Annotated in this window: 49 protein-coding genes and 2 tRNA genes (2 of these 51 cut by a window edge); 36 read left to right on the top strand and 15 right to left on the bottom strand. The window is 57.3% G+C overall.

What is annotated here, in order from left to right:
* The 3 genes from atpD to IY73_RS08015 all read left to right on the top strand — a co-directional run.
* On the top strand, positions 1-533 hold the 3' portion of the coding sequence (gene atpD / locus IY73_RS01550) for a F0F1 ATP synthase subunit beta (protein WP_053961518.1). Its footprint begins 916 nt before the window's first position; only the last 533 of its 1,449 coding nucleotides appear in the window; its start codon lies beyond the left edge, outside the window; the stop codon is at positions 531-533.
* 5 nt (positions 534-538) lie between these two features.
* Positions 539-922, top strand: coding sequence for a F0F1 ATP synthase subunit epsilon (locus IY73_RS01545; protein WP_053961517.1), 384 nt, complete (start codon positions 539-541; stop codon positions 920-922).
* 90 nt (positions 923-1,012) lie between these two features.
* Positions 1,013-1,447, top strand: a complete 435-nt coding sequence (locus IY73_RS08015) for a DUF2550 family protein (RefSeq protein ID WP_082346513.1) — start codon at positions 1,013-1,015, stop codon at positions 1,445-1,447.
* 37 nt (positions 1,448-1,484) lie between these two features.
* On the opposite strand, the gene IY73_RS01535 is transcribed toward IY73_RS08015, so the two are convergent.
* Both IY73_RS01535 and IY73_RS01530 read right to left on the bottom strand, forming a co-directional pair.
* A complete protein-coding gene (locus tag IY73_RS01535; protein WP_053978727.1) occupies positions 1,485-3,170 on the bottom strand; it encodes an adenylate/guanylate cyclase domain-containing protein in 1,686 nt (561 codons plus the stop codon).
* A gap of 11 nt (positions 3,171-3,181) precedes the next feature.
* The gene (locus IY73_RS01530) at positions 3,182-3,778 is read right to left on the bottom strand and encodes an NUDIX domain-containing protein (protein WP_053961514.1); all 597 of its coding nucleotides are present in this window, start codon (positions 3,776-3,778) and stop codon (positions 3,182-3,184) included.
* Positions 3,779-3,837: 59 nt separating this feature from the next.
* Here IY73_RS01530 and nucS point away from each other — a divergent pair, with 59 nt between their 5' ends.
* On the top strand, positions 3,838-4,530 hold the full coding sequence (nucS, locus tag IY73_RS01525; protein WP_053961513.1) for an endonuclease NucS: 693 nt from the start codon (positions 3,838-3,840) through the stop codon (positions 4,528-4,530).
* A gap of 49 nt (positions 4,531-4,579) precedes the next feature.
* Positions 4,580-5,650 carry a tetratricopeptide repeat protein gene (locus tag IY73_RS01520; RefSeq protein WP_053978726.1) on the top strand — a complete coding sequence of 357 codons (1,071 nt, stop codon included), beginning with the start codon at positions 4,580-4,582 and terminating at the stop codon, positions 5,648-5,650.
* A gap of 98 nt (positions 5,651-5,748) precedes the next feature.
* Here the strand turns inward: IY73_RS01520 and glgB are convergent, their stop codons facing one another.
* The 4 genes from glgB to IY73_RS01500 all read right to left on the bottom strand — a co-directional run bounded on the left by glgB (position 5,749) and on the right by IY73_RS01500 (position 12,236).
* A complete protein-coding gene (gene glgB, locus IY73_RS01515; RefSeq protein WP_053978725.1) occupies positions 5,749-7,944 on the bottom strand; it encodes a 1,4-alpha-glucan branching protein GlgB in 2,196 nt (731 codons plus the stop codon).
* A 21-nt stretch (positions 7,945-7,965) separates the two neighbouring features.
* The gene (locus tag IY73_RS01510) at positions 7,966-10,026 is read right to left on the bottom strand and encodes an alpha-1,4-glucan--maltose-1-phosphate maltosyltransferase (protein WP_192839642.1); all 2,061 of its coding nucleotides are present in this window, start codon (positions 10,024-10,026) and stop codon (positions 7,966-7,968) included.
* Between the two features lie 111 nt (positions 10,027-10,137).
* Positions 10,138-10,701: a neutral/alkaline non-lysosomal ceramidase C-terminal domain-containing protein gene (locus IY73_RS01505; RefSeq protein WP_082346622.1), complete on the bottom strand. Its 564-nt coding sequence runs from the start codon at positions 10,699-10,701 to the stop codon at positions 10,138-10,140.
* Positions 10,638-12,236: a neutral/alkaline non-lysosomal ceramidase N-terminal domain-containing protein gene (locus tag IY73_RS01500; protein WP_082346512.1), complete on the bottom strand. Its 1,599-nt coding sequence runs from the start codon at positions 12,234-12,236 to the stop codon at positions 10,638-10,640. Before IY73_RS01500 ends, IY73_RS01505 begins: the two co-directional genes overlap by 64 nt.
* 544 nt (positions 12,237-12,780) lie before the next feature.
* On the opposite strand from IY73_RS01500, the gene IY73_RS01495 reads away from it, so the two are divergent.
* The 5 genes from IY73_RS01495 (at position 12,781) to IY73_RS01480 (ending at position 17,510) form a co-directional block, all read left to right on the top strand.
* Positions 12,781-13,644: an ABC transporter ATP-binding protein gene (locus IY73_RS01495; protein WP_390175765.1), complete on the top strand. Its 864-nt coding sequence runs from the start codon at positions 12,781-12,783 to the stop codon at positions 13,642-13,644.
* Positions 13,645-13,678: 34 nt separating this feature from the next.
* Positions 13,679-14,257, top strand: coding sequence for an enoyl-CoA hydratase/isomerase family protein (locus tag IY73_RS08010; RefSeq protein WP_053961507.1), 579 nt, complete (start codon positions 13,679-13,681; stop codon positions 14,255-14,257).
* Between the two features lie 62 nt (positions 14,258-14,319).
* Positions 14,320-15,357, top strand: coding sequence for a class I SAM-dependent methyltransferase (locus IY73_RS01490; protein ID WP_237023745.1), 1,038 nt, complete (start codon positions 14,320-14,322; stop codon positions 15,355-15,357).
* A gap of 104 nt (positions 15,358-15,461) precedes the next feature.
* Complete coding sequence (locus IY73_RS01485; protein ID WP_053978721.1) at positions 15,462-16,751, top strand: THUMP-like domain-containing protein; 1,290 nt, start codon at positions 15,462-15,464, stop codon at positions 16,749-16,751.
* Positions 16,752-16,760: 9 nt separating this feature from the next.
* The gene (locus tag IY73_RS01480; protein WP_053961505.1) at positions 16,761-17,510 is read left to right on the top strand and encodes an acyltransferase; all 750 of its coding nucleotides are present in this window, start codon (positions 16,761-16,763) and stop codon (positions 17,508-17,510) included.
* A gap of 141 nt (positions 17,511-17,651) precedes the next feature.
* Here IY73_RS01480 and IY73_RS01475 read toward each other — a convergent pair whose 3' ends face one another.
* The 4 genes from IY73_RS01475 to IY73_RS01460 all read right to left on the bottom strand — a co-directional run bounded on the left by IY73_RS01475 (position 17,652) and on the right by IY73_RS01460 (position 23,916).
* Positions 17,652-19,925, bottom strand: coding sequence for a neutral/alkaline non-lysosomal ceramidase N-terminal domain-containing protein (locus IY73_RS01475; RefSeq protein WP_237025153.1), 2,274 nt, complete (start codon positions 19,923-19,925; stop codon positions 17,652-17,654).
* Positions 19,926-20,125: 200 nt separating this feature from the next.
* On the bottom strand, positions 20,126-21,460 hold the full coding sequence (locus IY73_RS01470; RefSeq protein ID WP_053961503.1) for a glycosyltransferase family 4 protein: 1,335 nt from the start codon (positions 21,458-21,460) through the stop codon (positions 20,126-20,128).
* 45 nt (positions 21,461-21,505) lie between these two features.
* Positions 21,506-23,089, bottom strand: a complete 1,584-nt coding sequence (locus IY73_RS01465) for a 1,4-alpha-glucan branching protein domain-containing protein (RefSeq protein ID WP_053978719.1) — start codon at positions 23,087-23,089, stop codon at positions 21,506-21,508.
* On the bottom strand, positions 23,086-23,916 hold the full coding sequence (locus IY73_RS01460; RefSeq protein ID WP_237023744.1) for a class I SAM-dependent methyltransferase: 831 nt from the start codon (positions 23,914-23,916) through the stop codon (positions 23,086-23,088). Before IY73_RS01460 ends, IY73_RS01465 begins: the two co-directional genes overlap by 4 nt.
* A 117-nt stretch (positions 23,917-24,033) precedes the next feature.
* Between IY73_RS01460 and IY73_RS01455 the strand changes: the two genes are divergently transcribed.
* From IY73_RS01455 to IY73_RS01435, 5 genes are read left to right on the top strand one after another with little or no spacing between them, the layout of a single operon-like run.
* Positions 24,034-24,825, top strand: coding sequence for an electron transfer flavoprotein subunit beta/FixA family protein (locus IY73_RS01455; RefSeq protein WP_053961501.1), 792 nt, complete (start codon positions 24,034-24,036; stop codon positions 24,823-24,825).
* 12 nt (positions 24,826-24,837) lie between these two features.
* On the top strand, positions 24,838-25,818 hold the full coding sequence (locus IY73_RS01450) for an electron transfer flavoprotein subunit alpha/FixB family protein (protein WP_053978718.1): 981 nt from the start codon (positions 24,838-24,840) through the stop codon (positions 25,816-25,818).
* A 28-nt stretch (positions 25,819-25,846) separates the two neighbouring features.
* On the top strand, positions 25,847-27,067 hold the full coding sequence (locus IY73_RS01445) for a cysteine desulfurase family protein (RefSeq protein ID WP_053978717.1): 1,221 nt from the start codon (positions 25,847-25,849) through the stop codon (positions 27,065-27,067).
* Between the two features lie 9 nt (positions 27,068-27,076).
* Positions 27,077-28,255, top strand: coding sequence for a tRNA 2-thiouridine(34) synthase MnmA (gene mnmA / locus IY73_RS01440; protein WP_053978716.1), 1,179 nt, complete (start codon positions 27,077-27,079; stop codon positions 28,253-28,255).
* Positions 28,252-29,265 carry a uroporphyrinogen decarboxylase/cobalamine-independent methonine synthase family protein gene (locus IY73_RS01435; RefSeq protein WP_053978715.1) on the top strand — a complete coding sequence of 338 codons (1,014 nt, stop codon included), beginning with the start codon at positions 28,252-28,254 and terminating at the stop codon, positions 29,263-29,265. Before mnmA ends, IY73_RS01435 begins: the two co-directional genes overlap by 4 nt.
* On the opposite strand, the gene IY73_RS01430 is transcribed toward IY73_RS01435, so the two are convergent.
* Complete coding sequence (locus IY73_RS01430) at positions 29,239-29,958, bottom strand: 3'-5' exonuclease (RefSeq protein WP_053978714.1); 720 nt, start codon at positions 29,956-29,958, stop codon at positions 29,239-29,241. The two genes, IY73_RS01435 and IY73_RS01430, sit on opposite strands and share 27 nt — an antisense overlap.
* 117 nt (positions 29,959-30,075) lie before the next feature.
* Here IY73_RS01430 and ligA point away from each other — a divergent pair, with 117 nt between their 5' ends.
* The 7 genes from ligA to IY73_RS01395 all read left to right on the top strand — a co-directional run bounded on the left by ligA (position 30,076) and on the right by IY73_RS01395 (position 38,787).
* Positions 30,076-32,235: an NAD-dependent DNA ligase LigA gene (gene ligA / locus IY73_RS01425; protein WP_053978713.1), complete on the top strand. Its 2,160-nt coding sequence runs from the start codon at positions 30,076-30,078 to the stop codon at positions 32,233-32,235.
* Positions 32,232-32,756 carry a GNAT family N-acetyltransferase gene (locus tag IY73_RS01420; RefSeq protein ID WP_053961495.1) on the top strand — a complete coding sequence of 175 codons (525 nt, stop codon included), beginning with the start codon at positions 32,232-32,234 and terminating at the stop codon, positions 32,754-32,756. The genes ligA and IY73_RS01420 overlap by 4 nt, the downstream gene beginning before the upstream one ends.
* Positions 32,757-32,811: 55 nt before the next feature.
* A complete protein-coding gene (gene gatC, locus IY73_RS01415) occupies positions 32,812-33,114 on the top strand; it encodes an Asp-tRNA(Asn)/Glu-tRNA(Gln) amidotransferase subunit GatC (protein ID WP_053961494.1) in 303 nt (100 codons plus the stop codon).
* A gap of 5 nt (positions 33,115-33,119) precedes the next feature.
* Entirely contained in the window at positions 33,120-34,622 is a 1,503-nt protein-coding gene (gene gatA, locus IY73_RS01410) for an Asp-tRNA(Asn)/Glu-tRNA(Gln) amidotransferase subunit GatA (RefSeq protein ID WP_053961493.1), read from the top strand.
* 222 nt (positions 34,623-34,844) lie between these two features.
* Positions 34,845-35,885 (top strand): 6-phosphofructokinase, encoded by a 1,041-nt coding sequence (locus IY73_RS01405; protein ID WP_053961492.1) that lies wholly within the window; start codon positions 34,845-34,847, stop codon positions 35,883-35,885.
* Between the two features lie 195 nt (positions 35,886-36,080).
* Positions 36,081-37,589 carry an Asp-tRNA(Asn)/Glu-tRNA(Gln) amidotransferase subunit GatB gene (gene gatB / locus IY73_RS01400; protein ID WP_053961491.1) on the top strand — a complete coding sequence of 503 codons (1,509 nt, stop codon included), beginning with the start codon at positions 36,081-36,083 and terminating at the stop codon, positions 37,587-37,589.
* Between the two features lie 91 nt (positions 37,590-37,680).
* The gene (locus IY73_RS01395; protein WP_053961490.1) at positions 37,681-38,787 is read left to right on the top strand and encodes a DoxX family protein; all 1,107 of its coding nucleotides are present in this window, start codon (positions 37,681-37,683) and stop codon (positions 38,785-38,787) included.
* A 108-nt stretch (positions 38,788-38,895) separates the two neighbouring features.
* Here IY73_RS01395 and ilvD read toward each other — a convergent pair whose 3' ends face one another.
* Positions 38,896-40,740 carry a dihydroxy-acid dehydratase gene (gene ilvD, locus IY73_RS01390; protein WP_053961489.1) on the bottom strand — a complete coding sequence of 615 codons (1,845 nt, stop codon included), beginning with the start codon at positions 40,738-40,740 and terminating at the stop codon, positions 38,896-38,898.
* Positions 40,741-41,140: 400 nt separating this feature from the next.
* Here ilvD and IY73_RS01385 point away from each other — a divergent pair, with 400 nt between their 5' ends.
* From IY73_RS01385 to IY73_RS01360, 6 genes are all read left to right on the top strand, one after another.
* On the top strand, positions 41,141-43,003 hold the full coding sequence (locus IY73_RS01385) for an acetolactate synthase large subunit (RefSeq protein ID WP_390175764.1): 1,863 nt from the start codon (positions 41,141-41,143) through the stop codon (positions 43,001-43,003).
* Positions 43,004-43,005: 2 nt separating this feature from the next.
* Positions 43,006-43,509: an acetolactate synthase small subunit gene (ilvN, locus tag IY73_RS01380; RefSeq protein WP_053961488.1), complete on the top strand. Its 504-nt coding sequence runs from the start codon at positions 43,006-43,008 to the stop codon at positions 43,507-43,509.
* Positions 43,510-43,606: 97 nt separating this feature from the next.
* Positions 43,607-44,620: a ketol-acid reductoisomerase gene (gene ilvC, locus IY73_RS01375; RefSeq protein ID WP_053961487.1), complete on the top strand. Its 1,014-nt coding sequence runs from the start codon at positions 43,607-43,609 to the stop codon at positions 44,618-44,620.
* A 255-nt stretch (positions 44,621-44,875) separates the two neighbouring features.
* The gene (serA, locus tag IY73_RS01370; protein ID WP_053962635.1) at positions 44,876-46,471 is read left to right on the top strand and encodes a phosphoglycerate dehydrogenase; all 1,596 of its coding nucleotides are present in this window, start codon (positions 44,876-44,878) and stop codon (positions 46,469-46,471) included.
* An 8-nt stretch (positions 46,472-46,479) separates the two neighbouring features.
* Complete coding sequence (locus IY73_RS01365; RefSeq protein ID WP_053962634.1) at positions 46,480-47,496, top strand: 3-isopropylmalate dehydrogenase; 1,017 nt, start codon at positions 46,480-46,482, stop codon at positions 47,494-47,496.
* A gap of 113 nt (positions 47,497-47,609) precedes the next feature.
* Positions 47,610-48,407: a fumarylacetoacetate hydrolase family protein gene (locus tag IY73_RS01360; RefSeq protein WP_053961486.1), complete on the top strand. Its 798-nt coding sequence runs from the start codon at positions 47,610-47,612 to the stop codon at positions 48,405-48,407.
* Here the strand turns inward: IY73_RS01360 and IY73_RS01355 are convergent.
* On the bottom strand, positions 48,404-49,594 hold the full coding sequence (locus IY73_RS01355; RefSeq protein WP_053961485.1) for an isochorismate synthase: 1,191 nt from the start codon (positions 49,592-49,594) through the stop codon (positions 48,404-48,406). The genes IY73_RS01360 and IY73_RS01355 overlap by 4 nt on opposite strands.
* Before the next feature lie 84 nt (positions 49,595-49,678).
* On the opposite strand from IY73_RS01355, the gene gltX reads away from it, so the two are divergent.
* The 4 genes from gltX to IY73_RS01335 all read left to right on the top strand — a co-directional run bounded on the left by gltX (position 49,679) and on the right by IY73_RS01335 (position 51,962).
* Entirely contained in the window at positions 49,679-51,184 is a 1,506-nt protein-coding gene (gltX, locus tag IY73_RS01350; RefSeq protein WP_053961484.1) for a glutamate--tRNA ligase, read from the top strand.
* A gap of 71 nt (positions 51,185-51,255) precedes the next feature.
* Positions 51,256-51,327: transfer RNA gene (locus IY73_RS01345), tRNA-Gln, on the top strand.
* A gap of 105 nt (positions 51,328-51,432) precedes the next feature.
* Positions 51,433-51,505 (top strand) — tRNA-Glu (locus tag IY73_RS01340).
* A 250-nt stretch (positions 51,506-51,755) separates the two neighbouring features.
* A complete protein-coding gene (locus IY73_RS01335) occupies positions 51,756-51,962 on the top strand; it encodes a cold-shock protein (protein ID WP_053961483.1) in 207 nt (68 codons plus the stop codon).
* A gap of 57 nt (positions 51,963-52,019) precedes the next feature.
* Here IY73_RS01335 and IY73_RS01330 read toward each other — a convergent pair whose 3' ends face one another.
* The gene (locus IY73_RS01330; RefSeq protein WP_053961482.1) at positions 52,020-52,721 is read right to left on the bottom strand and encodes an IclR family transcriptional regulator; all 702 of its coding nucleotides are present in this window, start codon (positions 52,719-52,721) and stop codon (positions 52,020-52,022) included.
* A gap of 221 nt (positions 52,722-52,942) precedes the next feature.
* Here IY73_RS01330 and leuC point away from each other — a divergent pair, with 221 nt between their 5' ends.
* From leuC to IY73_RS01315, 3 genes are all read left to right on the top strand, one after another.
* Positions 52,943-54,385: a 3-isopropylmalate dehydratase large subunit gene (leuC, locus tag IY73_RS01325; protein ID WP_053978712.1), complete on the top strand. Its 1,443-nt coding sequence runs from the start codon at positions 52,943-52,945 to the stop codon at positions 54,383-54,385.
* A 29-nt stretch (positions 54,386-54,414) separates the two neighbouring features.
* Positions 54,415-55,002 carry a 3-isopropylmalate dehydratase small subunit gene (leuD, locus tag IY73_RS01320; protein ID WP_053961480.1) on the top strand — a complete coding sequence of 196 codons (588 nt, stop codon included), beginning with the start codon at positions 54,415-54,417 and terminating at the stop codon, positions 55,000-55,002.
* Between the two features lie 269 nt (positions 55,003-55,271).
* Positions 55,272-55,715: an HU family DNA-binding protein gene (locus IY73_RS01315; RefSeq protein WP_053961479.1), complete on the top strand. Its 444-nt coding sequence runs from the start codon at positions 55,272-55,274 to the stop codon at positions 55,713-55,715.
* A 127-nt stretch (positions 55,716-55,842) separates the two neighbouring features.
* On the opposite strand, the gene IY73_RS01310 is transcribed toward IY73_RS01315, so the two are convergent.
* Positions 55,843-56,871: an NUDIX hydrolase gene (locus IY73_RS01310; protein ID WP_158408663.1), complete on the bottom strand. Its 1,029-nt coding sequence runs from the start codon at positions 56,869-56,871 to the stop codon at positions 55,843-55,845.
* Positions 56,872-57,117: 246 nt separating this feature from the next.
* On the opposite strand from IY73_RS01310, the gene IY73_RS01305 reads away from it, so the two are divergent.
* Positions 57,118-57,671: the 5' portion of a D-alanine--D-alanine ligase family protein gene (locus IY73_RS01305; protein WP_053961477.1), read on the top strand. It continues 562 nt past the right edge of the window; 554 of the gene's 1,116 nt are visible here — the first part of the coding sequence; it begins with the start codon at positions 57,118-57,120; its stop codon lies off the right edge, out of view.

Raw genomic sequence — 57,671 nt, 5'->3', positions numbered from 1 at the left:
AGGGCCACTCTATCACCTCGCTGCAGGCCGTCTACGTCCCCGCAGACGACTACACTGACCCAGCCCCGGCCACCACCTTCGCCCACCTGGACGCCACCACCGAGCTTTCGCGTGGTATTGCCTCCAAGGGTATTTATCCGGCCGTGGATCCGTTGTCCTCCACCTCTCGTATTCTGGAGCCCGGCATCGTTGGTGAAGAGCACTACCGTGTTGCTCAGAACGTCATTAACGTGCTGCAGAAGTACAAGGAACTGCAGGACATCATCGCCATCCTCGGTATGGACGAACTGTCTGAAGAGGACAAGGTGTTGGTTGGTCGTGCTCGTCGCATCGAGCAGTTCCTTGGCCAGAACATGCTGGTGGCAGAGAAGTTCACCGGTACTCCGGGTTCGGTGGTTCCACTGGCAGACACCATTGAGGCCTTCGACAAGATCTGCAAGGGCGAGTTCGACAAGTACCCGGAGCAGGCCTTCAACGATGTGGGTGGTCTGGACCAGGTGGAGGCCAAGGCTAAGGCTCTTAAGGGAGAGTAACCATAATGGCCGACTTGGATGTTTCAATCGTCTCCGTTGATGGGTCCGTCTGGTACGGAACCGCAACTAGTGTGACTAGTACAACGGTCGAAGGCGAGATGGGTATCCTCTACGGACGCCAACCTATCCTGGCTCAGATGGCAGAAGATGGGGTCGTGACGGTGCATAGCACCGATGGAGAATTCCTCGTCTTTGCGGTATCCGGCGGTTTCCTGTCCTGTACAGGAGCCAATGTTATCGTGATGGCAGAGAAAGCCATGCCCGCTTCGGATGTTTCCCTTGAGGATGTAGAAAAGAAGTTGGCGGCGCTTCCTGAGGACGGTTCTGGCGGAGAACGAGCTCAGTTGCGGGCGCAGATTCGTGCCGCGAAGCGGCTCGCCGCAGCATAGTAAAAAATGAAGCATGAGGGAGCTGCCTCGGAGTTCGTTCGTGAGCTGGAAAGCTAGCGATCAATAGGGATTTCGGGGTAAGCTGCCTTCATGTGGTGGAGTGGTATCGTAGCCGTTAGCGTAGTACTTATTGCGCTAGCGGTTGCATCGTATTTTTTCTACTGTCATATGACTGCATTACAGGACAAAGGCACTGGCGTCCTCATGCGTGTTCGCCCTGCTGAGGGAGAACACGGTTGGCGGCATGGGATTCTCGTCTATGAAGAGAATCGAGTACGTTTTTACAAGCTTTTGATATTCGTTGATCGAAAAGCCTTCGATCTCAACCGTGATGAAATCCACATATTGGCGTGCCGTAGCCCACACGGGTTGGAAATCCGGCTAATGGACGAGACCACCCGGATTGTCGCCATCACGGGTTGTGATCCGGAGGTGGAATTGGCGTTAAGCCCCTCCGCCCACGCCGCACTGCTTTCCTGGTTGGAGTCTCGGCCCTCGAAGCGGCTTTATCAACAAGGTCTATAGAAAAATCCCTCCCCAAAGTATTAGGGGAGGGATCGTTTTAGTCCTGGGTTTCCCGCTGGTGCTCCCGTTCCTCGCGTTCCGCAAAGGACGCGACTACGGGGTTCTCTGGGCGAGCCAGTACCGTCGCATCCGAGCGGCCGCGTAGTACCGTTGCTCCATCGATCATCCAGAAATGCGCTTCTTCCACATTGGCAAGGTTAACTGTCCGCTGTGAAGCCAGAATGCGGCCTGGTTCGCGCTTAGCCAGCTCAGAAAGACGAGAGGCAATATTTACTGGGTCGCCGATGACGGTGTACTCGTAGCGGTCTTTAGAGCCAATACTTCCGGCCACCACCCGGCCAGCAGAAATCCCGACAGCAGCTGCGATTTCCGGTAGCTCACGATCGAGTCGGTTCATGACGACACGTGCACAATAGAGAGAGGCTCCAGCCGGATCCGGATGGTCATCAGGAACGTTGTACACAGCCAACACGGCATCACCTGCGAATTTGTTTACGACTCCACCCGTTCGGTTCACCTCTTCCACCACGATGGTATAGAAGCGGTTGAGCAGATCGACAACAGTGGAACTGTCGTATTCTAGGCTGAGTTTGGTAGAGCCAATGATGTCAATGAAGAACACCGACGCATCACGTTGCGTGACATTTCGGCCGGCGGCTGAGGTAGAGAGTGCGCGGTCGGCAATCTTCGACCCCACATGCTTTCGGAAAAGGGTCTTCACATGCTGCTGTTTCCGGAGCTCATGCACCATGTTGTTAAAGCCCGCTTGGAGCTCACCGATCTCTGAACCGTCAAAAACTGCGACTTCAGTATCGAAATCGCCCATCGCCACACGCTCCATTCCGTACCTCACCCGGTTCAAAGGAGGAGTGATGTAGTTAGAGATCTGGACATTGAGCACGGCGGAGAACAACAGAATACACATCGCCATAATGACGATGAAGCGCGACATTTCCTGAATAGAGAACTCTGTGGTGTAGAGGTTAGTTGCCCCGACCAGAAGCAGCCCCAACACGGGCAGGCCTGTCCCGGCGATCCACACGAGAGACATACGGGAGGCAATGCCGGTCACGAAGCGGCTACGGGGGCCATAGTGCGAGAGAACCACAGACGCGGCAGGACGCAATGCAAACTCAGCGGCCAAGAAACACACAGCGGCCATGATGACCGAACCCACCAGTACAGTGAGAACAATCCGCAACCCCATAGAGAGTTCGACGCGACCATAGAGGAAACCGAAGATCACGGCGCCGATCAGCCACAGTACCAACTGCAATAGTGCAAGGTGACGAGGTCCCAGCAGTACCTGCCAGCGGTTTTTCTCAGTGGGAACGCGTTCTTCGACAAACCACTTGAGTGCCTGGTTGATGTACAAAAATGAGCTCGTGATACCAATGGCGTAGGCGATAACGATGAAAGCGGGGACAGCCTTCCACGTCAATACCGCAACGTCCGGTCGAAAAATACGATCCGATGGGACAATGCTGGCGATGATGAACAGGCAGGCAATAGCACCCGACAAGTGCGCTCCGCTCAGCAGTACCCAGAGAATACAGAAGATGCGCGTACGTGCCTTCCGGGGAGTCTCACCAGCGGCCCCCAAGAGTGGAGAACCGAAACGGGAGTATTCTTTCCCCGGTTCTTCCCCTGGCTCAAATCCAAATGGGGTGATATACCGGCGAGGGTAGGGAGGCCGGAGTGGCTTAGGAGATTCTGTGGTCATTATTTCTAAGCCTAAAACTCCAGATGGGGTTCTACCAAGGCCCAGGCTGCGAGAGCCTGTGCATCGGTAATCCGGCTGTCCCGAAATGCAGTTTTCAGCTCGGCCACCGGCCACCAGCGCCAGCGAATATCTGCCTCGGTGTCCTCCTGCTCGGCTTTTCCAGCGGTGAGATTTTGCATAAGGAAGACATGCTGTATTTGTTCCACAAAACCGGGTGCGACATCAATCCACCCCATGTGATGAACATCAGCGGCGCGGTATCCTGTCTCTTCGCGGAGCTCCCGTTGTGCGAGCTCCGCAGGCTCCTGCTCAGCTAGGTCAGGTGCAGTGCCCGCGACGAATTCCCAGCAGCGGCGGCCCAACGCATAACGGTATTGTTCGACCATGAGCACTTCCCCTGCAGGGTCAGCCTCGGACTCTCGCCACGCGACTACTACGACACCTGTGGGTTTGTGAACAACCCCGTAGAGGCCCGGAGAACCATCAGGGCGTTGCAGATCCGACTCTGTCACCACCATCCAGTTGTTTCGATAGACTTCGCGGGTAGCAAGCGTGGTGGGTTCACCACAAACCGGTGGGGTGGAGGGGGTAGACGTCGAACCTGGCATACCTCCATTCTAGGCAAGGTACTCCCCATTTCCCGACAATCTGTCCTATCGTAGGAGGGGTGCGATTGGTTATTGCAGACTGCCAGGTGGACTACGTTGGTCGCCTGAGTGCTCATCTCCCCATGTCTCGTCGTCTCATTCTCATCAAGGCAGATGGGTCTATTAGCGTACACGCAGACGACCGTGCCTATAAGCCTCTCAACTGGATGACTCCCCCCTGTTGGCTCGAGGAACAGACTATTCTGGACGAGGATGACTGCCCCACTGGAGAAAAACTATGGGTGGTGGAGAATAAAGCACGTGAGCAGCTTCGCATCCTCATCGGTGAGGTGGCGCTCGACGAAGAGATTGAGCTGGGGCCGGATCCGGGGCTCGAGAAAGATGGTGTGGAACAGCACCTGCAGGAGCTTCTAGCGGAACACATTGAGGTGTTAGGGGAAGGCTTTACTCTCGTGCGCCGTGAATATCCCACTGCCATTGGGCCAGTGGATATTCTCTGCCGAGATGAGTCCGGTGGGACAGTTGCTGTGGAGATTAAACGTGTGGGGGGTATCGATGGTGTGGAACAGCTCACCCGTTACCTGGAAATGCTGAATCGGGATCCGGTGTTGTCACCGGTACAGGGAGTATTTGCTGCGCAGTCCATTAAGCCACAAGCTCGCACCCTTGCAGAAGATCGCGGAATCCGTTGCACAGTTCTGGATTATGACGAGTTACGTGGTATTGAAAGCACTGAGCTGCGACTCTTTTGACAGCTGCTTAGACTGAGGAAGAACACTCCAGAGAAGTGAAGGAAGCATCGTGGACAACATCGACCTATCTCCCCTGAAAGCGGTCGCGGAAGCGCGTGTTGCGGAAGAACAACAACGCGCGAAGGCCCACCGCGCGAGTTCCGCTGGCGATAAACCACGTTTTGTCGCCAAAGATCATCCGGCAGATCGTCCTGCCGCCAGCCCCTTCGTCGCAGGTACTACTGCTACCACCTCAGTAACATCAAGTACCTCTGATACCGGTGCGCGTGGCAGTAACGGGCTTCCTACCGTGATCGAGCTCACCGAGGCCAATTTCGAGGCCATGATGCAGCTCTCCAACTATGTACCCATCGTTATTGACCTCTGGGCAGAATGGTGCCAGCCCTGCAAACAGCTCACCCCTGTGCTAGAGAAGCTCGCTGCTGAATACCAAGGAAAATGGATTCTGGCTAAGGCAAATACGGAAAAGGAGCCAGTGCTCGCGCAAGCCTTCAAAGTGCAATCGGTTCCCACTGTGGTGGCGATGGCCAAGGGACACCCGCTAGACGCTTTTGCTGGCGCACAACCGGAACCACAGCTGCGAGGGTGGCTGGATGCGTTAATGAACGCAGTCAACGGTCGTCTTTCCCCCCTGCCAGCTGATGGAAATATCCCGGGTTTGGAGGCTTTTGGCGGTCTGGTGGCAGCTGATGCGGTGTCAGAGGCAGCTCCCGCCACTATCGTCGACCAAGCTGAGGCACTCGCCGATACCGGAGATTATGCCGCCGCTGAGGCACTACTGGTTGACCACCTGGAGCACAACCCGGGGGATCATGCGGCAGAGTCTGCGTGTGCGCTGTATCAGACGCTCGCGCGCGCCGCTACCACCGATGAGGACACGATTGTTTATGCGGATGAGCACCCAGCGGACATCTCCGCTCAATGCGATGCTGCGGATCGAGAAATGACGGAGGTAGGGGCAGAAGCTGCTTTTACCCGTCTTCTCACGACGATTGCCCGTACGACGGGGGAGGAGAGGGCTGAAGCGCGAAAGCATCTCGTTAACCTCTTCGCGATGTGTGATCCAACTGACCCCCTGGTTATCGCGGCGCGACAGCAATTGGCCTCGCTGCTGTTCTAGCGGCTAGAACGGTAAAGCACTGAGGACGACACAACATGATGGGGGTGGGTATCCATACGAACCGTATGAGTACCCACCCTTGGTCGTAGTTGGAGCGGTTATCCTTCGTACCGCAGCCAGATGCCGGAATTCGGGGGCAGAGTCACCTCTGCAGAATAGGGCCGGTCATGCCAGCTAATCTCTTCGGTGGTGACACCGCCAAGGTTTCCGCTACCAGAACCGTAGTAGAAGGTGGAGTCGGTGTTCATCACCTCATGCCAAAAACCCGCAGCGGGAAGGCCCACCCGATAGTGGTCGTGCTGGACGCCGGAGAAGTTGAACAGGCAAGCCATGATCGACCCGTCATCACCGAAACGTAGGAACGTAATAACGTTATTGTTCGAATCGTTAGCATCAATCCAGTTGAAACCGCCGGGGTGATGGTCCTGGGACCAGAGGGAGCGGTTTTCGCGGTACACGAGGTTCAAGTCTCGGGTGCACGAGAGGATACCGCGGTGGAATTCGCTCTGCCAGCCATCCAAATCACCCCAGTCTAGGCCACGCTCGTCGGACCATTCCCGGCTCTGGCCAAACTCCTGCCCCATGAAGAGAAGGTTCTTGCCCGGGTGCGCCCACATGTAGGCGAGGAAGGCGCGTAGTCCAGCTGCCTTGGCCCAGGCGTCACCCGGCATACGCTCCCACAATGAGCCTTTTCCATGGACGACTTCATCATGGCTGATGGGGAGGACAAAGTTCTCACTCCAGGCGTACATCAGGGAGAACGTGATGTCTTGGTGATGGTAGTTGCGGAACAGCTGATCGCGCCCAAAGTAACGGAGGGTATCGTTCATCCAGCCCATATTCCACTTGAAATTGAAGCCCAAGCCTCCGGATGCAGTGTCGCGTGTAACTCCTTGCCAGGAGGTGGATTCCTCGGCGACAGTCACAACACCCGGAAAATGTTTGTGCACGGTGGCATTCATTTCCTGGAGGAATTGCACCGCTTCCAGGTTCTCCCGGCCACCGTATTGGTTGGGCAACCACTCACCATCAGCACGGGAGTAGTCCAAATAGAGCATGGAAGCGACGGCATCAACGCGCAGACCATCGACGTGGTACTCCTGCAGCCAGAAGAGTGCATTGGCCACGAGGAAGTTGCGGACTTCCCGGCGTCCAAAATTGAAGACGTAGGTGCCCCAGTCGGGCTGCTCCCCGCGACGCGGGTCCGGATGTTCGTAGAGTGGTGTTCCATCAAATCGTGACAGCGCCCAGGCGTCTTTGGGGAAGTGAGCTGGCACCCAGTCCACTAAGACACCGTAGCCTGCTTGGTGGAGGCGGTCGACAAGATAGCGAAAATCGTCGGGGGTGCCGAAGCGTGCAGTTGGAGCATAGTATGCACTTACCTGGTAGCCCCACGAGCCGCCGAAGGGGTGTTCCGCTATCGGGAGAAGCTCAACATGGGTGAAGTTGGTGTAATTCAGGTAATCGATAAGGGAGTCCGCCAACTCTCGGTAGCTCTGGCTCGGCTTCCATGACCCCAGGTGAAGCTCGTAGATGCTCATAGGCTCGAGATGCGGCTGGCGCGCCGGGCGGGCGTCCATCCACTCGACATCCTGCCATTCGTAGTGGCTTTCAAATACGCGAGATGCAGTTGCCGGAGGCACTTCCGTGGCAAAGGCGAAGGGATCGAATTTTTCGCGAATGACTCCATCAGCACCGTGGATAGCGAACTTATAGAGAGCGCCTTCTCCAATCTCGGGAATGAAAATCTCCCAGACACCAGAGGAGCCAAGTGTACGCAGCGGATATTGCTGGGTATTCCACCCGTTGAAGTCGCCACAGACTGCCACACTGCGGGCATTGGGGGCCCACACGGCGAAGCTCACACCAGAGACGGCACCGTCGGGGGTGGTGTAGGTGCGGGTGTGTGCACCGAGAGATTTCCACAGTTCCTCGTGCCGGCCTTCTCCAATGAGGTATTCATCAAGTTCGTGCACGGTGGGGAGGAAACGGTACGGATCTGCGACAACTCTAGTACATCCATCGGGGTAGTGGATGGCAAGGCGGTAGTCAGCAATGTCGGTCATCTCCACAATACCGGCCCAGATTTCGGAGCCGCGGTACTCCAGTGGATAGTCCACTCCACCGATGCGGACCGACACGAGGTCAGCAGCGGGTTGGCGGGTACGGAAGACTGTTCCGCCAGCTGCTTCCTCCTCGTGTGCACCATAGAAGCGGTGGGGGTTCGAGCAAGCGCCTGCATCAAGTGCGGCGCGGTCGATATCCGAGATCATCGGATCGTAGGTGGATGACATGACTTTCTCTTTTCCTAACGCCTAGTCCTCAGCAACATCTCGGTAGCAGAGGTTGGCGCGACGCTCTTGGGGAACCACAGGTAGCACAAGAATGTGAGCAACATTGCTCCACGGTTCTAGTTTCACATAATTGCGTTGTGTCCAATGGAAGGTTTGCTGCGTTACTTCATCATGGACATCCATCTGGTCGTACCAATCTAGGCCTAGCGCAGGCATATTAAGGCTGATGGTGGTTTCCTCAGTGCCGAAAGGATTGAGGTTGATGACAACAAGAATTGAGTCGCCAGTCTTAGGATCAAACTTCGAATACGCCATGACAGCGTCATTGTCACAGTGGTGGAAGACCAACTGACGGTTTTGCTGAAGAGCCGGATGTTCGCGACGGATACGGTTCAGGGTGGTGATCCACGGTTCGAGGCTTTCCTGGTTCTCAAGTGCGGCAGCAAAATTGCGGGGGCGCAGTTCGTACTTCTCTGAATGGAGATACTCTTCGGAACCTGGAGCGACGGCAATATGCTCGTAGATCTCGAATCCCGAGTAGATACCCCAGCTGGCGAAAAGTGTGGCGGCCAAGGCGGCACGGATGGCGAACATGCCTGGTCCGCCGTGCTGCAAGCTCTCATGCAGAATATCGGGAGTGTTTGTGAAGAGGTTGGGGCGGGCATCATCGAGATGCCGCAGGGTTTGCTTGCTGAACTCCTCCAGCTCCCACTTGGCGGTTTTCCAGGTGAAGTAGGTGTACGACTGGGAGAAGCCTAGCCGGGCCAAACCAAACATGCGGGCAGGGCGAGTAAAGGCCTCCGCCAGGAAGAGAACATCCGGATCGGTGCGTTTAATGCGGGAGATGAGGTCTTCCCAAAACATTCCGGGTTTCGTATGTGGGTTGTCGACACGGAAAATACGGACACCCTTCTTCATCCACAGTCGGACGACGCGTTCAATCTCATCGGTGAGCCCTGCGTAATCGTTGTCGAAGTTGAGAGGGTAGATATCCTGGTACTTCTTCGGTGGGTTTTCGGCGTAGGCAATGTAGCCATCAGGGAGGACGGTGAACCACTCGGGGTGGGCTTGTGCCCACGGGTGGTCTGGAGCGCACTGCAGGGCGAGGTCGAGGGCGACTTCCAGGCCCTGTTTTTTTGCAGTTTTAACGAGGTGTGTGAAGTCCTTCATAGTACCTAGCTGCGGGTGGATGGCGTCATGGCCACCGTCTTTGGACCCGATAGCCCAGGGGCTTCCTACGTCTTCCTTACTTGCGGTGAGGGTGTTGTTGCGTCCCTTTCGGTTAATCTCCCCGATGGGATGGATGGGCGGGAAGTAGACGACATCGAAGCCCATGGCGGCGATGCGTGTAAAGTCTTTTTCTGTTGTAGCGAAGGTACCGTGTACCGGGCGACCGCGTTCGTCGCGGCCACCGGTGGAGCGAGGGAAGAGCTCATACCAGGAGCTGTACATGGCTTTACTGCGATCGGTCCAGATGCGGTGAGGCTTTCCATGGGTAAGAAGGTCGCGCACCGGACGCTTCGCCAGAATCTCCGTCACTTCCGCGGAGAGTGCCGGACTGATACGTTCTGCGAGTTCAAGATCGGTGTTGCGGAGCGCATCAATGGCTTCCTGCAATGTGGCTTTGATGACTTTCCGGCTGTTTTGGAGGAGTGCAGCCTCGAGGATCTGTGCGCCGATCTCAAGGTCATTCGCAAGATCTTGTGGTCCTTGTCCGACATCGATTTTTGCGTTGATGTCATGGATCCACGTGGCCCGAACATCAGACCAGGCATCAATACGGAACGTCCACATGCCCTCTCGATCGGGGACAAAGCAGGCGTGGAAGGTGTCATCCACTTCGCCCGGGGTCATACTGATGCGTTGTGCGCGAGTTGCACCTGGGCCCTTCACCCAGAGTGTGCACGCGAGCTTGTCGTGACCTTCACGCCAGGCGGTTGCACTGACGGGAATGACCTCCCCAACGACAGCCTTTGATGGAGAGTTTCCACTGTCGACTACAGGCTGGACATCAGTAATGCCGAAACGTCCGATCACTGTGACTCCTCCCAGAAAACGGGTACCGATCTTGTGTATCAGCATAGTAGATAAGCGCAGGAAGGACAGTGGAAATAGTGTGGAGGCAGGAGATCTGATCTCCTGCCTCCACACTATTTAGGCCATATTCACATAGTGGTGTGAACAACGACAGTATTAGACGACCTTGAAGCTCTTCGTCTTGCCCTGCCAGTGGGTCAGCTTGCCACTTTCGTTCTTGGCGTCACCACGCAGCACAATGCGGTAGGTGCCGGTCGGTTGGTTCTTCGGGACGTTCCAGGTGACGCGAGTGATGGACTCAGTCCTGGAACCATCCGGACGACGCCAGTCGAGGATGGTGTCGTAGTGGAAGTCGTCAGCGATGCGTACCCACTTGCCGCCCACGAGCTTCTGCACCTCATGGTAGGTGCTTCCGCGGTAGAGCTTGTTATTAAGGTGGGTTGCCTGGAAGTCAACATCGAGCTTGGCGCCACGCTTGACCGTGGCCGGCGGGGGTAGCAGAACGTCACCGTATTTCTTGCCCTTCGGCAAGGTGTCGGCGGGAACCGCAGGCAGCCAGCTGGGGATCCACATGTTGGCCTTGTAAGCGCGGTTAGTGGTGCTCTTGTAGGGCTTGCCACGGCCGAGCAGTTCGTCGCACATGGCGTCGTAGTGCTTCAGGTGAGCGCCCAGCGTCTCACGACCAAACTGGGTTTCACCAGCCTCGTACTGCATGGCCATGTATTCTTCTGGAGTGACGCAGTACTGGCAGTAGAGTTGGTGTAGCCCTGGAAGATGACGTTTTCCATGGGGACACCGAGTCGATTGGAGACCAGACGACGGCAGCGCAGACCGGAGACGATAGTGTACTCGAGAGCGCCACAGACGAAGACCAGCTCACCCAAGCGGAAGATGGTGAGCGGAAGTTCCTGCGGGTTCCAGCCCTTCACCGGCAGGTAGCCGAGGGGGAGGAGGTTGAGCTTCGGGGACTGGTAATCCCAGTCGGCGTCGAGAAGCTGGTTCTTCCGGTCCCAATCCCAGAACTTGGTGAAGGGACCCTTGTCACCTTCACGGATGTACGGGTAGACGACGGACTCGTAGTTATCCTCTTCGGAGGATGCTGCGCCGGAGGCTCCCATCACGGTGGGAACGGTACGCCACTGCTTGCCGTCCACGGTGTACTTGCCGGGGACGACTTCGTGGGCGAAGTCGACGTAGCGATGGGAGGTGGCGATGCCGGATCCCCTCAGCGGCACGGCATTGGCCCAGGCCTTGTGGCAGGCATCGTACTGGCGCTTGGCAATGATGGCGTTGTTGAGAACGTTGTCACTGGTTGGGCCGGAAGGATGCAGCTTACGTCGCCACAGGTTGGGGGTCATGTCACCGGAGTTCGTCTGGATGAAGGCGGCGACGAACGGATCCTTGGTGGTCATGTAGTCGACACCCATCTCGTCATGCTCCCAGATGTAGGCAGCAAGGCCCTTGTTATCGGGGCTGAGGAGGGTGTTGTTGTCAGTGAGGGAGGTGCCGTGGGTGGCGAACCATGTCATGACACCGACGTCTTTGGTCCCACGCTTGATGCGGAGTACCCAGACACGCGGATCGATAGCGCCCGGCATTTCCCGCTTGTCATGCTCGGGGTTGAGGTTGAAGGCGCTGATAGAGCGGTTCTTCGAGGCGTTGTAGAGCTCAGAGCGACCGAGGTAAAGCTGTGCCGGTGCGATGTTGTTGTGGGCGCGGGCAATAGCTTCGAAGACACCGTCCACCTCACAACGGAAGGAGTTTTCCTGGTGGCCTTTCGTAGCCAGTACGTAGGCGAGGTCACGGGATGTACCACCACAGGAGTTGTGGTTATGGGTCGCGGTGACGATGACGTTCTTCTTGCTGTAGCGACCACCGTAGGTCTTCTGCAGTCGGGAGAGGAGCTCGTCCAATTCGTTGGCGAAGAACGCGCAGGTGTCGACGGTAACGTGAACAAGCGGTGCGTTGGTATTCTTGTCGACGAAGATGACAGCGCGCGCGAGGTAACGCTGACGGATACCGTGAGCAATCTGGTCTTCTTGAGAAAAGCCCATCATGCCCTGGCCGGCGGGAGCACCGGTAATGTCGGCCAGGCCGAGGCCTACCAGCCAGTCACCAGTGCCGTTGGCGTAATTGTTGGCGGGGGCAGCGGCAGCCTTGGAGGGGCTTGCCGTAGCGCTCAGTCCACCGCTGAGGGTGATTGCAGCACCACTGACAGCAGTAGCTTTGAGCAATGAACGACGTGATAGTTGCAAGGGATTATCCTTCCACTCTGTTTACCAAGCGTTTAAAGTCCTACGTTCATTAAAGGCTGGAACTGGTCAAGAAATTCCTTATATTTATCGATAACTTCTTGACGTGAACAGTTGACCAATATACCAATTCTGTAATTTTGAACTCTTACACACCTAAAAGTGTTGCTGTAGTGGCAATATGCCCCTTCAGAAACGGTTTCTTCTGATCGGTAGTTGTGACATCAACCACAGATAAGTTGCCACGAATATTACTGGCAACAGGATGGTTGTCATTCATAAACACATGGGTATATCAGCAATTTTTCTCATCATAAACTTGGCTATAGGACATCTACAAATACTCATGCGTTTCATTTGTGTCAAACCAACAAATGCCCAGGTCGTTCGTCCAAGAATAGATAATCGCGACATGACTACGCTACTTACTGCGTGTATATATGTCGTTCCGGACGTCGGTCAGCCGTTCTCCATGTCGGCCGGCAGTATCCCCCCACACGGGTGTTTACACCGCTGGTAGCATCAACAGCAAAAGAAGGAGGAGAGGTTGACCGTGGCTAGTTCCGATCATGCTGGACAAGGAGCGGTGTCTCGGCAGAATGCACGCGTCATTGATGCCCGCGACATTCTGCTCTATCGCGGCGACACCACCCTGGTAGGGCCTCTTCACTGGCAGGTCAATGCAGCGGAGCAGTGGATTATCTTCGGCCCTAATGGAGCCGGAAAGACCTCGCTGCTACATATGGTGGGCGGAGATCTTTTCCCGTCAAAAGGCACTTTGAGCGTTCTCGGGGAACAATTTGGGCGCACCGACCTTACCGAATTGCGCACTCGCCTGGGGATTTCATCCAATGCCCTAGCACGACGTGTGCCCGCCCACGAGACCGCCTGCGACGTTGTACTGTCGGCGGGATATTCCATGATCGGACGATGGCGCGAAGAATACGATGCGGAAGACCTCGACCGAGCGACTGCACTGCTGGAGGACTTTGCCGTCATCCACCTGAAAGATCGGCCTTTTGGATTGCTCAGTGAGGGAGAGCGGAAACGTGTTCTTATTGCGCGGGCTCTTATGTCGGCTCCCGAGCTTCTCCTCCTTGATGAACCGAGCGCGGGCCTCGATTTAGGTGGACGCGAAGATCTTATTGAACTATTGGAACAACTGGCAGCGGATCCGCACGCACCTGCCATCCTCATGGTCACACACCATGTCGAGGAGATTCCACGCGGCTTTACCCACGCGATGATATTGCGCGATGGCCAAGCATTGCACCAAGGCCCGGTCAATGACGTCATCACGTCGCAGCACCTGTCCGAAGCCTTCGGACAACCTATTGTGGTCAGTACCTCGGAGGGGCGCTTCTTTGCGCACCGGGACTACGCACGAGGCCGTCACAGTGCCGGAATGTAATACCTCAGAGACGGCAGCTCCCGCGCGCCCATCTATGCTTCTCTACCTCGATCTCCAGCTTTATCGAGATATTCTCCTCCTTCGTTTTCGGGAATCTCCCTGGAATGCATTTACGCTGCGTCAGTGGGAGGAACTCGATGCTGTTCTCGCCGCTCTACAGGGTGATAACAGCGAGGGTAGAGGCGAAATTCTTCCCTGTTCGCGCAGTTCTCTTCGTGGTGTGGTGCTCGTGGGATCAAAAACCATGTTTTCGGTAGGGGATGACTCATCACAATGGACAGTCGCCAGCGACGCCCATAAACGAGCATGGGAGACAGCGGCAGAAACCTGTTGTGCACGCCTTGCCGCGCTGGTGAAAGAGTTGCCCGTTGCCGCTGCGTTGAGCGGATACACCTGTGGTAGAGCATGGGAGTTGGCGCAGCAATGCTCATATCGTGTCATGGGAGATAATGCTCGCCTGTATCCGTCACCAGAGCAAGGATTCATTGACCCCAGCGATGCACTAGCTGCAGGGATGGTTGAACGTCTCGCAGCACCCGATCTAGTGCTCCATGAGGCACAGGAATGGTTGTTCGATGACCTGCATGATAGTGGTCATGATGATGGCAGGTGACGTCACCCCACTTCCTCCAGTAAACTAAGGCTACCCTTACTAGAAACAGAGAAGGACGACACGTGACCGAGGACCCCCCCTTGTACAGCACTCCACATCGCCAAGCTACAGCTGAAGAGGTGGAAGCCGCCTATCACAACAATAAGATGGCACAGGTCCTCTACCATGATTGGGAATCGGAAACCTACGACGAGAAGTGGTCCATCAGCTTCGATGAGCGGTGCATCACTTATGCGCGCGGTCGCTTCGACCAAGCCGTTTCCTCCGATATCCGCAACACCGAGCTGCCCTATGGGAAAGCCCTCGAATTAGGGTGCGGCACCGGATTCTTCCTCCTCAACCTCATGCAATCGGGAGTAGCGACATCCGGTGAGCTAACGGACCTCTCACCCGGCATGGTGGAAGTTGCCTTACGCAACGGACAACAATTGGGGCTACAGGTCAATGGACGAGTCGCAGATGCAGAAACCATCCCTTACCCTGACAACACCTTCGACCTCGTGGTTGGGCATGCGATGCTGCACCACATCCCCGACCCGGAACAATCTCTCGCCGAGGTCATCCGAGTCCTCAAACCCGGGGGGCGTTTTGTCTTTGCGGGCGAGCCATCCACCATTGGAGACAAATATGCGCGCGCAATCAGTACGTTGACGTGGAAGATCGTCACCACGGTGACGAAGCTGGGTCCACTCCGGAAATACCGCCGTCCGCAGGAAGAACTGGACGAGTCCTCCCGTGCACAAGCACTCGAAGCTGTCGTCGACATCCATACCTTCACCCCTACTGAGCTTCGTAACGCTGCTCGGCGTGCGGGCGCAGTGGAAGTAGAAGTGAATGCGGAAGAGTTTGCCGCCGCGCTGGAAGGGTGGCCGATTCGGACGTTTGAGGCTGCTGTGCCTGCCGATCAATTGAGCCTCCGCTACCATCTCTTCGCCTTCAATCTCTTCACAACGGCGACGTGGCTGGATGAACACGTCTTCAAGCGTTTTATCCCGCAAAGCTGGTTCTATAACCTGCTTATCACAGGGGTGAAACCATTCGTCACTGCTCGCCCACGGCCCGCTGGACCTTCTCGCCACCCAATTCCTACCGTTCGTTAGAGCCACCATTGTTGATCGAGCCATGTGACGCTGAATGGTCGTGGGGGAGCGATACAGTGGAAAGGATAGGTAGCTCAAACACGACGATGTTGCGGAGGTGACGAATGGCAGTAGAGCTTTCTCCAGACCTCGTGGAATGGTGGGCAAGCCCCGCTGGGGAAGCAGTGGTCGCTACTGCCAGTACACTCTCGTGGACTCCCGCGGACAGCCTAAGTTCTACAACTCACTTGCGGCGTCTCTATCCGGATCTTCCACCAGAGCTGCTTAGTGGCACTATTGACCTTATCCAGGCACGCCATCGTGCCGTGGAGAAACTCGGTCCGGAGACCGCCCACTGGTTTCTTTCACTCGCAGCCGTCCAACAAGCCACTCCACATGCGGTAGCACACTACCGGGCACAGAGGCTGTTCTCTATGGGACTCCGAAAGTCGGGTAGTATCCACGACGCTACCTGTTCTATTGGTACTGAGCTGGCCGCATTGCGCGCCGCCGGAGCTACCAGCGAGCTCAGCGGATCGGACACGGACCCGGCGCGGCTGGCGATGGCCCGGCATAACGTACCCACCGCAGCCTTCACCATCGCAGATTGTTTGATGCCGTGCTGGGATGAGGATGCAGTAACCCTACTTGACCCCGCGCGGCGCACAGCCACTGGACAACGCCGCTACCGGGGTCCCGACTCGACAATACCGTCTCTCACCACTGTTCTAGAGACGTACCGTTACCGTCCCTATCTTGTGAAGTGTGCGCCGGGGATCGATTGGGAGACACTCTTCACTGATGGTTGGGGGACTGGTCCCTGGCAGGGTGAAGTGGAGATCATTTCCATCATCGGTTCTCGCGAGGGGGGAGTGAAGGAAGCAGCCCTCTGGTCTGCTTGCCTCTGCGAACGCACTAACTCGGCAATACCGGTCAACCGGCGGGCAACGGTACTCAATCCGCAGGGCGATGTCGTTGACCAGATAGCTGATGATCCCGCTGCAACAGCTGCTGCAGCGGACATGACGGTAGATGAGGTCGGAAGTATCCTCATCGAGCCGGACGGTGCCATCGTACGGGCTGGATTGGTACGGCAGTGGGCTGCGCGCTCTGGACTCTGGCAGCTTGATCATCGCATTGCCCACTTGACGGGTGACCAAGCTCCCGCTGGAGTACCCTACTATCCCGTTATCGAGCAGCTGCGTTATCGAACTGCAGAACTCAAGAAGGCGTTGCGTCGCCACCCCACCTCCAGTCTCGAAATTTTGGTACGGGGAGTGGACGTCGACCCCACCGCAGTGCGCCGTGCGATTCTTCCTAAACCAGTTGCCGGGGCACCCGCGCGAACTCTCGTTATCAGCCGGGTGGGTACCAGTGCCGTCGCCTTTCTCTGTGGAGCTCGCCTCGTTGGGTAGCATTACCCTATGACATCTATGTGGGGCACCCCCTGGAAAGACCGGCACGCCGCCGCCCGCCACCGTGATCCGCAGCAATGCCGTTTCCTCACCTGGGATTCACTCAAGTGGGTGGTTCGCCATAAGGCCTACTCACCCTGGTATCTGGTGCGGTACTGGCGGCTCTTCACATTCCGTCTCCGCAATCCGCATGTAGTGTTGCGCGGCATGGTGTTCTTGGGGAAGAACACGGAGTTGTTATGTCGTCCCGGTCTGGGGCGGATGGAGATTGGGCGATGGGTGCATATCGGAGATAACACCGCTATTAGGTGCCACGAAGGATCTCTGCGTATTGGCGATAAAGCCGTCTTTGGGAAAGACGTCGTCGTCAATTCCTACCTCGATACTGAAATCGGTTCGAGTACGCTCGTAGCGGACTGGGCTTACATCTGCGATTTTGACCATGTCACCAGTGACGTCACAATGCCCATTAAAGACCAAGGGATTGTGAAGGGGCCAGTGCGTATTGGACCCGATTGCTGGCTAGCCACGAAAGTTACCATCACGCGGAACACCACAATTGGACGCGGGTGTGTACTCGGAGCGCATGCCGTTGCCAAGGGAAACATCCCCGACTACAGCATCGCGGTGGGCGCGCCAGCCCGACCGGTGCGGAATCGGAAAGAGGATTGGGAAGCAAGCGCTGCGGCCCGTGCCCAACAGGAGGCGGACCTGGCCGACATCGAGCGGAAAAAGAAGCTCTCAGCGTCGAGCGGCTAACCGCCTGCCCGGAATAGAGCACCAGCTGCTTAGCTCACCGCATACCCGTGGAGGCATATGCACGGAAGATATGCCTACAAAGCAGTGTGCCCCCAACCTCCGGAGAGGCGAGGGGCACACATACTTTCGCGCACCGAGTGGCTAACTTACACGGAATGCAGGTGACGTTCCTACATAGGACGTGATCTTCCCGTTCTTGTCGCGGGATTCACCCAGCTGTACCAGACGGTACATACCGGTTTCCTGCCACGTGGGGATATTCCAGATGACGCGGGTAATGGATTCTGTCTTGGAATCCTTGGGGCGTTCCCAGTGAAACATGGTCTCGTAATCGGAATCGTCATAGACGCACACCCAGCTGCCGCCCTTCTTCTGCTCCACCTTGGTGTAGGTGCTGTTGCGGCGGATGCGGTTGTTAGGGTGAGCACCGACGAAATCGACCTGGGCGGTCTGGCCCTTGTGGTAACCACGTTGCGGTGGAACCAGTACGTCGCCATACTTTTTGCCCTTCGGGCAGGTGTCTGGCGGAACAGCAGCCAACCAGGTCGGGTGGAACCACTCATGCTTGAGTGGGCTCGGACCATGTGCGACCGGCTTGCCGTCGCGCATCGCCTGGGCGAGCTTATCGAATGCCTGGATCCAGGCACCCAGCGTCTCGATACCATATTGGGTCTCGCCAGCTTCGTACTGTGAGGCCATGTACTCTTCCGGAGTGGTGATGTACTGGTTGTACGAGTTGGTGTAGCCCTGGTAGATCACATCTTCCAGATGAATACCCAGAGTTTTAGCAACCTGCCGGCGAACGCGCAGTGCAGCCACAATGGTGCACTCGGAGGAGTTCGTGCACATGGTGAGCTGGTCGCACAGGCGGATGATCTGCGCCGGCACGATTTGCGGGTTCCAGGGGGTCGGAGGCAGATAACCGAGTGGTAGCAGCGGCACCTTCGGGTACTGGTTAAGCATGTCCTCGCGGGGCAGTTCCGGAACCTTCTTGATGCCCATCTTCTTCATCGCGTCTTGAATAGACTTGATCTTCGGCCCGGCATCCGGGAACTGCCAGCCTTCCCGGATGAACGGGATGTCCCAGGTGGGGCAGCGTACGTTGTCTTCCATGGAGCAGGCAGCGCCCGAACCGCCCATGATGGCCGGGCTGGTACGCCATCGCTTGCCGTCGTGAGTGTACTTTCCATCGATGACCTGGTGCGCCATGTCGACGTACATGTAGCGGACATCGAGGCGTGCGCCGGAGATTGGGGTAGCTGACTCGAAAGCCTTCTTGCAGGCGTCATACTGGCGCTTGGCAATGATGACGTTGTTCTTGACGAAGTTGGTGCCATCTGGACCAGTGGGCTTCATTTGCTTGATGCCCAAGTTCGGAGTCATGTCACCGGCGTTGGTCTGCGAGAATGCCGCTACAAAGTTGTGGTGTCCGCGCAAATAACGTACACCCTTCTCGTCATGCTCCCACATGTAGGAGGCCAGGCCCTTATTATCGGGTGCGATGTAGAAATTCGCATCAGTGAGGGAGGTGCCATGGGTGGCGAACCAGGTAATAGCGCCTACGTCCTCACCTGCCTGCTGAATGCGGAGAACGCGAACTTGCGGATCGATCCTCTCCGGGAAGTAGGACTTATCTGAGTCAGGGTTGCGCTCAAAAGCTACCGTTGAGCGGTTTGCAGAGGCGTTATGGAGTTCTGCATGCCCGAGTAGAAGCGTAGCGGGACGGATAGCGTGGTGGGCCTTGTCAATGGCTTCGCAGATACCGGCCACTTCTTCCTTGAAACTGTTCTCCATAAAGCCCGACGTAGCCGTGTTGTAGGCCATGTTATGCGACGTACCGCCACAGGAGTTGTGGTTGTGGGTCGCGGTAATGCACAGGTGCGACTCGGGGTACAGTTTGCCGTACTTCTTCGCACAATGCTTGATGACCTCCTGATGGAGGGCTTCGAAGAAGCACGCCATATCGACATTGACGTACACCAAACGTTCCTTGGTCTTGTTATCGACGAAGATGAAAGCACGGGCGTAGTAGGGGCTGCGGAGACCACGAGCCACCTGCTCAGGTTCCGAATAACCCATCATTCCTTGTCCGGCGACTGCGCCCGTCATGCTGGAAATACCCACACCGACGGAGTAACCCTTGCCGTCAGCGGGACCCGTGATCTTATGGCGCTTTGCCGCTTGTGCGAAAGGCGTACCGGTGGATTGAGTGGTTCCAGTGGCTACTGCGGCTGCAACGCCGGTAGCGGCCATTCCCTTCAATAGTGAACGACGATTGATCTCCACAGTGGACCTCTTCTCGGTCTCTCGGAGGACAATTCGATCCAAGCGCTGGGGCAGGGAAGGAATGCCCTTGGTACATAATTGTTTGTCGCTTGATACATTAGCGAGGCCGTGACCAGGATGAACAGACATTTGACTCAAAGAAAATAGTGAGAAAACTGTGGTGGATAGGAGAACGGAATACGGGCTTCTCTCGACTGGACGCTTGAGCATGGTTCAGCTGTCCACAAACAATGGCCCGGAGCAGCGCAAACATCCGCATATATCTACCTGAGTAGTGAGCACATTATGCGCGGGGCATCAGGTTGAGGAGAAGTGGGCAGGGGAGGATACTACGGTTGCGGAACAGTTGTTTCCACATCAACGGGAGTCGTCCAATCCCGTTCGGGAAGCGGACGCAGGGGTATCAGCGGCCGTGGGAGAGCCCACTGGGCCCGCCGAGTCACGCCAGCGGCAGCATGCTCGTAGACCTGCACCGTCTGCTGGGCAATATGGGTCCAACAAAATCGTTGGGGAAGCTGTGCACGGTTTGCGGCCGCCCGGCGATCCCGCTCGGCCGGATGTCGTAGAGCCGCATCGATGGTCTCCACCATTTCTTCGATAATGCCAGGGGAGTAGCTCCAGCCAGTCACACCATCAATAATGATGTCAGCAAGCCCGCCAGCACGCGCAGCTACCACAGGGATCCCGGCAGCGGCGGCCTCCAATGCGACAATGCCGAAAGGCTCATAGCGGGACGGTAGCACAGCCAGATCGGCAGTAGAGATCAACTCCCGCAATTCATTCTTTCTCATAAAACCTGCAAAGTGGACAGAGCCGCAGAGACGGTGCCGGCGCTGTTCAGACTCTAGCCACTCCCGTTTCATTCCCTCCCCAGCAACAGTGACATGAATCCCGGGATAGCGGCGCCGCAAGAGCGGAAGTGACGAGAGAATATCGTGAACACCCTTCTCCCACTCCAAACGGCCAAAATAGATCAGGTGTGGGGCAGTGGTAGCGCGCGCCGGTTGATGCGGAATCGTCCACTCGCGAGTATCAATGCCATTCGGGATAAAACGTAGCGGGGGTAACCCGGGGGATCCCGTGGCGGGGTCTCCGAAGGTTGCAGAGATCTCGTCCATCATCGGACGCGAGCAAGCAATGAGATAGTCACAGGAATTGGCAAACCACCATTCAGCCGAATGTACGTGGCGGTTGATGGGGTGAGAGAGCCAACCGGAGTTACGGCCAGCTTCCGTAGCATGGAAGGTTCCCACCAAAGGAAGCCCGTACTGTTCGGCGATAGCACAGGCAGGAACAGCAACGAGCCAGTCATGGCCGTGGATGACATCGGGCTGCCAGGCACCATTCTCTCTGCACGGCCCGGTGCCGTGGAGAAGATGCTGGATTGCCTGTGTCATGGCAGTCCCCATGAGTAGTGTCCATGCCATCAGATCGCTCGTGAAGTCAATCGCTAGCGGGGTGAGCGGAACAGACACCACCCTCACGTTCCCCCGCATCTCATCGGTTGTCTCTGTAACAACTCCAGGAGAAGCAGCTGGTGCGCGCGTCACCATCACAATCTCATGCCCTGCTGCTGCTAACTCTCCCACAAGGCGATCGACATGAGCACCCAGGCCACCCACCATCACTGGGGGAAACTCCCAGGAGATCATCAGCACCTTCATGTTGTATGGACTCCTCACAGTACAGGAAAGAACAGTTCGGGATCGTTAATCTTCCTCATCATAGGCGCTTCGTAGCAACCGAGCATCCACTTGCGAGAAAGGTCCATCGGCTGCCTGCCACGCGCTGAGCAACTGTGATTCCTGTCCCCGCCAATGATGGTGCCGGGCAGTGATGAGCTCGCGCATCGCGTGGCCATGCAGATAGGCGCGGGAGCGTGCGTAGTCTGCAGCCGTGTCTTTCGAAATGAGGAATGCCCAGTCCGATTGCAGCGCGAGTGCTGCCTCCCGAACAATCTGGTCGCAGTAACGGTCACGTGGTCGTACAGGAGTGGCGTCGCCGGGGAGAAACTCCCACAAGGCGGTCGCCAGCTCAGCACAGATTTGTTGGTTGAGCTCCACAATGTCAGCCACTGGTGGTCCCTCCCAGACACGCCAGTCCTTACCAGACCCCCACGAACAGTCATCTAACTCCACGGGAGCGCCCACATAGCCCTCCGCACGGGCCGTCGCCAGGGAACCAACGTGAACACCCGCAGCGTGCAAAGCGCGGATAACTTTCCCCAGCCACTGGGGACCCTCGTACCACCAATGTCCAAAGAGCTCAGTATCAAATGCCGCCACGACGTGTGCGGGGCGTCCACACCGCTCAGTTTCGCTTCGTAAACGACCCAGAACGGTATCCACGAAGTCTGCTACATCGTGGTCGACACGTGCCCCCGCACGCTCCGGATTATAAGGGGATTTATGCTCTGGAGAGACAGAGCGGCCCGTCACCCGCGCCGGCTTAAAACCGGTTTCGTGGTGGTACGTGTGGAAATCACGGTAATCGGCATGGCCAGGGTAGCCAGCCTTGGGGGACCATACACGATAGCTGACGGTGAGATCACGGCCGAAAGCCACAACATCACTGGCACCTACCGGACGGCCGCACGCAGTGTCCCCATGGAGTGAAGGGCCATCCACCATAAAGTGGGTGACACCGGCACGCTGGTAGTCCACTTCCATACCGGGAGTGAAGGCGCATTCAGGAGCCCATAAACCAGCCGGACGAGTACCCTTCCGCAGTTCACTATCGGCAAGACCTGACTCAAGAAAGAAGCGGCGCAAAGTCCGGGGGAGTAGTGGCTGGAACGGATGGGCGAGCGGTCCCCCCAACATTTCGATCACACCGGCATCCTGCAGCGGGCGGAACACTGGCGAACCACCGCTACTCCAACGGGCAAGAAAGCGTTTGCTGGCCCAATGTGCCGCTACCGCCTCACGGCTACCCATGGCACGGATGGCACCAGTGGCATGGGCTGAGGCTGGATCCACCGTAGCAGCAGCTGTAAAGGTAGCCGCCTCTGCAGCCCGCATCTGCCAGTTCGCCAACCACTCGTGCATGCCACGGAGACAGTAGGGATCGTCTAGCTGGGCAGCCACAATGGGAGTGATACCGAGGGAAAGTACGTCACGGTAGCCTTCGTCTGCTAACCGATACAGCTCTTCAACGACGGGAATGTAGGAGTTCCCCCAGGCTTGATAGAGAAGCTCCTCGCCCACCGGCCATGTCCCATGATGGGCAAACCAGGGCAGGTGACTATGGAGAACAAGTGTAAAAAGGCCGGGTACTGTGGGTGTCATCGTCATCGCAGCTTCCTCCCCACAAAAACAAGATCCAAGCTGTCATCGAGAGACGTGGGATCGTCCAAGGCCCCGTCCCGCACCTCTGCTGGGGGACAAGTGCGAAATTCAAAATCGGTAGCAGTGACGCTATCGACATCTGCCCGCAGCTCCGCCGACCAGGGACGGTTCTCCAAATAAGGTTGCAGTTGCGCCCGGATAAGGCCACCCCACTTGTCATCGAGATGGCGCAGGTGCGGGCCGTGATATACCCCCAGTGTCTCCACCAGCTCAAAGCCTGGCCCAACCAACAGATCAGCTAATTCGCGGGCGTTAAGCTCCCGAATATGGAAGGGGTTAATAGGTTGGCCGGCAGGTGTAAAGGTAATGCGATTGGGAGTCGCCACCACTAGCACACCACCTGGACGCAGCACCCGGAAACACTCCGCCACAAACCCCTCTTGGTCGGGAAGATGCTCAATGACCTGAGAATTAACGATGACGTCGGCGCACTCGTCCGCAAACGGCAACGCCCCCAAATCTGCCTGGGTGAAGGTGAGTGGGCAGGGCGCACCAACCCGGTATTTGCTCGTCGCGTGCTGGCACGCCAGCAGATCGTAATCCACCCCGTGTAGAGATTGGGTGTAGGGGGCCAACATACCTGCCCCATAGCCTTCTCCAGCTCCCGCTTCAATAACGTCCCTGTCGCGACAGCGCTCCCGCCACGCCAGATACACAATCTCGTGGCGGCGGAACCAGTAGTTTTCCTGGTCGGTATCAGGGGCCGTGCGCTCACCTGTCATAGGGAGCGGCACAACCGTATCGGGGTCAGCCGGGAAGTCCTCGTTACTCACCTTTTCAGCCTATCCTCTCCGCGAACAACAACCTCTATAACTAGGTAGAGAAAGCTATTCGCGTTACCATCTTTGCAGGAACATTTCTGTCGATGCGTCCTCAACCAGGAGGTTTCCATGTCAGCCACCGTCGTCCTTGTGAAGCAAGTTCCCGACTACGAAACGGACAACTCGCTCACCGACGATTTCCGCCTCAACCGCGAAAGTGTCGACAAAATCTTGGACGAAACCAACGAGCATGCGGTGGAGGCGGCAGTACAGCTCAATGACGTGCTGGAAATCCCCCATGAAATCATCGCGCTCACTATGGGCCCAGCTAGTGCAGTGGAGGCCCTCCGGCGGGCAATGGCCATGGGGGCGGACCGTGGCATCCACATCTGTGACGATGCCCTTGTCGGTTCAGACGCAATCCAAACCGGGTGGGTACTCGCCAACGCCCTCGGCCACATCGCTGACACGAAACTTGTTATCTGTGGCGACCAATCCTCCGATTCCGGAGCAGGAACCGTCCCCGCCATCATCGCCGAGTACCTGGGAATCCCCGCTCTCACCAGCGTGCACTCGCTCATAGTGGAACCAGACGGCACGTTGAACGCCGAACGAGCCACCGACGGGTTTACCTACCATCTCAGTGCTGACATGCCGGCATTGGTCTCCGTTACCGAGACCATGAATGAACCACGCTTCCCCTCCTTCAAAGGCATCATGGCGGCCAAAAAGAAAGAGGTCACCGAGTGGAGCCTCGCAGATATTGGAGTGCTGCCCAACCAAGTGGGACAAACCGGTGCTGGCACCGTAGTGGTCAACACCACCGAACGCCCCGCCAAGCAGCAGGGCGAAGTGTTTGCCGATAACGGTGACGGAGCACAGCGTATTATGGACTACCTCGTCTCCGAAAAGCTCGTATAGGAGAGTACTACCATGACTATCCTTGTCCCCATCGCGTACACCGGTCGTGGTGACCAGGTACAGCCCACCCAAGCGAGCCTTGAGGCGATCACTGCCGCCCGCACCATCGACACCGTTCACGCTGTCGTCCTGTGTGAGCCAGGCGTTTCCCACAGCCTCGCAGCAGCACTGGCACCCTTTGGGGTGGAGGCACTCCATGTTGCCGAAGACAAAGACGCATTTGCCTTCTTTGCCACCTCACTCGTCGACGTCCTCAGCACAATCGCGGTGACTGACAAGGTTGCTGGCGTGCTCCTTCCCGACAGCATCATCAACCGTGAAATTGCCGGGCGTGTGGCAGTTCGTCTGGGATCCGGCCTAGCCTCCGATGTCGTGGCCCTCACCGATCTCACGCACGTCACGCACTCCATATTCGGCTCACAACTCGATGTCGCTGTCGAGGTCCGTGGCCGCTACCCGGTCATTGTTCTCCGCAACGGTGTCGTCGAAGCAACAGAGGCAGAGACAGTAGATCAGCACGATGTCGATATTCGTACCATGGCCCTGCCCGACCCCACTATTCGACGAGGCGTCCGCGTTTCCCAACGCACCGAAGACACCCCCAGCGATCGACCTGATCTTACCCAGGCGAAGGTAGTGGTAGCCGGTGGGCGCGGCGTCGGGTCCGCAGAAGGCTTCCACGAGTACGTGGAGGGGCTTGCCGACCAATTCGGTGCGGCAGTCGGTGCGACCCGCGACGCAGTGGACCTCGGATACTGCGGAGGCGCCATCCAGATCGGCCAAACCGGTGTCACCGTCAACCCAGATCTTTACATCGGGCTTGGCATCTCCGGAGCAATCCAGCATAAGGCTGGTATGCAGAACTCCAAGCACATTGTGGTCATCAACAACGACCCGGATGCACCACTCTTCTCTATCGCTGACCTCGGTATTGTAGGCGACGTTGACGATATCGTTCCGCAGCTCATCGACCTGCTGAAAGCTCGCAGCTGACGACTCCCACAGCACAGAAAGACCCCGCATGCTCTGTGAATCCCCAGAATTACTAGCCGCGGCCAGCTACTTTGACCACGCTGCAATCACTCCGCTGCGGGAAGAAGCTCTTACCGCAATGCGCGAACTGGCCGGCGATACGGGGAACCCCTCCAGTGTCCACTCCGTAGGCCGCCGAGCACGCTGCCATGTCGAAGAAGCCCGCGAGTCCATCGCAGAACTCCTCGGCGCACGCCCCAGTGAAGTGATCTTTGTTGGATCCGGAACGGAAGCAGACAACCTGGCACTAAAAGGCATGGCCTTAGCGCGTGCCGGGCAGGGATACCACCGTCTGCTCCTCAGTGCTGTAGAGCACCACTCCGTCACCGATGCGGCCTCATGGCTAGCTAGATTCCGGCACGATGTCTTCGGTGTGGACCTGGACGTGCTGCCCGTTGATCAGACTGGGCGTGTTGAGCTCGACGTCGTCCGCGAGCGTCTCCACCAGGCGGACACTCCACTGCTCATGACAGTCATGGCTGCCAACAACGAAGTGGGAACGGTACAACCCGTCGCGGCGCTCGCTGATGCTGCCGCGGCAGCGGGTGTGCCCTTCCATGTGGATGCGGTACAAGCCGTCACCCATATGCAGCTTGATTTTTCGCATCCGGGCATCACCACGATGTCCGTCGCTTCCCAGAAGTTTGGCGGACCCACTGGTATCGGTGTGCTCTTGGCACGACGTGACGCCCCTCTCGTCCCGCTCCTTCATGGCGGCGGGCAGGAGCGTGGCCTCCGGGCAGGAACGCAGAATGTGCTAGGTATCGTTGGTATGGCTGCTGCACTGGAGACCGCGGTAGCGTGCCAAGCCGACGAAACCGCCCGCTTGGTGGCACTGCGTCACCAGCTCATCACTGGTCTGCACAGGGTCTGTGACGATGTCATCATTAACGGTCCGGAGAAAGCTATCGAGGGAACAGATAGCCTCGTCCTGCCCGGAATCGTCTCCGCTTCCTTCCCCGGATGCGAAGGGGACGCACTGCTTATGCTTCTCGATGGGAAAGGAATCAGCGTCTCTTTGGGAGCGGCATGTACAGCAGGTGTCGCACATGCCTCGGAAGTCCTCCTTGCGATGGGAGTTCCGGAGCCGCAGGCGCGGGGCACACTACGACTTTCCATGGGGCACACCACGACCCCCCAGCATGTTGATGATCTGTTGCGGGCATTGCCTGAGGCTATTGAACGTGCCCGTCTGGCAGGGCTGGCCTAGGCTAGACCTATGCGTGTCTTAGCTGCGTTATCAGGAGGAGTTGATTCCTCCGTCGCTGCCGCACGTCTGGTCGATGCAGGCCACGACGTCGTTGGTATCCACCTGGCATTGTCCAGTGCACCTGCCACCCTGCGGACGGGTGCACGCGGATGCTGCTCTTTGGAGGATTCTGGAGATGCCCGCCGAGTTGCGGACCAACTGGGTATCCCGTTCTACGTGTGGGATTTCTCTGCGCGTTTTCGCGCCCAGGTCATTGAGGATTTCGTCGATACCTATGAGTTAGGGGAGACCCCTAACCCCTGCCTACGATGCAATGAGCGCATTAAGTTCGACGCCCTTCTCGAGCGTGGTCTAGCTTTGGGCTACGATGCCGTTGCGACTGGCCACTACGCCCAGATTGTTGATGGGATGCTGCGACGCGGAGTCGACCAGGCAAAAGACCAGTCGTATGTGTTGGGGGTTCTCAACCGTCACCAGCTTGATCATTCTCTCTTCCCCTGCGGTGATACGGAGAAGCCGCAGATTCGAGAGGAGGCCGCAGCATATGGTTTTAGCGTGGCCTCGAAACCCGATTCCACCGATATCTGCTTCATTCCCAATGGGGACACCCGCGGTTTCCTGCATTTAAGGCTGGGAGATCGGCCAGGGCCGGTCATCGATATGGTGACGGGGGACACCGTCGCTGAACACCGAGGCACCTACGGATTCACCATTGGACAGCGCAAGGGTCTAGGTCTGGCGGGCCCGCTGCCAGATGGTTTACCACGCTATGTGGTGGGCTTAGATGTGCGGCGTAATACCGTCCTCATCGGTACACGGGACATGTTGGAGACGAATTACCTGCAGGGGTGGCCAGCTAACTGGCTATCGCGAGAGTTGGCGGACTGCGCGGCGGCGGGGGAGCGCCACAAACTCCGTTGTGAAGTGCAGGTGCGGGCGCACGCAGCGCCAGTGCCGTGCACTGTCGAGATGATGGGGGAGACCGTCACCATCCACACAGATGTCCCCTTGCGCGGAGTGGCGTGTGGTCAAAGCGCAGTGCTCTACCAACCCGATCCAGTAGGCGACCTTGTGCTTGGGTCGGCCACTATTCACGCGACAGCTGAGAGCTACGATACCCTCACGGCGCAAGATAGTACGGAGAGGCCGGTATCCTCTCCACTCAGTGGAGTTTCGGAATCCTCATGATGGTGCATGCCGAGGGGTCGTTACCCGGTACCGATATGCGTTCGGTGCTGCAGATGATTGCGGGGGAGGCAGCGTCTGCATTCTTTCTCCCCGTGCTACCTGCGCGGGGTCTGCCGGCCACTGCGGTAGGGCGGATGACGGCGCTCCTCCCGGACATGGTGTGGGGCTACGGTGTCCGCACATTTGTTTGCGGACCGCAGGAAACACGTTTCCATCGTGCTGCACGCTCCCTTCTTGAGCAGGATATGGACCTGCTGGAGGAGATCGTTGAGACGACGGGTGCCGGCAGCGGGCCGCTTACCGTGGTGGTGGCGGGTCCTGTTGCCTGTTTATCCCATGTGGAGCTCCCCAATGGGCATTGGATGCTGACAGACACAGGCGCTGTTTGTGACCTGATGGACCAGTACGTCGAGATGGTGGCGCAGCTGGCGCGTGACCTGTCACGACGGACTGGGCGTGACCCGTGGGTAGTGATGGATGAAGGCGACGCGGGGCCAGCGCTGAGTGGGACATTGCCAGGGGCGCACCGGTGGGAACACATTCCCATGCCGGATCAGCAGATCCTGCCGGCGCAGTGGAGTGCTGTGGGGGAGGCGATGCCTGGTAGGGTCGTACTTCGCCTTCCTCATGAGAGTACGCAGTGGGTGCGTCAGTGTGCGCCGGCGTTGCGGGCGGGCACGTTACGAGTGGCACTGCCGGTATCGTTGCAACCATCGACTGCGCAACGGGATGAGATGGGAGAGCTTCTCGACCAGTGGGGAGGTGGGCTGGAGTGCGTGATGCCGTTAGTGGTACCACAGCGGGAGCGTCGACAGCACGCCCATCGTCTTGCTGTGCTCCTCCGGGATTTGGCTGTGGCGCCGCAGGAATCTTCACTGCCTAGCTTCCACGACAGTATGTTGTGCTATACGTCAGAGAACACCCACGGTGTATCACTACGTGGCATACAAGAATGCCTTGGGTCGCTCGTGGAGATGCCAGAGCTAGTGTTGGACGAGTGGCCCCAGTAGCGGCCATTCTGTTTCCACAGTGCGGGGATCTTGCCCTATGCGCTCCAGATACTCCCGGAAACTCTGTTGGCGCTCGCGGTGCCAGTTGGTTTGCAGCGCCATGAGTTCGTCTACCGGGGTGGTCCGCAACTGCGGATAGACATCTGCCAACCGCTTGGCAAGCTGTGCAGCCCCCCAAGCGTCTGCATCGGAGTTGTGCGCATTGTCTAGCGACACCTGGTAGTGTTCGCACACAATACCGAGGGTGCGTTTTCCCTTGCGGTATTTGTCGAGAGCACGATCCACCACATAGGGATCGAGCACCAGCCCGCGTACCTCGAATGTCGGCTCCCAGTGCTGCAGAATGGTGAGATCAAACGGGGCGTTATAGACGATGAGAGTACGGCCCTCCTCCCAAGCGGCATAGAGATGAGCGACAGATTCCTTGACGACCTCCGCATGTGGGCGGCCTTCACGCCGTGCCTGTTCCGTCGAAATACCGTGAACCGCAGTGGCTTCAGCGGGAATGGCACAACCCGGATCAGCCAGCCAGTTATGGGTGACAATGCGGGGTTCCGCATCCGCTGACGAGGACTCTGGCAGGTCGATATCAAGACATGAGGAAGTGACGATGCGTGCCGTCCGAGGGTTTGGGCCCGTCGTCTCTAAATCGAAGGAGCACACATGGTGTGGGGTAAAAAAAGAGTCTGACACGGGATCTCCTCGTGGTCCACAGCGAGAGCATAACCCTTTCGGTGATGCTGTCCTCAGGTTACTCTCCAACAGTGACAAATTCGGCGAACGGCTGGCGCGAGACGCTAGGCTAAAGACGTGATTACCTCCGATATTCAGCAGCGCTGGAATGAGCTTGCCAGTGTTGTGCGCGACCACCAGTTTCGCTACTACGTAATGGACTCACCCATCATTGCTGATAGCGAGTTTGACCAGCTTTTTCATGAGTTGGTGGCGTTGGAGGATGAGTATCCAGAATTGCGTACTCCGGATTCCCCCACACAGCTGGTCGGTGGCGGCTTCGAGACGACGTTCAACCCCGCGCAGCATCCCGAACGAATGTTGAGCTTGGAGGATGTGTTTAGCCCGGAAGAGTTGAGGGAGTGGCTCACTCGACTGGAGAAAGAAATCGGTCCGGACCAGGACTACCTCACCGAACTGAAGATTGATGGCGCGGCTATTGACCTGGTGTACCGGGATGGAGTGCTGGAACGTGCCGCCACCCGAGGAGACGGACGGATCGGGGAGGACATTACCCTTAATGCGCGCACTATCGCGGATATCCCCGTACACCTCACACATCACCCCGATTATCCGCTGCCTGCACTTCTGGAAGTTCGTGGGGAGGTGTACTTCGCACTTGATGACTTTGCCGCACTCAATGCCCGGATTGTTGCGGAGGCAGAAGAAGCAGGTCGGAAACCCAAGCCGTTTGCTAATCCACGTAATGCTGCAGCTGGCTCGTTACGGCAGAAAGACCCTGCTGAGGTGGCACGACGCCATCTGCGTATGATCTGTCATGGTTTGGGGAAGACGGAGGGGTTCCAGCCTGCCACGCAGCGGGATGCCTACCGCGCGATGGCGGCGTGGGGGCTCCATGTTTCTGATAAGACAGAGCACGTGACTGGCATTGACGCAGTTCTCGAGAAGATGCGCTACTGGGGTGACCATCGCGCGGAAGTAGAACATGAGACGGACGGATTAGTCGTTAAGCTCAACAGCATTGCTGAGCAGCGAGACCTTGGAGCAACGTCACGTGTACCTCGATGGGCAGTCGCGTACAAGTACCCACCAGAAGAAGCCATCACCACCCTTATCGATATTCGGGTATCCGTGGGACGTACTGGCAGAGTGACGCCCTATGCTTTTATGGAACCTGTCACGATTGCCGGTTCAACAGTGTCAAATGCCACCTTGCACAACCAATTCGAACTTAAACGCAAGGGTGTGTTGATTGGTGATCAGGTCGTTATTCGCAAAGCTGGCGAAGTGATCCCGGAAGTGCTGGGCCCCATCGTCGATGCCCGTACCGGGGATGAAAAGGAGTTTGTTTTCCCTATCCATTGTCCAGAATGTGGGGCGCTGCTTGCCCCCGAGAAGGAATCTGATCAGGACTGGCGCTGCCCCAATACGCAAGGTTGCCCAGCGCAGCTTCGGGAACGGTTGTTCTACTTGGCTAGTCGCGCGGCCTTGGATATTGAGGCACTCGGAGAGAAGGGAGCGCGCGATCTCTATGAGCGCGGGATTCTGCACAATGAGGGAGATCTCTTCACCCTCACTGCTGATGATCTCCTCCGTACATCCCAATACACCCGAAATGCTCCCCGTCATGTCGATATCGATCCGCGTTATGCGGACACACCTGTTGGGGAGGTTGATGGGAAACGCGTCATTCTCTCGAAAACTGGAGAGAAGCTGCTCAAGAACCTTGCGGATGCGAAAAAACGTCCTCTTTGGCGCGTCCTCGTGGCGTTATCGATCCGCCATGTTGGTCCGACTGCTGCACGCTCGCTGGCGGCTACCTTCCACAGTATGACGGATATCGAACAGCGAGCGGTACAAGGCGACACTGCTGCCTTCGCCGAAGTGGAGGGAGTCGGTGAGATTATTGCTGACGCCTTGGTGGAGTGGTTTGCGGTGGAATGGCACCGGGAAATTGTGGTAAAGTGGGCGGCCGCGGGTGTACAGATGGAGGACCAGCAAGAATCTTCCCAGGTGCCCACTCTGGAGGGCCTCACCATCGTCGCTACTGGCGCGTTGGAGGGTTTCACCCGTGACTCGGTAAAAGAGGCGATTCTGGCGCGGGGAGGCAAAACGGCAGGGTCTGTCTCGAAGAAGACAGACTATGTGGTGGCTGGGGAGAATGCCGGCGCGAAACTGACCAAGGCCGAAACACTGGGTATTCCCGTGCTCACGGAAGAGCAGTTTGTCACTCTGCTGCAAGGCGGGAAGGCCGCACTGAAGGAGAAAGACGTATGAGCAACCCGTCACCTGACGGAGTAATTATTCGCGCTATGCGTGAATCTGATTTGGTGGGGGTAGGGGAGATGACGGCGACGACCTACATCCCTTATGAGGAACCAAATTCCCCCTACATCGACATTCTGCGTGATGTGGCACCTCGTTTTCGGGAAGCGACTGCACACTTCGTAGCGGAAGAGACAGCAACCGGCGACATTCTCGGGGCGGTGACTTTAGCAGCAGGGGGCAGTCCGTGGGCGGCTATTGCTGCTGATGATGAGATTGAGATGCGGATGTTGGCGGTAGATGAGTCTGCGCGGGGCCGTGGAATTGGTACTGCGCTTGTTCATAGGTGCCAAGAATTTGCTGGCCGACAGCGCTACCGGCAGTTGGTGTTGTCCAGTCGAGAGAATATGACGAACGCTCACCGCCTCTACGAAAGGGCAGGTTTCACGTTGGACCCTGCCCGGTTTTGGGACCCTATTCCTGGCCTCACAGTTCGCTGTTACGTGTGGCTTGTCGCTACTGCAACGCGGTAGCATGTGCAGCGTACGACTGCATGCGCACAGTACAACCCCGAAGAAAGGTGCTTCAGTGGACGGTATTACCCGTGACGATGTTGCTCACCTCGCCAAGTTGGCGCGTTTAGCGTTGGCAGATGACGAGTTGGATGAGCTGGCTGGCCAGATCAAAGATATTTTGCAGCACGTGAATGTCATCACGGAGCTCGATACTGAAGGTGTTGAGGCGATGAGCCACCCTGTGGCCATCCACAATGTCACCCATGAGGACGTCATTAAGCCGTGCCTTTCCCAAGAGGAAGTGTTGAGCCAAGCACCCGAGGTCGAAGATGGCCGTATCGTTGTTCCCCAGATTCTGGGCGAAGGAGGGGAGTAACCCACATGACCGCTCTTCGTACTGTTCCGGCAGATTCCATCTTGTCTCTGGATGCCTACACTTTGGCCCAGCGTATCCACTCTGGTGAGCTGACTTCGGTGGCGGTGACGCAAGCATTCCTCGACCGTATTGCTGAGGTAGACGGGGATCTCCACGCTTTCCTACACGTCGGCGCAGAGGACGCTTTGGCGACCGCCCGACAGGTCGATGAGGACATTGCGGCGGGTAAAGGCCCAGCCTCCCCGTTAGCCGGTGTACCCATCGCTTTGAAGGATGTGTTCACCACGACGGATGCTCCGACAACCTGTGCCTCCAAAATCTTGGAGGGGTATGTGCCGCAGTATGATGCTACTGTCACGAGGAAACTGCGGGAAGCCGGCATTCCGATTCTCGGCAAGACCAATATGGATGAGTTCGCCATGGGCTCCTCCACGGAGAACTCTGCTTTCGGGCCGACCTTCAACCCGTGGGACAAAGAGCGTACGCCGGGTGGTTCCGGCGGTGGTTCAGCAGCCGCACTGGCGTCCTATGAAGCTCCGCTGGCGATCGGGACGGACACGGGTGGTTCCATCCGCCAGCCTGCCGCTCTTACCGCTACGGTGGGAGTGAAGCCGACGTACGGCACTGTTTCTCGTTACGGTCTGGTGGCCTGCGCTTCTTCCCTCGATCAAGGGGGACCGTGTGCGCGTACCGTGCTGGATACGGCTATGCTGCACAACATTATTGCGGGCCATGACGAGCACGACTCAACTTCTCTGGCAGTAGAGATTCCCGACATGGTGAGTGCTGCAGTGGAGGGTCAGGAGAAGGACCTCTCTGAGGTGAAGGTTGGCGTCATCAAGGAATTCCTTACAGATGAGGGGTGTCAGCCGGGTGTCGCGGAGTCTTTCCAGAATGCAGTGGAAACTCTGGAGGGGCTGGGGGCAGAAATCGTTGAGGTTTCATGCCCCAACTTCCCGCACGCGTTGGCCGCCTACTACCTCATTCTGCCGTCTGAGGTCTCGTCCAATCTGGCACGCTTTGACGGAATGCGGTACGGCTTGCGGGTGGGTGACGATGGTAGCCATTCAGCGGAAGAGGTCATGTCGCTGACCCGTGCAGCCGGCTTCGGTAAGGAAGTGAAGCGCCGTATCATTATTGGCACCTATGCCCTGTCTGCCGGCTATTACGATGCGTACTACGGCCAAGCGCAAAAGGTGCGTACTCTCATTGCCCAGGATTTCCAAAAGGCGTATGAGAAGGTCGATGTGCTTATCTCTCCGACTACCCCGCAGACTGCCTTCAAATTGGGTGAGCGCGTGGACGATCCTGTTTCTATGTATCTCTTCGACCTCTACACGCTGCCCTTGAATCTGGCAGGAATGTGTGGCATGTCCGTGCCAGCAGGAGTGGCCTCGGATTCCGGTATGCCGGTTGGCCTGCAGATTATGGCACCCGCATTGGAAGATGCTCGTCTTTACCGGGTGGGTGCCGCTTTTGAAAAGGCGCGTGGTCCGATCGGCGAGTAATCTGCTGGTAGAGAGATTGAGAAGTCGCTAAGAGATCCTCCCCCCACCCGGGAAACCGGGGCGAAGGGGAGGATTTCAGCGTAGCCTGGTTACATAACCGCTGAAGCTGCGGTAGGTTAGTTGTACCTGTTGCTGGATCGTTTAAGTGTCTTTGAGTTTCTGCCGGTACACTGCATCTAGAAGCACTTTTCCTAGGAAAAGCGATAGAGAAGGATTAGTCACATGGGTCTTCGAATTGGCGTACTGACCGCCGGCGGTGACTGCCCCGGTCTGAACGCAGTTATTCGTGGCGTCGTTCGTACTGCTAACAGCTGCTATGACGCTACGGTGGTGGGTTTCCAAGACGGATGGAACGGTCTGGTGAACAACCTCCGCGTGCAGCTCTACGACAACGAAAGTATCGACAAGATTCTCGGCCAAGGCGGCACCATTCTGGGCACTGGCCGTATGAATCCGTACGAGCTGGAATCTCGCCTGGATGATATTAAGGCCACCCTTGCCGACAATGAGATCGACGCCGTTATCCCCATCGGTGGCGACGGTACTCTGCGCGGTGGCCGCTGGCTTATGGAAAACGGTATCAATGTCGTTGGCGTTCCTAAGACGATCGACAACGATGTCGCCAACACTGACTACACCTTCGGCTTTGACACCGCGGTTTCCATCGCTACTGATGCCATTGACCGTCTCCACACCACCGCAGAATCCCACCAGCGCGTCATGCTGGTGGAGGTGATGGGACGCAACGCCGGGTGGATCGCCCTGCAGGCCGGCATGGCCGGTGGTGCCCACATGGTCGTCATTCCGGAAGTTCCCTTCGACGTGAACCACATCGCCAAGCTCATGGAGCGTCGCTTCCAAATGGGCGAGTCGTACGCCATCTGCGTCGTCGCCGAGGGAGCACTCCCCAAGGAAGGCACCATGGAGATGCGCTCCGGTGGCATCGACAAGTTCGGCCACGAAATCTACACCGGTGTTGCACAGCAGCTCGGTGACGAACTCCGTAGCCGTCTAAATGACCGCGACATCCGGACTACCGTGCTGGGCCACATCCAGCGTGGCGGTACCCCCACTGCCTTTGACCGTGTTCTCGGTACTCGTTTTGGTGTGAATGCCGTGCACGCCGTCGCCGAAGGAGACTTCGGCAAGGTGGTTGCTGTGCGCAATGACCGCATCGAACGAATCTCCCTCGACGACGCTGTCGGCCATTCCAAGAAGGTTCCGATGGACCGTTACAAGGAAATGGAAGCCCTCTTCGGATAATGCCAGACTGACAGGGAGCGCCCACACTCTTCGCCGTTTCCCATCGGTAGAAGCAGGGTTTATCGGCCGCACTTTCCTTTTTATCCTCTCCACAGTGGGTATTGGCTCGGCACTGATGTTCCTGGCCGCATTGGCCAAGAACGAAGTGTTGGGCCGATACTGCAATAACCGTCCCCCTCACCTAAACTGGAAAGCATGACTAGCGCCCGTGTAGATGACATCCTCGACTTCGACGAGGTAATTGCGAAGTACGATCCCGTCATGGGATTGGAAGTCCACGTAGAACTCTCTACAGAGACCAAGATGTTCTGTAATAGCCCCACTGCGTTCGGTGCAGAACCCAATACCCATGTCAGCCCCACCTGCATGGGGCTACCGGGCGCACTGCCTGTCGTCAACCAGCAAGCAGTCGATTGGGCCATTAAGATCGGCCTGGCCCTCAACTGCAAAATTGCTCCCTATTCACGTTTCGCCCGGAAGAACTATTTCTACCCCGACCAGCCGAAGAACTACCAGATCAGCCAGTACGACGAACCCATCGCCTTCGATGGTTACCTGGAATTCGAGCTTGCAGATGGCACTCCCTTCCGTGTTGACATCGAGCGCGCCCACATGGAGGAGGACACGGGAAAACTCACTCACATAGGTGGCGAAACTGGTCGCATCAACGGCGCTACCCACTCGCTCCTCGACATCAACCGTGCAGGTGTCCCACTCATCGAAATCGTGACGAAGCCGATTGAAGGAGCGGGGGAGCGGGCCCCAGAAGTTGCCCGTGCCTACGTGACGGCGCTCCGCGATGTTATTCGTTCCCTCAAAGTCTCCGACGTCAATATGGCGCAGGGTTCAATGCGTGCCGACGTCAACCTTTCGCTCCGCCCCGTGGGGACGACCGAGTACGGTACTCGTACCGAAACCAAGAATGTCAACACCCTCAAATCCATCGAGACCGCGGTGCGCTACGAGATGTGCCGGCAGGCCGCTGTTCTTGAGGAAGGCGGAGAGATCAGGCTCGAGACGCGTCACTTCCTCGAGACCACGGGTACCACCGCGGCGGGACGGCCCAAAGAGACATCTGCCGATTACCGCTACTTCAACGACCCAGATCTTGCTCCGGTTGTTGTATCTCGTGAGCGGGTTGAAGAGATCCGCGCTACGCTGCCAGAACTTCCCTGGGTACGGCGAGCCCGTCTCCAGGAAGAGTGGAAGCTTTCTGACGAAGAGTTGCGCGATCTCGTCAACACCGGAGCAATAGATCTCGTCGCTGATACCGTCGAGGCAGGTGCACCCTCCGCAGAGGCACGTAACTGGTGGGTGTCTTATCTGACTCAGCAGGCCAATAATCGCGGTGTGGAGCTGGAAGCGCTCCCGATTATTCCCCGACAGGTGGCTGAGGTCATCAGTATGGTGTCGGAAGGGAAGCTCACCAATAAGCTTGCCCGGCAGGTTGTCGATGGGGTTCTCGATGGAGAGGGAGACCCCGCCGATATCGTCGAGAAGCGCGGGCTGGCAGTTGTCTCCGATGACTCTGCACTACGGACTGCAGTGGAAGAGGCCCTGGCCGCTCAGCCTGATGTAGCAGATAAGATCCGCGATGGAAAGGTACAGGCAGCAGGCGCCATCATCGGTGCAGTGATGAAGGCGACGCGTGGGCAAGCAGATGCTGCGCGCGTGCGTGAGATCGTCATTGAGATCTGCTCGTAAAATTCTTTAGCAGGACATCCCGGGCCGTCCCCCTCAGCGACTCACCCGGGATGTCCTGCATTTTCACAGAATTAGCCGATATTCTTGACGCATGAGCGAAGACGTAAACCCCGTATCCACCAACGAGCCTGAGCCCACTTTGCCGCCGCGACGAGCCGTCCCCGAGCGCATCGAACCCGTCACCGAAGACGATCTCCTTATGGAGGATCTACTAGCGGATGTTGACACCATCTCGGCGGCAGAACAAGAAGACCTCGCGGGGGGAAACCCAGCGGGGGTGTCCTCTGATGATGAGCCTGCAGAAGGTGAGTTGACACAGATCGAAAACTCTGTGCAGGATGATCAGCCTGTGTTGAACGATGAACCTGTCTGGGAAGCGGAGGGGGTACAGCTGGAGGCTGATGTTCCCGATACTACTGAAGCTTCTGACTGGGATACGCCCATCCCGGTCGCCGAACAACCAATTGCTTTCAGCGACATGGCGGAAGGGGAGACAACGGTCATCACACCCGTCCCGGCGGCAGAAGAGAACTTTTACGCAGCGCCAGTCGAGCCAACCTACCCCGATGTAACCGAGACGGCAGTGTTGGCGCCGGCCCCAGTGGTGGCTGCCACCGCTTCGGACAATAGTGAGGAGGACGAGCTTGACTACGACGACGAGGACGTTGCTCCGCGGCCCGACCGTGGCACTATCGACTTTGGCCTTTTCCTGCTGCGTGTGACGCTCGGCGTCATCATGGCATTGCATGGTGCAGATAAGCTCTTTGGTCTTTTCGGTGGGTCTATCGCTAGCACCGAGCAGCTCCTGCACTCTATTGGCTTCACCAACTACACGGAGCTTCTCGCTATCGGTGCGGGTGTCACAGAGCTGGTGGGCGGCATCATTGTGGCATTGGGACTTTTTGTTCCTGCGGGTGCGTCCGCACTGTTGGGAGTGATGGGCATGGCTACGCTCACCCAGTTGGCACTCGGCAACACTGCATTCCTATCTATCCAAAAGGGCCCTTACGAGATCATCACCCTTATCGCTGTGATGGCAGCAACCGTCATTCTGGCTGGTGCCGGTCGATGGTCTGTCGATGGCCGCTGGGGATGGGCGACCCGCCCCAAGTGGGGAGCACTTGTCTGGCTACTAGTGGGTGTTATCTCCGCACCTGTGATGTGGGCAGTTCTCAACACCCAAGGTTTCCCCTTCTGAGAGAGCTTGTCCTGCTGAGAACGTTGTCCATTCTTAAAGATGGGCGAAATAGAGCAGTGCCCCCACCGATAACGGGGGGGGGCACTGCTCTATCGTCAATAGCGGGGTTTAGTCGATATCACGCACACCGCCGCGGTCTGCGGATGCAGCCATCTTGGCATATGCGCGCAATGCCTTAGAGACGGCCCGCGGACGGTCCTTATGCGGAGTCCACGGATGCTCACGAGCATTTTCTTCGGCACGACGTTTGTCAAGTTCTTCGTCACTCACGTTGAGTTCGATCTTGCGCTCCGACACATCGATGTAGATGGGGTCTCCGTCACGCACCAGGCCGATAGCACCACCATGGGCTGCCTCGGGGGAGACGTGACCGATGGATAGTCCAGAGGAACCGCCAGAGAAGCGGCCGTCGGTGACCAATGCGCACTTCTTACCCAGGCCAACGCCTTTGATGAAAGCAGTGGGGTGTAGCATTTCCTGCATGCCTGGACCGCCAGAAGGGCCTTCATAGTTGACGAACAGAACTTCACCAGGCTGCAGAGTCTTGGTCAAGATGGCGGAGACTGCCTCTTCTTGGCTTTCCACTACGCGGGCGGGGCCTTCGAAGTGGAATTGGTCTTCGGTGATACCAGCAGTCTTTAGGATGGCACCATCTCGAGCGATATTCCCTCGCAGCACGCAGAGGCCGCCCTCTTTGGTGTAGGCGTGTGCGACATCGCGAATGCAGCCATTTTTGGCGTCGAGGTCCAAGCTCTCCCAGCGATTAGCAGTGGAGAAAGGTTGAGTGGTTCGGACGCCACCCGGTGCAGCGTGGAAAAGCTCAATGGCGGCGTCAGAAGCGGCTCCACCACGCACATCCCACTCGGCCAAATAGTCGTTGAAGTTGGCGGAATGGACGGAGTGGACATTCGTGTTGAGCAACCCGGCGCGGTTCAGCTCACCCAGCAGGGCGGGGATACCTCCCGCCCGGTGGAAGTCCTCCATGTAGTAGTCGGAGTTAGGGGCCACCTTTGACAGGCAGGGTACGCGCCGCGAGATTGCATCAATATCGGCAAGGGTGAAGTCCACCCCACCTTCCTGTGCAGCCGCCAAAATGTGAAGGACAGTATTCGTCGATCCTCCCATAGCGATATCGAGTGTCATAGCATTGCAGAATGCTTCACGTGTGGCGATAGAGCGGGGGAGGACGGACTCGTCACTGCCCTGGTAGTATCGCTTTGCCAGCTCGACCACCAGGGAGCCGGCCCGTTCGAAGAGACCTTTTCGAGCAACCTGGGTGGCCAGCGTGGAGCCATTGCCGGGGAGGGAAAGGCCGAGCGCTTCAGTGAGGCAGTTCATGGAGTTCGCTGTGAACATGCCGGAGCACGACCCGCAGGTGGGACATGCGGACTGTTCCACAGTCAGGAGGGCGTCGTCATCAGTGTTGTCAGAAGCGCTCGCAGAGATGGCGGTAATGAGGTCGGAGCCTTTATGCGCAACACCATCGACGACTACTGCACCACCGGCTTCCATGGGGCCACCAGAGACAAAAACTGCAGGAATGTTGAGGCGAAGTGCGGCATTCAGCATGCCCGGGGTGATCTTGTCACAGTTGGAAATGCAGACGATGGCATCAGCAGTATGGGCATTACACATATACTCCACAGAGTCTGCGATGATCTCACGGCTAGGCAAGGAATAGAGCATGCCGTCGTGGCCCATGGCAATACCGTCATCGACGGCAATGGTGTTGAATTCTTTTGCGATACCGCCAGCTTCTTCAATGGCCTTCTTGACGATGTCGCCCACATATTTGAGGTGGACGTGTCCCGGTACGAAGTCCGTGTAGGAGTTGGCGATGGCGATGATCGGTTTACCGAAATCGGAGTCTTTGACGCCAGTGGCACGCCAGAGGGCGCGCGCTCCCGCGGCATTACGTCCGCGTGTCGATTGAGCAGATCGGAGCTGAGGCATTGGCCAGCCTTTCTACAGGAGTGAGGAGAGGGGAGGAGTGTAGTGGGCAGACCTCACACAGCTCTCGCACTCGTACCTTGTGTCCATTATTGTGAGGCAGCACTGAAGTGATGTACCTCTATTGTGCCACTAACACAGAACCATCATAACGTGAGCGTTCAATCCCAAAGAGTGGCCACAATGTTTGACCATATGGGATTTGCAGCCTAACATAAAGAACATGCTTCACCTTCTAGTATCTGTACACATTCGCGGTCGGCGTTTACGCTAGACCCGGTTGATGCTGCCGGATCCAGGAAGAAGCTAAACGCCCCTCGCACAGTTACGCTGTCGAGGGTTTTTTACTATCACCCCCCGCAGATGGAAACCCGCCGTCTGCATGTCACCTGAAGGAACTGATGTGAGCGCAACAGAAGCTCGTCAGCCGGGGCATGGGACCATCCCCACTCCTGCTGAAGCAGCCCACGCAACCAGCAGTAACCGTGTTGTGGAACCGGAGAAGTGCACCGGTGCTAAATCGGTCATCCGCTCTCTTGAGGAACTTGGCGCAGATACTGTATTCGGTCTCCCGGGTGGCGCAATTCTCCCAGTATATGATCCGCTATACGACAGCACCTTTATCAACCACATCCTGGTGCGTCACGAACAGGGCGCCGGACATGCCGCCGAAGGTTACGCCCGCTCCACCGGCCGCGTCGGTGTGTGCATGGTGACCTCTGGCCCTGCCGCCACTAACCTGGTGACCGCCCTCGCCGATGCACAAATGGACTCCATCCCCATGGTCGCTATCACTGGCCAGGTGGGTGAAGCCTTCATCGGTACGGATGCTTTCCAAGAGGCTGATATCTCCGGCATTACTATCCCCGTAACGAAGCACAACTTCCTGGTAAAGGATGCCGCCCTCATCCCACAGGTGCTCGCAGAAGCCTTCTACATCGCCCAGACCGGGCGCCCTGGTCCGGTGCTGGTGGACATCACCAAGTCCGCCATGAACCAGCAGACCACCTTCTCCTGGCCGCCCGCTATCGACCTGCCGGGCTACCACCCCGTCACCAAGCCGCACGGCAAGCAGGTTCGTGAAGCTGCGCGACTTATCGCCAAAGCCAAGAAGCCCGTGTTCTTGGTGGGTGGCGGCATCATCAGTGCGAATGCGTCCAAGGAACTCCTCGACCTCGTTAACCTCACTGGTATTCCGGTGGCTTGCACCCTGATGAGCCTCGATGCCTTCCCGAAGAGCCATCCGCTCAACTACGGTATGGCCGGTATGCACGGTGCCGTCCCCGCGGTCGCTTCTCTGCAAAAGACTGACCTCATCATCGCTCTTGGCACGCGCTTCGATGACCGCGTTACCGGAAACCTCGAGTTTTTCGCCCCAGACGCGCAGATCATCCACGCTGACATTGATCCTGCCGAAATCGGCAAGAACATTGATGTTGACGTTCCCATCGTTGGGGATGTGCGTGAGGTCATTATCGAACTCATCGAGACGATGAAAGCCGATCCCGCAGAAGAGATCGCGGGAGACATTAGCGCGTGGGTTGAGTACCTCGACGGACTACGGGACCGGTACACCGTGAAGTACGAGGAAGCACTCGACGAGGAAGGCCACTTGTCGCCCCAGCACGTCATCGAGACCCTCTCTGATGTGGTTGGTCCGGAGGCTATCTATGTCTCTGGTGTGGGCCAGCACCAAATGTGGTCCGCCCAGCTCATCGACTTTGAAAACCCTCGCACCTGGCTGAACTCGGGCGGTTTGGGAACTATGGGTTACGCCATCCCCTCTGCTATGGGTGCCAAGGCAGGTAATCCGGATAAGGAAGTCTGGGCCGTTGACGGTGACGGTTGCTTCCAGATGACCAACCAGGAGCTGGCTACCTGTGCGCTGAGTGACCTTCCCATCAAGGTCGCCCTCATCAATAATGGCAACCTCGGTATGGTGCGCCAATGGCAGACCCTCTTCTATGGAGAGCGCTACTCGCAGACTGTTCTGGAAACTCACACTCGCCGTATCCCGGACTTCGTCATGCTGGCAGAAGCCCTTGGTTGTGCTGCGTTCCGGGTGGAAAACGAAGAGGACATTATCCCTACCATCGAGAAGGCACGTGAGATTAACGACCGCCCGGTCGTCATCGAATTCGTCGTTGCCAAGGACGCCCAGGTGTGGCCAATGGTGCCCGCCGGAACCAGCAACAGCGAAATCATGATGGTCAAGGGCATGTACCCGCTCGTTGACGAAGACCAGGTCGGAAGGGAAACCATCTAACCATGACTACTACGCATACCCTGAGCATTTTGGTGGAAGACAAGCCTGGCGTGCTCACCCGCGTTGCTGGCCTTTTTGCCCGCCGTGGTTTCAACATTCGTTCTCTTGCTGTCGGTCCGACGGAGGTCGAGGGCGTGTCCCGCATGACCATCGTCACGGCAGTCGACAAACTTCCCCTTGAACAGGTGACGAAGCAGCTCAACAAGCTCATTAACGTTTTGAAGATTGTCGAACAGGATTCCGAGACCTCCGTGTCCCGGGAAATCATCCTTATCAAGGTTCGCTGCGACGCTAACAACCGCATCCAAGTTGTGCAGACAGCGGAGCTGTTCCGTGCAAAGGTGATTGACGTGGCCCCTGAGTCTGTGACCCTGGAAGCCACTGGCACCCGCGACAAGCTCGATGCCCTACTGCGCGTGCTTGACGCCTTCGGAATTCGGGAGATTGTGCAGTCTGGCACGATCGCTCTGGGCCGCGGCCCGAAGTCTATGACGGCTACCCGCTAACTGTGACTTCCTAGAACCGCTACACTTATCAACGAAACGTGCGGCTGAATAGCTCGTACGACTCCATATGAATACACCGCAAAAGGAGACTCCATCCATGGCAGTCGAAACTTTCTACTGTGATGACGCTGACCTGTCCATCATCCAGGGCCGCAAGGTCGCAATCATTGGTTACGGTTCGCAGGGTCACGCTCACGCACTGAGCCTGCGTGACTCCGGCGTTGAGGTTGTTATTGGTCTTCGCGAGGGATCCAAGTCCGCTGCTAAGGCAGAGGAGCAGGGTCTCAAGGTTATGACCAATGCCGAGGCTGCTGAGTGGGCCGACACCATCATGATGCTCGCCCCTGACACCTCTCAGGCCAAGATCTTCAACGAAGACATCAAGCCGAACCTCCAGGAAGGCGACGCCCTCTTCTTCGCGCATGGTCTGAACATCCACTTTAAACTCATTGAGGTTCCCGAGTTCGTTACCGTCGCCATGTGTGCCCCCAAGGGCCCGGGCCACCTCGTCCGCCGCCAGTTCGTGGAGGGCCACGGCGTGCCGTGCCTCATCGCCGTGGATCAGGATCCCACCGGTGAAGGTCAGGCCCTTGCCCTGTCCTATGCCAAGGGCATCGGCGGTACCCGTGCCGGCGTTATCAAGACCACCTTCCGTGAGGAGACCGAAACCGACCTGTTCGGTGAGCAGGCTGTGCTCTGCGGTGGCCTCGAAGAACTCATTATGATGGGCTTCGAGACCCTCGTTGAGGCCGGTTACGCCCCCGAGATGGCCTACTTTGAGTGCCTCCACGAGATGAAGCTCATTGTTGACCTCATCTACGAAGGTGGTATCGCCAACATGAACTACTCCATCTCTGACACCGCAGAATTCGGTGGCTACCTCTCTGGCCCGCGTGTTGTTGGCGACGCTTCTCGTGAAGCCATGCGCCAGGTCCTCAAGGAGATCCAGGACGGCACCTTCGTGAAGCGCCTCGTTGCCAACGTTGAGAACGGCAACAAGGAGCTTGAAGATCTGCGTGCACAGGTCAAGGCTCACCAGATTGAGTCTGTCGGTGCAGACCTGCGTGACATGATGAGCTGGGTCAAGCGCGAGATCACCGAAACCGCCTAAACCCAAGCGATAGAACGCTAATGAGCACCCTGTTCACTACCCTCTGGTAGGAACAGGGTGCTCATTTCTATATCTGCCTTTCCCTATTAGAATAATTCCTGCATCCCTTGTGCACAGCCAGGCTGTGAGGTCGTAGGAAAAGCCGCTCCCCAGAGCTTCTACAATGCCCTCACCTCCGCTGTGAGTGACACAGCGGTGCATCGAGTTTCTGGCGCGGTCGTGCCAGAAGTAACTTCACAAAAAATGGAGAATCCCGTGAGCCAACATGCTCGTCCCGTCGTGCTGATTGCCGACAAACTTGCTCAATCGACCGTAGATGCACTGGGTGATGGTGTAGAAATCCGCTGGGTCGATGGTCCGAACCGTCCCGAACTGCTTGCAGCTCTCCCCGAAGCAGACGCCGTGCTGGTGCGCTCTGCCACCACCATCGACGCGGAAGCACTTGCCGTTGCTGAAAAGCTGAAGATCGTCGGCCGTGCCGGCGTCGGTCTCGACAATGTTGATATTCCCGCTGCCACCGCTCGTGGCGTCATGGTCGTCAATGCCCCCACCTCCAACATCCACTCTGCCGCCGAACACGCAGTGGCCCTCACCATGTCTGCTGCCCGCCAGATCCCGGCTGCCCATCAAACTCTCCGCAACCACGAATGGAAGCGCTCCAGCTTCAGCGGTACCGAAATCTTCCAGAAGACCATCGGTGTGATTGGTCTGGGCCACATCGGTCAGCTCTACGCACAGCGGATGAAGGCATTTGATACCACCGTTGTTGCCTACGACCCCTACCTTCCCGCTGCCCGCGCTGCTCAGCTCGGTGTCGAACTGGTGAGCCTGGACGAGCTGCTCTCCCGCGCCGACATCATTTCTATCCACCTGCCGAAGACCCCAGAGACTGCCGGCCTCATCAACGCTGAACAGCTTGCCAAGTGCAAGGACGGTGTGATTATTGTCAACGCTGCCCGCGGCGGTCTCATTGTGGAAGAAGACCTTGCTGCCGCCCTCGCTTCCGGTAAGGTACGGGCTGCTGCTACTGACGTCTACTCCAAGGAACCCCCAACCGATAACCCGCTGCTGGATGCCGAGAATATCGTGCTCACCCCGCACCTGGGTGCCTCCACTGCAGAAGCACAGGATCGCGCAGGCGTTGATGTCGCCAAGTCCGTGCTACTAGCACTTGCAGGTGAATTCGTCCCGGATGCTGTTAATGTCTCCGGTGGCCCTGTCAACGAGGAAGTTTCACCCTGGCTGGAACTCGTCCGCAAACTTGGTCTGCTCGCTGGCGTCGTCTCTCAGGAACCCGTCACTGCCCTGCAGGTTGTCGTTTCTGGCGAACTTTCTGCAGAATCCGTCGGTATCCTGGGTCTCTCCGCCCTGCGTGGCCTCTTCGCAGCAGCCACGACGGAAGCCGTCACTTTCGTCAACGCCCCACAGCTCGCTGAGCAACGTGGAGTTTCCGTTGAGGTGGATACGCAGACGGAAGCTCTCACTCACCGCTCCGTGGTGGAGGTCCGTGCCGTCACTGCCGAAGGCGCCGTCAACTCCGTGTCGGGTGCCCTCACCGGCCTTGAGAAGGTCCAGAAGATTATCGGTATCAACGGACGTAGTTTCGATATGCGCGCCGAAGGTCACAACCTGGTGCTCTCCTACGAAGACCGCCCGGGCTCCCTCGGTCTCTTCGCTACTGCACTGGGGAATGCAGGTGTGGACATCATCTCTTGCGCTCTCAGCCCCGATGCAAAGGGTGCTGGAGCCACTGCGTTGCTGCGTCTTGACCGTGCGCTCACGGAAGAGGAAATGGACAGCATCAGCGCCTCTATTGGAGCAACCCGCGCAGAGCAGGTGAACCTGGCGTGAGCAAAAGCATCAATCTCGCAGTAATCGGCGGGGACGGTATTGGACCCGAGGTCACCGCGGAAGCCCTCAAAGTTCTCCACACGGTCGTCCCGAATATTGAGGTCACCGACTACGCACTTGGGGCAGACCATTACCTGGAAACCGGTGAGATTCTCTCCGACGAGACCGTCGAGAGCATCCGCCAGCAGGATGCCATTTTGCTGGGCGCCATCGGTGACCCCGCACGTGTCGCCCCTGGTGTGCTCGAACGTGGACTGCTCCTGAAGCTCCGCTTCGCATTGGACCACTTCGTCAACCTACGTCCGGCCAAACTGTATGCCGGGGTAGAGTCGCCGCTGGCTGGCAACCCGGCTCTCGACTTCGTGGTTGTCCGCGAGGGAACTGAGGGGCTCTACTGCGGTGACGGCGGTGCCATCCGCGTGGGAACCCCCGCCGAAGTAGCTACTGAGACCTCTCTCAATACCCGTTTTGGGGTCGAACGTGTGGTCCGGGATGCTTTCGAACGCGCTATGAAGCGAAACAAGCGCCTCACCCTCGTCCACAAAATGAATGTCCTCACGAATGCCGGTTCTCTGTGGAAGCGTACAGTTGACGAGGTGTCCGTCGAGTACCCTGAGGTCACCACCGACTACTGCCACATTGATGCATGCACCATCTACATGGTGACTGATCCTGGTCGTTTCGACGTCATCGTTACCGATAACCTCTTTGGTGACATCATCACTGACCTTGCTGGCGCAGTGATGGGTGGAATCGGTCTGGCTGCAAGCGGCAATATTGATGCCACTCGCACCAACCCCTCTATGTTCGAACCAGTCCACGGCTCCGCGCCGGATATCGCCGGAAAGGGCTTGGCTGATCCGACTGCGGCCATTATCTCCGCTGCCATGCTGCTGGAGCATCTTGGCTACGACGAGGAAGCCACTCGCATTATGCAGGTTGTCGAAGAGGATGTCGCACACCGTGGTGATGGTCCCATCTCCACCTCTGCGGTAGGAGATCGCATCGTCGCCGCACTCCAATAAGGCGACACCTCACAACTGCTATACCAGCACACACTGCCCGGTAGAACTCTTGGACATTAACTCCAAGGAGCGCCTACCGGGCAGTACCCTATCGCAAGGAGTATCCTCCAACTATGCGTATTGCTCGTTTTGCCACCCCTGACGGTGTTTCCTTCGGCGTTGTTGAGGGAGACCCCAGTGACCCTACCGCATGCACTCTCCGTCAGGTTGATGAACTCCCCTGGGACGGCCAGCCTGTGTTCACCGAGAAGAGTTTCCCCCTCTCCGAGGTACGCCTGTTGGCTCCCATTTTCCCCACGAAGATTGTGGCTGTCGGAAAGAACTACATCGACCATGCCAAAGAACTCGGCAGCCAAACCTCGGATGAACCCGTTATCTTCATTAAGCCTCCTACCACCATTATTGGCCCGGATGTTCCGATTCGGCGTCCCGCAGCAAGCCAACGCGTTGACCATGAGGGCGAGCTCGCCATTATCATCAATCAACCGTGCCGCAATGTCGATGCCATGGACGCACGACGAGTGATTCTGGGCTATACCATCGCTAATGATGTCACTGCCCGCGACATACAAGCAGCTGAGGGGCAGTGGACTCGCGCAAAGAGCTACGACACGTTCTGCCCTCTTGGACCGTGGATCGAAACTCAGCTCGATCCATCCGACCAGGACATTCTGGTCGAGGTGACACATGCTGACGGCAGTAGTGAAGTTCGGCAGGATGAAAACACGGCCGCAGTAGTCCACACTGTTTCAGAAATCATCGAATTCATCAGTAGCGTCATGACGCTACTCCCGGGGGACGTTATCCTCACTGGCACCCCGGCAGGCATTGGTCCTCTTGTTGCGGGCGATACCGTCACGGTGTCGATCGACGGCATCGGCACGTTGTCTAACCCTGTTGTTAACGCCTAAGCGTCGTCGTCCATAATCCCGAGGGCGCGCAGGATCGTCCGCAACTTATCGCGGGTCTCCTGCACTTCGTCCGAGGGGCGAGAGTCAACCACAATTCCGCCACCAGCCCAGGCAGTGGCGGAATTGTGCGCTAGATCGAGTTCTGCACAGCGGATGGCGACAACCCAGTCGCCATCCCCCTCAGCATCGCACCAGCCCACGGTTCCCGCATAGAAACGCCGGTCTTCGCCCGAATCGGAAATGAATGTGAGAGCCTCTTGGCGAGGCCAACCACCTACCGCTGGGGTGGGGTGGAGAAGCTCCGCCAAATCAAGTGCTGTGGGAAGAGAACTGACATCAGTAGAGCCATACTGAGCTGTCTCCGCCAAGGTGCCCGTAATGTGTGTCCCCAGGTGCCACATCTCTTTGGTAGAGGTCAAGCTGGGAGTGTCGGGAACATCAAGGTTGCTACATAGAGGGCGGAGAGCCTCATCCAACGCTAGCGTGACGTAGCGGTGCTCAGCAATGTCTTTCGCGGAGGTGCGCAAAGCGCGCGCAGCTTGCGCATCCAATTGACGATCCGAGTGGCGGGCCAGCGAACCGGCGAGTGGATGCGAGCTAATCCGGTTCCCCCGGCGGCTTACCAGCAATTCGGGAGATGAACCGACCAGCCAATGTCCCGCATAGTCTGCCCCTGCAGGGGAGAGGTCTGCCAAGTAGGCTTCCTGCCGTGGGCTGCCATCGAGTAGCCGGGCAGCTATAAGCTGCGGATCCAGACCCTCGTCTGCACTTACGTTCACAGCACGAGCTAGCACAATCTTGTCGGCGACTCCATCCCGAATCGCCTCCACTGCTCGCTGCACACGCCGGCGGTGTTCACTCGCCGTAGGGGAGAAGGCGGTAATGCGAGCACGCATCTGCTGCACGCGGAAAAATGCAGGTGGTTCTAGCGGCGCATCGGACCGAATGATATGGAGGGGGGAGATGAGAGCGGCAGAGGCTCCCGGCGTGAAGGGAAGTGCGCCGACAATCATTTCCGCGCGCCCACTCGCCAGTGCCTCTCGTGCTGCGGCGACTGAAGAGAAGGTTTCTTTCACACCCTGTGTTCGTACAGAACCAGTAGCACGGGAGAGCAGAAAATCAGGAGCAGTTCGCGGACGAGAATGGAGATGGTGTTGCCACTGCTGCGAGGGATTTTCAGGCTCCATCTCCACCTCCTACAATAAGAATGAAAGGCGCTCTGTTGTAGTGCCGTCCTCCAGCCTACTCGTGAAAGCTACTAGCCTTAAACTATGACTACACAAGACGTTCGCGTTCGTTTTAGCCCGTCCCCCACTGGCATCCCCCACGTGGGCATGGTTCGTACCGCCCTCTTTAACTGGGCCTACGCTCGGCATACTGGCGGCAAGCTCATCTTCCGTATTGAGGACACCGACGCGCAACGTGATTCTGAAGAGAGCTATCAGGCTATTACCGATTCTCTCGAGTGGCTTGGTCTCAACTGGGATGAAGGCCCCAAAGTAGGCGGCCCGCACGAGCCTTACCGGCAGTCCTTGCGCGGTGATATCTACCGCAAGGTGGTCCAGCAGCTGCTGGACGCCGGCGAGGCCTACGAGGCCTTCTCCACTAACGAAGAGGTTGAGGCCCGCCACATCGCTAAGGGTGAAGACCCCAAGTTGGGCTACGACAATTATGATCGCGATCTTACCGAGGGGCAAAAAGCCGCCTACCGCGCAGAAGGGCGTAAGCCGGTTATCCGCCTTCGCATGCCTGACAAAGACCTGGGCTGGGACGATATGGTGCGCGGCTACACTGAGTTCAAGGCACAGTTCGTGCCGGACTACGTCATTGCTCGTTCGGATGGGTCCCCGCTCTACACCTTGGTGAACCCGGTCGACGACGCCCTTATGGGCATCACCCATGTACTGCGTGGCGAGGACCTGCTGCCGTCTACTCCGCGCCAAATTGCCCTCTATGAAGCACTTATGCGGATCGGTGTGGCGAAGCAGATCCCGCAGTTCGCCCATCTCCCCTTCGTCATGGGAACTGGAAACAAGAAGCTTTCCAAGCGTGATCCGGAATCTAACCTTTTCATTCACCGGGATCGTGGTTTCCTTCCAGAAGGCCTGCTCAATTACCTAGCGCTGTTGGGATGGAGCCTCGCTGCTGATCGCGACGTCTTTACGATTGCGGAGCTCATCGAGAACTTCGATGTGGTCAACGTGAACTCGGCACCTGCACACTTCGATCAGAAGAAGGCAGATGCTATTAACGCTGAGCACATCCGTATGCTTGAGCCGGCTGATTTCCGGGCGCGCCTGCTCGCCTATATGCAGGAGTTTCCTTCGAAGACGGGGACGACCCTCCCTGCCGACCTCGATGAGGATATTTTTAGCCTGGCAGCTGAACTTGTTCAGACCCGTATTGTTGTGCTGAGCGATGCGTGGGATTTGCTTGACTTCCTCTACTGCGGTGAGGCATTTGCCATTGACGAGAAGTCGGGCCGTAAGAACCTCAAAGAGGATGCCAAGCCGGTGCTGCGTGCTGCGCTGGCTGCTCTCGAAGCGATCTCTGATGACGAGTGGACAACCCCCGCCATTGAGAATGCTCTCAAGCAAGAACTCATCGAGAAGATGAAGCTGAAACCACGCAAGGCGTTTACCCCAGTGCGAGTGGCCGTTACTGGCACCCACATCTCCCCGCCGCTCTTCGAGTCGATGGAGATGCTGGGCCGTACGGTGACGGTGGAACGGCTTACTACAGCGCTGAGCTACCAGCCTGTTCCACTGGAAAACTAGGGTTAACATCTCGATTTGGTGTTAACACGGGGTGGAGTGGTAACCTTTCTAAGGCGGTCGTGAGACCCCAGTGGCCTATGGTGTAATTGGCAACACAGCTGATTCTGGTTCAGCCATTCTAGGTTCGAGTCCTGGTAGGCCAGCTCTTCACTCCATAAGAGTGTAGAAACTCAGAGCTGACAACAGTTTTGGAAAATGGGAAGCGATACGTTACGCTTCTATCACCGCCTAGTTCACTAAGTGGTTATGCCCCTATCGTCTAGCGGCCTAGGACGCCGGCCTCTCACGCCGGTAACACGGGTTCAAATCCCGTTGGGGGTACAACGCAAAACTCCCCGACCCCGGTCGGGGAGTTTTTTGATGTTCGGGATGCTTCGGCGGAGAGGTATCAGTAATCAGGTGTGCAGTGTGGAAAACGTGGAACGAACAATCTCTCAAGTAACGTGAGGGTGCGGAAGTAGAAGCATCCTTGTTAGGGTTCTCGTTATAGTGGAGAGGAACGGGATAACTCCATCCCGTTGAGGACTCTCCGCTAGCTTGCTTGTAATCGGGGAGAAAGAAAGGACACGCCATGGCAACGGGTATCGTTAAGTGGTTCAATTCAGAAAAAGGCTACGGCTTTATTACTCCCGATGACAATGGCGCTGACGTCTTCGTCCATTATTCGGAGATTGAGGGGGAGGGCTTCCTTACGTTGGAAGAACACCAGCGGGTGGAGTATGAAGTGGGGGAGGGGCGCCGCGGCCCACAAGCAATTGGAGTTCATACACTCCGTTAATAGGTATAAGAGGAGAGCGCACCGGGTAGGTGCGCTCTCCTCTTATCTGTTGAGTTGTTAAAGCCGCTTGGTAATGACGCTTGACGCGGTTTTGAGGTCTGCTGCCCACATATTTGCGGGGCGTTTAGCGATTCGGTCGATTGGTCCGGACACAGCAACTGCGGCGACGACTGCCCCACGGGCATCTCGCACCGGCACTGAAACACTTGCGACACCGGGTTCGCGTTCTCCAACGCTCTGCGCCCAGCCGCGTCGGCGGGTATCGCGGAGCTGCGTGTCAGTAATCTCACCCTCTGCTAACACTGACCGTTGGATGCTGGAATCTGCCCAGGCAACGAGTACCTTCGAGGAGGCGCCTACGTAGAGTGGCAGATGTGCACCGACGGGCACGCTGTCGCGTAGTCCGGTAGGTGGTTCAGATGTTGCGATACAGACGCGCTGGCCGTTTTCGATGCGGTAGAGCTGGACAGATTCGCCGGTGATATCTCGCAAGCGGGGGAGGACCAAGTGTGCCGCATCGAGGAGGGCATCAGTCGATTTTGTCGCCAATTCAGCGAGTGCTGGGCCAGGTCGCCACAGGCCGGAGGCATCACGGCTGAGTAGGCGATGGAGCTCCATGCCTACCGAAAGACGGTGGGCGGTGGCGCGAGGAAGGCCTGATCGCTCACATAATTCATTGAGGGAGCAGGGTTCTTCTGCCACTGTGGTGAGGATGAGCATCGTCTTGTCGAGGACGCCGATTCCGCTTGACTTTCCCATATTCTGAGTGTATCATCCCATCTTGTGAGATGCAAATACTTTTTTAGGATAACCTAATTTCATTCTAGAAAAACACGTTCGCACCTGCATCGTCAAAGTGGAAACGTGGGTAACTGCATCAAGATAGTTGACACGCAAGCACTGTACTTAACGCTAGCCCCTGGATTATCTGCCCTCCATCACCGTCCGCCGTAACACTTGGTGTTACAGAAGGGAGCAACGTGACCACTTCACACGGCCCTAAGACCCTCGCCGAAAAGGTGTGGGAACAGCACGTCGTCGTTCCTGGAGAGGGAGAAGGTGAAGCTCGCCAGCCGGACCTCATCTACATCGATCTGCACCTGCTTCACGAAGTGACCAGCCCGCAGGCATTCGATGGCCTTCGTCTGGCTGGACGGCAGCTGCGGCGTCCCGACCTTACCGTCGCCACCGAGGACCACAACGTTCCCACCACCCCCATGGTTAACGGCATCATCGCCGACCCAACCTCTCGCACTCAGTTGGAAGCTCTCCACAAAAACTGTGAAGAGTTCGGCGTTCGCCTTTACCCCATGGGTAACCTGTACCAGGGCGTTGTCCATGTCATCGGCCCACAACTGGGGCTCACTCAGCCGGGTATGACCGTCGTCTGCGGTGACTCCCACACCTCCACCCACGGGGCGTTCGGTGCCTTGGCCTTTGGTATTGGCACCTCTGAAGTAGAGCACGTCATGGCCACTCAGACCCTGCCCTTGCAGCCCTTCAAGACCATGTCGGTCACCGTCACTGGTGAACTACAGCCTGGAGTGACCGCAAAAGATATTATTCTCGCCATCATCGCGAAGATCGGTACCGCCGGCGGGCAGGGACACGTCATCGAATACCGTGGCCCCGCCATCGAAAAGCTCTCCATGGAAAACCGCATGACCATCTGCAACATGAGCATCGAAGCCGGTGCCCGTGCAGGCATGGTGGCGCCCGATGAGACCACCTTTAACTATCTGAAGGGACGTCCCCACGCTCCTAAAGGTGAAGAATGGGATAAGGCTGTTGCCGCTTGGAAAGAGCTGCGTACAGATGAAGACGCCACCTTTGACAAGGACGTCGTTTTGAAGGGCGAGGACATCGAGCCCTTCGTCACCTGGGGTACTAACCCTGGACAAGGCGTGGAGCTCTCCGGTGTTGTTCCTAGCCCAGACGATTTCGATGATGAGTCCTTGAAACTGGCCTGCGAAAAAGCCCTCAAATACATGGATTTGGAAGCTGGCACCCCGATGCGCGACATCGCCATCAACACTGTGTTTGTCGGATCGTGTACGAATGGTCGTATCGAAGACCTGCGTGCGGCAGCTGACGTGCTGAAAGGTCGCAAAGTGGCCGATGGCGTGCGCATGCTTGTTGTGCCCGGTTCCGGCCTCGTCAAGCAGCAAGCTGAAGAAGAAGGACTGGACAAGATCTTCCTCGTCGCTGGGGCTGAATGGCGCAACCCGGGCTGCTCCATGTGTCTGGGAATGAACCCCGACACCATGGCAGCAGGGGATCGGTCCGCCTCCACCTCCAATCGTAATTTTGAAGGCCGCCAAGGTAAGGGGTCCCGAACCCATCTAGTCAGCCCGGGAGTTGCTGCTGCCTCCGCAGTACGTGGCGCCCTCGCAGCCCCTACCGATCTCGACCCCGTCCAGTAACCCGTCAACTCCACGAAGGGACAAAGAACATGGAACCGTTCATCTCTCACACTGGCGTTGGCGTCCCGCTACGTCGCTCGAACGTCGACACCGACCAAATTATCCCTGCAGTTTTCCTTAAGCGCGTTACCCGCTCCGGCTTTGAAGATGGACTCTTCGCCGCGTGGCGCAACGACAACAGCTTCATCCTCAACCAAGAGCCATACCGACAGGGCAGTGTTCTTGTCGCAGGCCCGGACTTCGGTACCGGATCCTCCCGTGAGCACGCTGTGTGGGCGCTCATGGACTATGGCTTCCGCGTGGTACTCTCCTCTCGCTTCGCCGATATCTTCCGCGGTAACGCCTCCAAAGCCGGCCTAGTAGCTGGCTTGGTCGCCCAAGAAGATATTGAAAAGCTCTGGGGTGTCATGGAAGCTCACCCCGGTATGGACGTAACGGTGAGCCTTGAGGATCGCACGGTCACTGCCGATGACCTGGTGGTACCTTTCGACCTTGATGACTACACTCGGTGGCGGCTGATGGAAGGCCTTGACGATATCGGTCTTACCCTTCGTCAAGAGGACAAAATCGCGGCTTTTGAGGCGGCCCGACCCAGTTACAAGCCGACTACGCGATAATTCATCGGCAATTGCCCCTTAAGCTAACGATTTTCGGCTATATTTTGAAAGGGACCCCTAGTTCTTAGAAGCTGTGGGGTGCACCAGTTGTTACTCTCCTGGGAGAGCCACAACTGGTTTTCCTCCGTGAGGACGTACGTTTCACGCACTCCCTCATCAGAGGAGAGCACAACTGTTGTTACTGAGGCCAGCCCGCTTCACTGGATATAGGCCCTCTGGCACCGTCTCCGCTGATAGACCGGGCTCTCCGAGGAACACTTGGAGGAGCAATGAATAAAGCCGATATTGTGGCGGAACTGTCACGCCGCATGGACATCGACCAACACGCAGCTACCAGTGCACTTGAGAACATTCTCGACATCATTGTGCGAAGTGTTGAACGCAATGAGTCCGTCACCATCATGGGATTCGGAACGTTCGAACGTCGCGAGCGGGCGGCCCGTGTCGCCCGCAACCCCCACACCGGTGAAGCTGTGCCGGTAGCACCCACCCAGGTGCCGATGTTCCGTCCCGGCCAGTACTTCCGTGCTGTCGTCAAAGGTGAGGCCAAGCTTCCCGAGACTGGTATCTCGGTAAAGCGGGTGGCGACTAACACGTTTGAATCGAACGCTGACACGTTGAAGAAGGAAAAGAAGGTCTCGAAGAAGAGCGCCAAAGCCGAGAAATCCGGCAAGAAGGCCAAGAAGGGCAAGAAGAAGAAGTCCAAGAAGTAAAGACTTCGCACCCCGTCGACCTGAGATAAATCGCACGGGCACCCTGCGGTTCTGGCGTATGCCAAGGGACACGCGGGGTTCCCGCTTGTCATTTTGCGAACAATCAACTGGTCATATAACTAAAATGCTAGCGCACAGCAAGTGGGCTCGGCAGATAATCCGCCGCCTTCGCAATACCGTGGTCATCCACAAAAATGACCCACATACCGCCCTTCTTGCACTTACACACGCGTGAATCCAAAGCGATGCCGCCAGTCGTCTCCATCCCCTCGAGAAGAGTGGGAATCACCCCTCCCTGCGAGCACACCATCGGTATTTTGCCGCGAGCAGCCCGCTCACACATCTCCAGCCAAAAGTCGACAGTGTCGTCAGGGTGGATAAGAGCAGCCTCCTCTGAGAGAGTCCGCTCCACCTTCAGAGGGAGATTAAGGAGCTGCGAGGTGGGAAGCATCGTCTGTTCGCAACGAACACGATCAGCAGTATAGAGCTCTGTCACCCCATAGGCACTAGCGGCTTCGGCTAACGTCACAGCCTGCTGACGTCCTACTGCGTCCAATGGTCGCAGCACATCTGCTGCACCAGGGCTACACTCTCCCGCACGACCATGGCGGACAAGAATGACGGGATGCCAAGCGACATCAGTCTTCAGGAAACGCTGCAGTACCTTTCGATCAGACTCATACTGAATCTTTTCTTCCGCCTCTGGGACAGACAACCAGGCAATACGGTCAACCTCGCTATTGGCACGGAACTTGCCACCAATAACCTCAGCAGACCAATAAAACACCACTTTTTCTCGATTCCCAGAAAGGGGATACTGGACACGCTTCAGAAACTTGCCCAACCGAACGTGAAAACCTGTCTCCTCAACAATCTCCCGGATCGCTGCCATCACCAGCGACTCGCCCGGATCAATCTTGCCCTTCGGAATGGACCAGTCGTTATAGCGTTTCCGGTGCTCGAGAAGTACCTCCAGTTCACCTGACTTCGACCGCCGCCACACCACACCGCCTGCTGCAAGTACATGGTTATCAGGGGACTGACGAGCGTCGATACGGTACACAAACCACTTCCGTGCCGATCCCTGGTTGTCCGCCAGCAGTGCACCCGTGTGGGGATCACCAGCAGTAGAGGACAGCGCGGTGTGTGAGGACACCAAACCAGCCAGGGGAGAGGACTGACCCGTGGGAGTCCATGAGGCAGGAGCAGAATGCATAAAAAACCTTTCGCTAGACAGACATATTTTAGGGCGCTACCCGGCTCTATCACTAGTCCACTCTGAGCGAACATCAGCACTCATTCACGTAACCATCACTCGTTTCGCAGGGAATACCACCAGATGCTGCTGTAGTCGCCACTGATCAGTAGGTATTAAGCGGAAGGATTGGGTAATTTTTATGGCATGACTACCACCACTGTTGCTGTTATCTACGGGGGAAATAGCCCCGAACACTCCATCTCCTGTATCTCTGCCGCCAGTATCATGCAGCAAATGAAGCAGTACACCATCATTCCCATTGGTATTACCAAGGATGGTGGGTGGTATCTCGGTGATGGGGACCTCGACAAGCTCTCCCAGCATGGACGCGAGCTCCCCACAGTGGAACCATGCCCTGGCCAAGAAGTGGCATTACTGCTCGACCCTCAACGTTCCGGAACTATCGTGTTTACAGCCGGTGACCATGCTGGCCAGACAGTCGCCACAGTTGACGTCATTCTCCCCGTCCTTCATGGACCAAATGGGGAAGACGGCACTATTCAAGGACTATTTGAGCTAGCAGGTGTCCCCTATGTGGGGTGTGGAGTGGCCGCCTCCGCTAACTCAATGGATAAGGAATTCACCAAAGTCGTACTGGGCAATGCTGGTCTTCCCATCGGCACTCAGGTAGTGATGCGTCCTGGCACCGATAACCTCAGTTCCGCACAGCAGGAGCTTCTCGGACTGCCAGTCTTCGT

It is taken from the genome of Lawsonella clevelandensis (assembly GCF_001293125.1).
GTDB lineage: Bacteria > Actinomycetota > Actinomycetes > Mycobacteriales > Mycobacteriaceae > Lawsonella > Lawsonella clevelandensis.
This window is presented reverse-complemented; position numbering and strand designations above follow the sequence as displayed.

Excerpts from the sequence above, each read along its gene's own strand:
- ilvD (WP_053961489.1), bottom strand. The coding sequence starts at position 40,740 with ATGCCTCAGCTCCGATCTGCTCAATCGACACGCGGACGTAATGCCGCG.
- ilvN (WP_053961488.1), top strand. The coding sequence starts at position 43,006 with ATGACTACTACGCATACCCTGAGCATTTTGGTGGAAGACAAGCCTGGC.
- mnmA (WP_053978716.1), top strand. The coding sequence starts at position 27,077 with ATGCGTGTCTTAGCTGCGTTATCAGGAGGAGTTGATTCCTCCGTCGCT.
- IY73_RS01405 (WP_053961492.1), top strand. The coding sequence starts at position 34,845 with ATGGGTCTTCGAATTGGCGTACTGACCGCCGGCGGTGACTGCCCCGGT.
- IY73_RS01355 (WP_053961485.1), bottom strand. The coding sequence starts at position 49,594 with ATGGAGCCTGAAAATCCCTCGCAGCAGTGGCAACACCATCTCCATTCT.
- IY73_RS01335 (WP_053961483.1), top strand. The coding sequence starts at position 51,756 with ATGGCAACGGGTATCGTTAAGTGGTTCAATTCAGAAAAAGGCTACGGC.
- IY73_RS01470 (WP_053961503.1), bottom strand. The coding sequence starts at position 21,460 with ATGAAGGTGCTGATGATCTCCTGGGAGTTTCCCCCAGTGATGGTGGGT.
- IY73_RS01420 (WP_053961495.1), top strand. The coding sequence starts at position 32,232 with ATGAGCAACCCGTCACCTGACGGAGTAATTATTCGCGCTATGCGTGAA.
- gatA (WP_053961493.1), top strand. The coding sequence starts at position 33,120 with ATGACCGCTCTTCGTACTGTTCCGGCAGATTCCATCTTGTCTCTGGAT.
- IY73_RS01475 (WP_237025153.1), bottom strand. The coding sequence starts at position 19,925 with ATGTCTGTTCATCCTGGTCACGGCCTCGCTAATGTATCAAGCGACAAA.
- IY73_RS01445 (WP_053978717.1), top strand. The coding sequence starts at position 25,847 with ATGCTCTGTGAATCCCCAGAATTACTAGCCGCGGCCAGCTACTTTGAC.
- leuD (WP_053961480.1), top strand. The coding sequence starts at position 54,415 with ATGGAACCGTTCATCTCTCACACTGGCGTTGGCGTCCCGCTACGTCGC.
- gatB (WP_053961491.1), top strand. The coding sequence starts at position 36,081 with ATGACTAGCGCCCGTGTAGATGACATCCTCGACTTCGACGAGGTAATT.
- IY73_RS01480 (WP_053961505.1), top strand. The coding sequence starts at position 16,761 with ATGACATCTATGTGGGGCACCCCCTGGAAAGACCGGCACGCCGCCGCC.
- IY73_RS01510 (WP_192839642.1), bottom strand. The coding sequence starts at position 10,026 with ATGCTGATACACAAGATCGGTACCCGTTTTCTGGGAGGAGTCACAGTG.
- IY73_RS01530 (WP_053961514.1), bottom strand. The coding sequence starts at position 3,778 with ATGCCAGGTTCGACGTCTACCCCCTCCACCCCACCGGTTTGTGGTGAA.
- ilvC (WP_053961487.1), top strand. The coding sequence starts at position 43,607 with ATGGCAGTCGAAACTTTCTACTGTGATGACGCTGACCTGTCCATCATC.
- IY73_RS01505 (WP_082346622.1), bottom strand. The coding sequence starts at position 10,701 with ATGGCCATGCAGTACGAGGCTGGTGAAACCCAGTTTGGTCGTGAGACG.
- IY73_RS01455 (WP_053961501.1), top strand. The coding sequence starts at position 24,034 with ATGTCAGCCACCGTCGTCCTTGTGAAGCAAGTTCCCGACTACGAAACG.
- IY73_RS08015 (WP_082346513.1), top strand. The coding sequence starts at position 1,013 with ATGTGGTGGAGTGGTATCGTAGCCGTTAGCGTAGTACTTATTGCGCTA.
- IY73_RS01465 (WP_053978719.1), bottom strand. The coding sequence starts at position 23,089 with ATGACGATGACACCCACAGTACCCGGCCTTTTTACACTTGTTCTCCAT.
- IY73_RS01395 (WP_053961490.1), top strand. The coding sequence starts at position 37,681 with ATGAGCGAAGACGTAAACCCCGTATCCACCAACGAGCCTGAGCCCACT.
- IY73_RS01485 (WP_053978721.1), top strand. The coding sequence starts at position 15,462 with ATGGCAGTAGAGCTTTCTCCAGACCTCGTGGAATGGTGGGCAAGCCCC.
- IY73_RS01450 (WP_053978718.1), top strand. The coding sequence starts at position 24,838 with ATGACTATCCTTGTCCCCATCGCGTACACCGGTCGTGGTGACCAGGTA.
- IY73_RS01330 (WP_053961482.1), bottom strand. The coding sequence starts at position 52,721 with ATGGGAAAGTCAAGCGGAATCGGCGTCCTCGACAAGACGATGCTCATC.
- IY73_RS01315 (WP_053961479.1), top strand. The coding sequence starts at position 55,272 with ATGAATAAAGCCGATATTGTGGCGGAACTGTCACGCCGCATGGACATC.
- IY73_RS01535 (WP_053978727.1), bottom strand. The coding sequence starts at position 3,170 with ATGACCACAGAATCTCCTAAGCCACTCCGGCCTCCCTACCCTCGCCGG.
- IY73_RS01360 (WP_053961486.1), top strand. The coding sequence starts at position 47,610 with ATGCGTATTGCTCGTTTTGCCACCCCTGACGGTGTTTCCTTCGGCGTT.
- IY73_RS01435 (WP_053978715.1), top strand. The coding sequence starts at position 28,252 with ATGATGGTGCATGCCGAGGGGTCGTTACCCGGTACCGATATGCGTTCG.
- IY73_RS01545 (WP_053961517.1), top strand. The coding sequence starts at position 539 with ATGGCCGACTTGGATGTTTCAATCGTCTCCGTTGATGGGTCCGTCTGG.
- IY73_RS08010 (WP_053961507.1), top strand. The coding sequence starts at position 13,679 with ATGCTTCTCTACCTCGATCTCCAGCTTTATCGAGATATTCTCCTCCTT.
- glgB (WP_053978725.1), bottom strand. The coding sequence starts at position 7,944 with ATGTCATCCACCTACGATCCGATGATCTCGGATATCGACCGCGCCGCA.
- gltX (WP_053961484.1), top strand. The coding sequence starts at position 49,679 with ATGACTACACAAGACGTTCGCGTTCGTTTTAGCCCGTCCCCCACTGGC.